This is a genomic window from Mycoplasmopsis cricetuli ATCC 35279 (assembly GCF_000526955.1).
In the GTDB taxonomy this organism is placed as follows: Bacteria; Bacillota_I; Bacilli_A; order Mycoplasmatales; family Metamycoplasmataceae; genus Mycoplasmopsis; species Mycoplasmopsis cricetuli.
In genome coordinates this window covers 1-57,671 of sequence record NZ_JAHB01000004.1, presented here as the reverse complement: position 1 = coordinate 57,671, position 57,671 = coordinate 1, and the positions used below count along the sequence as shown (strand labels likewise).

Genomic DNA, 57,671 nt, shown 5'->3' with positions numbered 1-57,671 from the left:
ATTAATGATAATTTTGGTTGTGAAATTTTTAAATATGTTAATGAATATGAAAAAAATTCAGAAAAATTACTTCAAGTTATAACTGAAAAACAAATAAAAACACTTCAAAAATATTACAATGAAAATAAAGATATTATTAATTCACTCATAATTACAGATCAAAATAACGAAAATGATATACATTTTTTTTATAGTAATAATTTACAAAAATTTTATGAAAAATTACAAACAACTTATAAAAGTAAGAAATCCTTTATCGAATTATTTAAAGAAGAAAATCCTTACAAACTTTATTTTGATTATGATTTTAATTTACAAGAAGTTGATAAATTTGCATTACTTTTAGAATGAGATGTTAATTGTTTAGAGAGATTTCGAGCATTTGTTGATTTTGTTATAAAAGAAGAAGAAAATAATAACTCAACATTGATATTACTTAAAGAAGTAGCAAAAAAAGTTTTTAATTACTTTAATGTTACAAAAGAAGAATTAATTGAAATGTTTAATTTTTTAGTAACACATGAAAAAATTAAAATGTCTCAAATAAATTCTAATTATTATTTAACACGCAAAAAAACTTATGAAAAAGAAAAAGAAATCATTAAATTACTTAAAAAAATTAATAAAAAAAATAGTACTTTAAAATTAAAAATTGAAAATAGTGATTTTGTAAAAAAATTATCTTTTGAGCAAAAAGATGCATTTACTAATTTTTTAAATAACAATATTTCTATAATTTCAGGTGGTCCAGGTACTGGAAAAAGTTTTTTAATTAATTATTTTAATCAATTGTTAAAATTAAATAAATACGAAAATGAAAAAGACTATTTTATAGTAGCTCCAACAGGGCGCGCTAGTACAAATATCTCAATTAAAATAAATGATAGCTGTAGAACAATTCATAGCATGCTTAAAATTGATAAAGATGATAATTTTGTAAGAACTGATGAACAAGAGTTAAATAAAATTAAAATTATTATAATTGATGAATTTTCAATGGTAAATTTAAATATTTTCTACAATTTATTAGTTAGTTGTAAGAATTTAGAAAAATTAATTTTAATTGGGGATGTTGATCAGTTACCAGCAATTGGGCCTGGAAATATTTTAGAGGAATTAATTAAATCGAATTTGATTAAAACTACTTATTTAAATAAGAATTTTCGGTCTGAATTTAAAGAAATCATTGAACATATGAATTCTGTAAAAAATAATATAAAACCAACTTTTAAAAGTAATATTGTTGATTTATATGAAATAAATAAAAATTTATTTTTAGAAAAAATTATAAAAATTTATTTATCTGAAGTTGATAAATTTTCTCTTGATAAAACTATTATTTTAACTCCTTCATATAAAGGTGAATATGGTCTTTACAATATAAACAATAAAATTCAAGAAAAACTAAATTATAATGGTAAGGAAATATTTTCAATCAAAAAAAATAATGTAAATATTTCTTTTAAAATAAATGATCGTGTAATTCAACTAGAAAATAGAATTATTGATGATATTTATAATGGTGATATTGGGTATATTATTGATTGTTTAATTGATAAAAAAACTAAAAAGAAAATTATTAAAGTTGAGTTTAAAAGAGAAAAATTTAGAAAAATTATTGAGTATACTGAATCTGAATTTAGAGATCAAATTAATTTAGCTTATGGAATCACAGTTCACAAATTTCAAGGAAGTGAGATTGAAAGTGTTATTTTTGTAATTAATCCAGATTTTGAATTTATGCTTCGAAAAAAATTAATATATACAGCGATTTCTCGTGCAATTAAACATTTAATTATTGTTACTACTAATGAAGTTAATTATTTGGATGTTTTAATTAAAAATAACTTTCAAAAAGAAAAAATACTAACAAATTTTAAGCTTTTACTAGAAGGAGAAAAATGAAATTAATAGTTGGATTGGGTAATCCTGGAGATTTATATAAATATACAAGACACAATGTTGGATTTTTAGCAATAGATCGAATTTGTGAAAAATTAGAAGTAACATTAAACAAAAATAAATTTAATGGCAATTATATAAAAATCGATGATATCATTTTGGCAAAACCAATGACATATATGAATAATTCAGGAAATTTTATTTTAGCATTAGCTAAATATTATGATATACAAAATGAAGATATTTTAATTATTCAAGATGAAAAAGATTTTCCTTTAGGAAAATCAACAATTAAAATAGGAGGAAGTGGAGGAAGTCATAATGGTGTAAATGATGTGATTCAAAAACTTGGAACTTCTAATTTTAAAAGAATTAAAATAGGAATAAAAACACCTTTTGAAGGTCAACTAAAAGATTTTGTTTTAGGTAAATTTAGTATTGATGAATATAATAAAATCAATTTAGTTTTAGATAAAGTAGCTGATGCATGCATTTCTTACATACACAATGATATTCATGTTATTATGAATAAATTTAATCAAAAAAACAAATAATGAAAATAAACAATAATTTTATTATTGCTGTTAGTGGTGGTCCAGACAGTATGTATTTGCTTAATAAATACAAATATAAAAATCCAGTTGTAGCTTTTGTTAATTATAATCAAAGAAATAATTCATATATTGATGAAATAATTGTAGAAAATTTTTGTTTGAAATATAACTTAATTCTTGAGAAATTAATTCTAAAAAAAGAAGATTACTTTAAGGGAAACTTTCAGAATTGAGCTCGTTTAATTAGGATTGATTTTTTTAAGCAAATTAGTGAAAAATATCACAAAAATATAATTTTAGTTGCACATCACAAAGATGATTTTTTAGAAAGTTGTGTTTATCAAAAAAATAGAAATGCAACTGTCAATTATTGAGGCATAAAGAAAAAAAATATAATTAATAATTTAACTTTTATTCGTCCATTACTTTTTCAAAAGTTTAAAAAAGACATTTTAAATTTTAATATTAAAAATAATGTTAATTTTGCAATTGATTATACTAATGAATTTCCTAAATATGAACGGAATAAAATAAGAATTGATTTAAAAAAATATTCAAAATCATATAAAAATTTTTTAATTTTAAAATTTTTAATAAAAAATTTGTTTTTAAATTATAAGAATAGAAAAATTAATTATTTTTTAAATAGATGATCTAGAAAACAATATAGTCAAGATAGTTTTAATAAAATAAAGTATCAAAAAGAAGTGTTGTATTTATTTTTGATAAAAAAATATCCTCAAGTTAAATTAAATTCTAATAAAATTAATTCAGTTATATCATTTATTTTATCAAAAAATAGAACATCAAAATATTTATTGAAAAATGGTATTTATTTAAAAAAAATAAAAGGAAAATTAATATTTTAAAAAAATAAATAAATCAACTAATGCTTTATAATTAGTGATAGTTTGTTTGTATATTAAAATATAAAGGAGATAAAATATGAATTCAAAAAACAAAAAAAGAATAACTACTGGACTTATTGTTTTAATAATTGTTGGTTTTATTATAGCTTATATTGTTTACAATTTTGCATTTCAGAAAAGTTATACATTTTGAGATATAAATGAATTTAAAAATAAAATAGAAATTGCAAAAACATCTTCAAGTTATTTTAAAGAAATAACTTATAATGAATTCAAAAATACTTTTACAGGAATATTTGTTGAAAATAGTGACAAACAAATTTCTTTTTTAACATATGGTAATATAGGTTCTTTAAAACTTGCAGGAATTTCAGAACCATTTGCTTCACAAGAAATTTTTAAATTAGTTAAAGTTACTGGTGAAGTTATTGGTAAATTTAATTCAGTTCAAACTCCTGAACCAAATATATTTCTTAATATTTTTATAACATTCATTCCATGAATAATAATAATGATTCTTTCATATTTTATTATTAGACCTATATTTAAATCAATGAATGGTCAAATTGGTGGTTATGGAACAGATAAAAATCCAGCACAACTTATTAAATCAGACAAAAAATTTAGTGATATTGCCGGAAATAAAGAACCAATTGAAGAAATTAAAGAAATTGTTGATTACTTAAAAAATCCAAAAAAATATCAAGATGCTGGAGCTAGAATGCCAAGAGGAATTCTTTTAGGAGGTCCTCCAGGAACAGGAAAAACTCTTCTTGCAAAAGCAACAGCAGGAGAAGCTTCTGTACCCTTTTTCTTCGTTTCAGCTTCAAATTTTGTAGAACTTTTTGTTGGTATGGGTGCTAAAAGAGTTAGACAAGTTATTGCTGAAGCAAGAAAAAATTCTCCAGCAATTGTATTCATTGATGAATTAGATGCTATTGGAAGAACACGAGGAAGCGGTATTGGTGGTGGACATGATGAACGTGAGCAAACATTAAATCAATTGCTAGTTGAAATGGATGGAATAAAAGAAAATTCAGGACTTTTATTTGTTGCGGCAACTAATAGAACTGATGTTCTTGATCCAGCATTAACTCGTCCTGGCCGTTTTGATAGAATAATTACCGTTGGACTTCCTGATGTTAAAGAAAGAGAAGATATATTAAAACTTCATGCAAAAGGAAAAAGATTTGATAAAGATATTAACTTTAGTAAATTAGCAAGAAGAACTCCTGGTTTTAGTGGTGCTCAACTTGAAAATGTTATTAATGAAGCTGTATTACTTTCAGTTAGAGAAAATACTAATTTGATAACTTTAGAATTAATTGATGAAGCAATTGATAGAGTTATGTCAGGTCCTGCAAAGAAATCAAGAACTATCACTAAAGAAGAATTAACCTTAGTTGCCTATCATGAAGCAGGACATGCTGTAGTTGGAATTAAAATCCCAGGAGGAAATAAAGTCCAAAAAATTACAATTATTCCTCGTGGAAATGCAGGAGGTTATAATTTAATGCTTCCAGAAAATGAAAAATATAACTATACTAAGCAAGAACTTTTAGCAAATATTGCTAGTTTTATGGGAGGGCGTGCTGCTGAAGAAATTAAATATGGAAGTAAAAATATTACAACTGGTGCAAGCGATGATATTAAAAAAGCCACATCTATAGCAAGAAGAATGGTTGTAGAATTTGGTATGTCTGATTTAGGACCAATTAAATATCATGATGAAGAATCAAATCCATTTTTAGGAAAAACTCTTGCAAATGGAACTACAATTTCAAATCAAATTAACCATGAAATAGATTTAGAAGTTAGAAAAATTATTTTTGAGGCTAAAAAAATAGCAACAAATATAATTAATGAAAATTTAGAATTGTTAGAATTAATTAAAACTCTTTTACTTGAACAAGAAACAATTATTGCAGAAGAAATTGAATATATTGCAAAACATTTAGCTTTACCCCCTAAAAAAACAGAAGAAAATAAGTCTAATGTAAATCAAATTGAATTAGATAAATTGATTGAATTAGTTGAAACAGAAGAAAATAAAGACAATCAAAATATTAAAGAAAAATAATTTTAAATCATATTTGAATATGAAAGGTAAGTGATATGTGAAACTTATTTAAAGAAGTATTTAAATCATTATATAAAAATAAAATTACTTTAACAGGTTTGACTATTTTAATTTTTCTTTCATCTGGTATTTTTACTCTTTTTCATGATATGAGTAAGTCAATGAAAAAACAGTATAAAAGTTACAAACAATTATCAAATGGCCATGATCTAACCGTTGATTTAAATATACCAGTATCAGGAACTCTTTACAATAATGGTTATTTTATCAATGGGCTAAGTCAACTAGAAGGGGGGGCGTATTACGACCAACCCTTAAATTACAACACTAATGATTATTTAATTATTAAAAATATAATTGATATTAGTGCAATTGAAAATGAATATATTAATTTATCAAATTTTATAGACAAAGATTCTAATTTTTCAAATAAATATATTAAAAGATCAGATTTTTTAAGATTTTATAATTTTTTTACTAACAAAAACAATTTTTTTGATGTTTTTGATTTAAATTTTTCAAATTCAAAAAAACATTTAAAAATTAGTAGCGATTATTTTTTTGATACTTTTGAAAAGAAAAATAAAAAATTTATTCGCAATAAAAAAGAAATTATTTTAAATAAAAATGCTATATACAATTTTTCTGAAAATTACAAATTATCAGACATAGTTAATATCAACAAAAATGATTCTGATATTGTTTTTTCGCAGTTATCAAGTTTATTTATTAATTTTAAAACTAATGAGTTAACATTTGATTTTCAAAAAGGTAAAGAATGAGAAAATAAAAATCAAGGATATAAATTAAATTCAGAAGATTTAGCAGAAATTTTGGGCTTGAAACCTTATAAAAATTCTTCTTCTGTTTATACTATTGATGCAAGTAAAAATTCTGCTTTTTTAGAGTTTCCAGAAGATACTAAAAATTTAGAACAATTTTATAAAATAAATTTAAAAAATAATTTTAGTTATTTTGATATTTTTAATGATAAAAGTATAAAAATTTTAGTTAATAGTGATTTTGGTTTTTTAAATAATAAAATTTACAATATCCCTTTAAAGTGAGCAGCAGTAGAACGTGAAGTTACCCATTTTAGAAGAAAATTATATACAACTAGCTATACAAAAGAAAACCAAGACAAATGAACAGGGTCATATAAAACATTTATTCAAAGTGTTTTTTCAAGTAATGATGATAAATTAAGAAAAAAATATTTAAAATTTGCATATTGAGATAGAGAAATTAATCGTTATGTAAAAAAATTTGATGAAAATGGTAATTTAAAAAATGATGAAATATTAATCAGTAGTTTAAATCCAAGTTTAACTTTTGATGAAATTAATAATATTAAACTAAAATTATCATCTCCAGAGCAACAACCAAAAAATGTTAATTTAAAAAAATTTGATTTTCAAAATGAAAAAACAATTGCTCAAATAGAAGGTTTTGAACAAATTGATAAGGAAAATTTTGAAATTATAACTAATAAATCACACAAAGATAAAATTATTAAATCAATTGTTGATAGTGCCTTAAAAATTTCAAAACAATCAATTGTTGATAGTGTAAAAAATATAGTAGGAGAAGAAAATTTAGGATATAGGCAAACAGTTACTGTTGAATCAGTAGATACAGACGGTAAAAAAAATGTTTATAATTTTGTTAATATTGGTGATTCTGATTCAAAAGTTAATAATGTTAAATTAAATGTCGATAAATTGATTAAAGAAGATAATGATAAGACATTAATTTCGGAAGTAACTAAACCAATTGATGAATTTTTTTTAAAAAAACAATTAAATACATTTGTTGCAAAAGAAATTATTTCAAATGCTCGTTCAAATATTTCACCTGTTTCTGAATTTATTATTGTTGATTATGATTATCAAGATGTTATTTTTATCGATAAACAAAATAATTCAGAAACTGAGTTTAAAAATAAAAAAATTTATAAATTAGCTGATTATATTGTTGAAGAAAACAATAAAGATTTAATTAATACTTTTAATGGATATGGAATAACTATTTTAAATAATGAAAAAATTGTACTTTTAAAAGCAATTTTAAATGAAGATAATAAAATAAATTATTGAACTAATGTTGATGATAAAACATATACTAATGGAATTTTTACAATTGATGAGTTCTATGAGTACATGTTAAAATTTAATTGAACATTAAGAACAAAATATATAAATCCAAAAGGATGAGGCCAAATTGACCCTAATTTTCCAAATATAGTTTCAGTACCTTTTGCATACCGATCTCCAAAACTTGATATTTTACAAGAAGCATTGAATCAAAATTCTTTAAATCTAGGATTAGATTATATTGAAAAAACTCTTTATAACTCAGATTTAGTTAAAGAAGAATTTTTATCTAAAGAAAGTATTTATAATTTAATTGATGCTTTTTCAAAAGTTATTATTAGAAATGATTTTGCTCGTGTTTTTTCTTCAGGAAATATTAATTTTATTATTATTCCAAAAATGCTTTTAGATTTAATATATGAGTTAAGTCATAATCAAAAAGGAGATTATTTTACTAAAATTATTATTTCTATTTTAGACAGAATAGAGTTTTTAATTAATCAAAAAATAACTTTAAATGACAAAAAAATATATCTAAAAGATCAAATAGAAAATTTATTTACTTTTATTAATAAGGTTTTTGGAGTTAATCTTTTTTCTACTATTTTACCTGAGACATTAGTTAATATTTCAAATGATCCAATTATTTTTATTAATGCACTAAAAGAACTTGTTTTAAGTTTTGATTTTAGAGGGTTTAGTGAAAGAGTTAGACTATTTTTTGATACTGTATATAATCAAAAAGTTTTAATTGATGGCATTGAAAGAGAAAGAAAATTAAGTTCAATTGAGCTTTCAATTTGACTTTTAGAAAACGCAGATCAAAAATTAATTAAAAAAGCTTTATTTAAAATGATTGATAATTTAGATATTAAATTTATTTTTGATTCACCAAATGGTATTTCTAAATTAATAAAAAATTTCATTCCAGGTTTTGATTTATTAAATAGTGGTATTTTGGAAAAAATAAATGATTCAAATAATAGTCAAGAAAATAAATATGCTAATGTTAAATCAGGATTAAAAACTATTATAGAAAATTTTGATCTCAAAATTTTACTTGAAGAACTAACTAAAAAAGTTTCTGTTGTTTCATTTGACAAAGAAGTTTTTATCAATAATACAGTAACTGGAATATTTGAAAATGTTACTAAACATTATGTTTCAGGTTCAGTTAATAATACCGATATTTTCACAGCTATTATAAAAAGTCTTTTTGGAGTTCCAGGCTTAGATAAAATTTATAAAGATCAAATTGTTAAAATTTTTAATTTATCAAACAAAGGAACATCTTTAAAAATTGAAAATAATAAATTTTTAAATATTCCAGCTTCAGATCCAAATAAACTTGATTTTTTTGATGTTCTAAAATTAGGTTTAAAAAATAATAACATTTCTGATAAAAAAAGCGAAAGCACATTAGTTAAAATTCACACAATAATTAAAAAAATTAAAAAAAATAAAATAACTGATTTTAAAACAATTCCGATTGAATTTCAAGAAGTATTAAATGTATATTTAGATTTTAAAAATGATCAACCAATTGACCTTGAAAAAGTAAATGATTGAGATATTATTTTAAGTAAGTTATCATTTAATACTTCTGAATTATCATATAAAAATGATTTATCAATTGGTTCATTAGCTTATTATTTTGAAAACTTTAATAATAATTACAATGGGAATTTTATTTTTAATATTGTAAGTAATTTATTAAAAGATTTAGTAAAAGTTGAAAATAATAATCAATATGATTATGTATCTAATTCATGAGTTTTATTTAAAAATTGATGAAAAATTTTTGTTGATAATCCAGAGATTTCAGATGATAGAAAAATTGATTTTTTAAATGATTGATTAAAATTAGCAAATCAAAAAGAAATTATAGATTCATTTAATAGTTTTGAATTATTTCAACCAAGCGCTCAAAATATTGCAGCATTTAAAGATACAAACTTTGGAATTTCAAGGTCACTATCAAATCCAAACAAAATGCAGGAATTATTTTTCAAAAAAAATAACAATAATAAATATGTTAATACATTTTTAAAAGAATTATTTAATAAATATCCAGAGTTTGAACCAATTATTAAACAACAGGAATTTATTTGAACTGTTATTTTTTCAGAATTAGCAGCTTCAGATCAATATTTGAAAATCAAAGATAAAAAATTAAATGGTATAGAAATTCCTTACCAAGGAATACATTCAATTATTATTAATAATTTTCTTAATGGATTTTTAAAAAATAAATTAATACATCAATATAAAAATCAATTGAATATTATTTTTTCAGATTATAAATCAATTCCAATTTCAATTTTAGGACTTTCAGATATTTTAATAAATCCTATTTTAATTCCTTTTTATCCTCAAGTTTTAATCTGATATTTAACTAATACTGATGATATTAAATCTGATGTTACAAATAATGCAAACCTAGCCTATTTTGTTCAAAATAAGTTAATTAATTTTGAAGAAATAATTAAAAATCAAAATTCTGAAGAATTAGATAAATTTATTAATAATTTAGTCCAAAAGGAAATTAAAAAACCAATTTTTGAAAGTGATTATGTTTTTCAAATTGCAATTGATGATGATTATTTTTTATGACAGTTTCAAACTGATGAATATAAAAATAACAAATATAGCTTTTTTGGAATTAATTTGTATGATCTTATATGAAGTTCAATTAATTCAATAACTAGTTATAAAGTTGAAAAAGATTTACTTAATTTCAGTCAAATAAGTTCAAATGTAACAAAAGTTAATTATTCATACCTTGCAGCAAATAATAAAAAAATTTATAATGGACAATTACCAACAAACCCAATTTCACTACAAATACTTTTAAATGAAATTGGTGATGAATATGTTGTTAAAGTTAATGGATCTAAATTTTTAATTGTTGGAGAAGATTCAACATATGATTATCTTTATCCAGTAATTGATGAATCGAATTTGCAAGTTGATACTACCAATCAAGCAATTTTGTATGTTAATGATAAGGGATTTTCAAGAATTCAATATGCATATAAAGGAAATTTAGTTAAAGAATATTTAGTTATAAAAGCTCCTGAAGGAACTTCATTAGTTAATTTACAAAATCAAATTGAAACAATTGTGCAAAACATAATTAATGATCCAAACAAAATCAAAAGAACTTATTTATATAATGAAATTGATGGATTTAACCCAGAAAGATCAATTAGAATTTCAGCATTAGAAAGAATTATTAAATCAGTTTCAACAATTTCAATTCAGCTTTCCATTTTCTTATTTATATTAGTTGGAATTTCAATTATTTTTATAATTAAAAGATATGTTTCAAATAGAAATAAATTTATTGGTATTTTAATAGCTCAAGGTTACACACCTCTTCAAATAGCTTTATCAATGACAAGTTTTTCATTTTTTGCCTCTTTAATTGGTGGAATAATTGGATATTTAACTGGATTTTTCAATCAGGCTTTCGGATTAAAAATTATTTCAGCATATTGAACAATACCAATTCAAACTTTAGAATTTTCAGTTATTTCATTTATTTTAACAGTTATTCTTCCAATGATTGGAATGTGTGTTTTAACCATTTTAGTTACATTGCACAGTTTAAGACACAAATCAATTGATTTAATGAGTGGAATTGCTGATTTATCAATTGGAAATTTACAAATGAAGTATCAAAAAATTTTCAAATCAATTAATGTTAAAGGTCGTTTTTCAGCTTCTTTAATTTTTAATAGTTTTTGAAAATTATTAGCATTTGGAATTTCAGTTATTTTGACAAGTATTGCCACTATTTTTCAATTTTCAACTTCTGGAATTTTTGAAAAATCAATTTCTCAAACCTATCAAAATCGTCAATATTCTTACAAAATTGACTTAATTACCCCAACAATAGAAGGTGGAGCAATTTTACCTTTTGATAATAACCTTAAAAATAATTTATATACACCAATTGGAAATATTAGTGAAATTAATCAAGTTCAAAATGATTATTTTCGCCCTGGAATTTCAACTGCAATTAATACAGATGGTAAAAATGGAAATCCAAATGAATTTAATTCACATATTATTACTCAATTTTCAGTTAATTTAAAAATTGATGGAATTATTTCACTTGATCCATGATCTATTGTGTATAATTCTCTTCCTGATTTTCAAAAAGCAAAGATTATTAATCAAAGAAATCAAGTAGCTTTAATGCTTGAAAAAACACAAGAACATGTTGTTTTTGATAAAAATGGTTTACTTGATATTAAAGAAACCGGGAAATCTCGTAAAGACTTTTTTCATTATTTACCAAATAGTGAAAATGTTGCTGAAGGAAAGTTTTTTTATTTAAAATGAAATAATTTTGATGAGCAATATGATCACAAAGTTATTACTACTTCGCAATATCGTGATGAGTATAGAAAATTTTTAATAGAAGCTTATAAAAAAATACCACTCAATTCAAAAATTAATGATTATTATGTATCATTTGGAGGAATTTATTTTAATGAAGAAAATGATGAAACATATACTTATGTTGATTCAATTTATAAAGAAAATTCAATTCGTTTATATGGATATCAAAAAGATAGTAAACTAATTAAAATAATTGATGAAAATGAAGTTAATTTACTGGATCAAATTAATAATGAATTTAATTTTGAATCTAATTTAAATGATCCAATACCATTAATTATCAATAATGTTATTCGTGATAAATATAATCTTAAAATTGGTTCAGTTATAGAAATTCCAATTTTAAATACAACTACTCGTTTTACTGATAAATTAAAATCAATTATAAACAACAAAGAATTTGTACCTACAAATAAAAAATATAAATTTAAAGTAAAAGGAATAAATCCTACTTTTATTAATAATGAGTTAATTATTCCAAAACAAGCAGCAGATATGTTGGTCGGACTTGATAAACTTAATAATAATCCAAAATATGGTGCTTTTAATGGTATTCTTTCAAAAGATAAAATTCCTCAACAACTTTTAAATTCCACTTCTATTTATTCGCTTTCTGGGTATTATGGTATTCTTCAAACATTTGATATTAATTCTCTTAATTTAGTTGAAAAACAAAATATTTATGATGCAATTTTTTCAACTAAATCTTCATCTCCAAATAATTTAATTGAAGGTACTCTTAAATTGTGAGGATGAACTGATGAACAAATTGGTAAATTTATCGATTCAAGTTTTGATTCTAAAAATACAAACTTTAAAGAAATTTTCGATAAATATCGTGATGATCCTACAAATATTATTGAAAAATTTACTAAAGTTTTTGATAATATAACCTATATTCCAACAGCATCAAGTTTAAATTCAAAAGATATTGAAGTTGGGTTTACAACTACAATTGCTCGCACTGTGCAAATCATTGTATCATTTATTACTTTACTTACTTTTATAGTTTCAATGGTTATTTTAATGATTGTTTCAACTATTTTAATTAATGAAAATGAAAAAAATATTGCAATTTGAACCATTTTAGGTTACAACCAAAAAGAAAAAGTAAAAATGTTTTTTGGAATTTACATTCCATTTATAGTTCTTTCGATTTTAGTTTCAATCCCTCTTGCTTATGGAATTATGAAATTCTTTAGTATGTTTTTAACAACTGCAGCTTCAATCGCGATTCCATTAGGACTTTCATTCTTTAGTATTGGAATTACTTTTATAATAATTTTAGGAGTTTTTGCCTTAATTTCAACTATTTTATGACAAGCAATAAATAAAATTAAAGCAATTGACTTACTGAAAGGAAAATAATGTTTTTTAGAAGAAAAAAAGAAAATAATAAAATATCTTCAGAAAAAAATGAAGATATTATTAAGCTAGATGCGAAAAATTCTGAAATTAAAATTACTAAAAAAAATGTTTTTGAAATTTTAGATGCTGATGGAGGTGCTAATAAAATTATTGTTGACAATAAAATTGCAAGGCAGCTTAAAAAAGCAGCAAACACTAAAAGATCAGCTGATGAAAATAAAGAATTAAAAAATTCTGAAAATGCTATTATTGAAGTTCAAAATGTAAGTAAATATTACCTTTCAGGTAATAATGTAACACGTGTTTTAAAAAATATTTCACTAACTATTAATCGAGGAGAGTTTGTTTTAATTTTTGGAAAATCAGGTGGAGGAAAAAGTACTTTACTAAATTTAATTAGCGGACTTGATCGGCCAACCCATGGTAATGTTATTGTTTGTGACACTAATTTACCTTATTTAAGTGATAATAAACTAACTTTATTTAGAAGAGATCATGTTAGTTTTATTTTTCAGAATTATAATTTGCTCCAAAATCTCTCAGGATATGATAATGTAGAAACAGGTTCATATTTACAAAAAAATAAAGACAAAAAAATTAGTATTGATCAATTATTTGAAAAATTTGAGCTAGAAGATGTTAAAAATAAATATCCTTCACAAATGTCAGGAGGTCAACAGCAAAGAATTTCAATTTTAAGAGCATTAGCTAAAAATGCTGAAATTATTTTTGCAGATGAACCAACTGGTGCTTTAGATGATAAAACTTCAGAAATTGTGTTAAGTTATTTATTTGATATTAATAAAGAATACAAAACAACAATTGTTATGGTTACACATGATCCATCAATGGAACCAATTGCTGATAAAATTATTAATGTAGCAGATGGAAAAATAAGTAAAGTAAAAGTTAACAAAAAACCTCTTCATCCAAGTAAAATTAATTGAAATTAATAAAAGCCCAAAAGGGCTTTTTTAATTATTCAAATAAATTCATTTTTGACATTTTTAATTGAGATTGTTTATAATTAGGACAATATTTTTTAACTTCTAAGTAAAATTTTTTACTATGAGAAGGAATAAAATTGTGAACTATTTCATGTGCAATAACACATTTTAATGTTTCATCATCGAAAATATAGAGTTTAAAGTTATAATAAATTTTTTTCTTAGTTAAATAATTTATTCCCCAAGTGCGATCTTTATTATATAAACTAAATTCAGGATTAAAAGTGTCATAAAATAATGCTATTTCTTTTTGAAAAATATTAATTTTATATTTTAATTGTTCTTTAATATAATTGTTAATTTTTAATTCAATTGACTTATAAAAAAGATTAGAATTATTTTCTTTTGTTAATTTATTAATATTAAATAAATTTAAAGTGGTAATTTTTTCTAAATTATTTGAATCAATTAATTCAATAGTTGTAAATTGCATATTAGAATAAATTTGGTAAAAAACTTTTTTATTAAATAAAACAAATGAAGAATTTTTAATATTAAAATAAAGCTCATTTGCACTTAAGTATTTATCAACAACTTTTAAAAGCAAACTATTTTCAATATTAGCATTAGCATATTGACCTAAAACAATAATTATTTGTCCCTTTCTAATTCGAACAGTTGAACTCTTTTGAAAAGGTTTATTATAGACTAAATAAGGAACTGTTTGGTTTTTATAGACAAAAATTTTTTCAACAAAATTATTTTTCATACTTCTATTTTATTTTAATTTTAATTAAAATGTATAATTAAAATTATGAAATTACCTGAAATAATTTTTATTGATTTAGATGGAACATCACTTGATAAGAAGGAAAATAAAAAATATTTTTTTAGTCAAAAAAATGTGGAAATGATTAAAAAAATCAATCAAATTATTCCAATTATAGTGTCAACTGGAAGAGGGAATAACAAACAAACTTGGGAGATTTTAAATCAAATTAATGCCAATAGTTTCATTGCTTGAAATGGGGCTCAAATAATTAAAAATAAGCAAATAATTTATAGTTTTCCAATAAAAAATAACACTATAGAACATTTTTATCAACAAGTTAAATTTACTAAAGGAATTTGAATTTTAAATTCAGATTTTAAAAAAGAAATTTATAGCAATAATTTATTTTTAAGATTTTTTTTAAAAATAATTGGAAAAAAAGTTAAATGTTTTAGTAAATTAAATCTTGAAAAAGATATATATAAAATTATTTTTTGAACTTTATCAAAAAAAAGAGTATTAAATTACCAAAAACAATGAAATAATTTATTTAAAAATACTATAAATATATCTTTGAGTGGGAAAAAAAATAATTTTTTAGAAATAACTTCTTTAGAAGCTTCAAAAGGACAAGCAGAAAAATTATTTTGTTTAAGTGAAGGTATAAATGTAAAAAATGCTATTCATGTTGGTGATTCAATGAATGATGCTTCAACTAAAAATATTGTAGGTAAATTAGTAGCTATGCAAAATGCTTCAGAACTTCTTAAAGACTTAGCAGATGAAGTCATTTTATATAGTTACAAAAATGCAGGACTTGCAAAGTATTTAAAAAAATTTGAAAAAATCGCCAAATAGGCGATTTTAATTATTAATTTAAAACAGTATTTAAAAAATGTTCAATAACTTCTTGTAGGTTTTCAAATCACAATTCTAAATAATTTTTATTTTCTACAAAAACACTTAAAATAACTCTAAAATTATCTTCATCTAAAGCATATGCAATTCCAATTCCATTTTTTTCAACTGGTTCAAATGCAAAATTTTTAAGATATTTATCAACTATACTTGAAGTTGAGATTGGATTTGAAGTAATTGTTTTTCATGCAACAGTATCAAATAAATCAGGTTTTGAAAAAAGATTTTTATTTTCATACCATGCAAGATACATTCCTAACATATGTCTATTAATTCCTTTTCCTTGTTGAGCAAGAACAGTTCGTTTATAATGTTCTTCTTCAATTTTAGTAAAGTATTCTCAAAAGTTTATCATAGCTTGATTTTTATTATTTTTATAAAGTTTAGCAAATTTAACTGAAATATCACTAATTGGACGAACACATTCAGTTCTTCCTCTGAAGAATCTTCTCATATCAACAGCCATATAAGTGTTTTGTATTTTATTGTTTGTTAAATATTGAGCTATTTGAAATCAAAGTTGAATTAATGATTCAGTGTTTTTAATCCCTCTTTGCTTTAAAAAATTTTTGGTTAGGTTGTGATATTTAACTTCAATCATTTGAGTTCTACCTGAAAAACTTCAAAATTGAAAAAAAATATCTTTAAATAATTTTTTATGATTTTTTAAATTTGGGAAACTTAAAAGATTTATTAATTCATTTTCAGATTCACTTTTTTTTCAATTGTGATTTTGAATTTTTGGGGCAATGATATTGACTATGCTGGCAATTAATGAACCATCAACTGTGCTGTGATCTGAAAGAAAAACGGTTTTTTTATTTTTAGTAATTATAACTTGCAAACCTTTTCCATGCCATCTATTAAATTTAGGAGTCATCCATGAATTTCTTAAAGCTTGCACATTGGTTTCAATTGTTATATCATCTAAATTGACTATAAATGCTGAATCTAAAATATCTTGATATGTTTTTGGTGTTAATGATTTAAATTCTTGTAAAAGATTTTCAGAAAGTTCAGGATCAATTGTTGAAGTTAATAAATTTCAATTATAATCTTCATTTCAGTTTGATTTTCAAATTTTTTCAAAAATATTGTTTAAATAAAACAAATTTTTGTTTAATTTTTCAAAATTAAAATTAATTTTGTAAAAAATATTATTTTTTATAACAACAAAAAACGGATTAAATTTATCACTGATATAATAATCATCAATATCTTTTTGTCTAATTCTAGAAGAACTAAACAATGTTTGAAGTTGATCTAATGATCATACTTTTTTGTTCATTTGCACAATATTTAATTTTTTAATTTTGCTTTGATAGTAAATTTGCATTAATTCAAAACAAATGCTTGCACAGTATTGGGAAAGTGATAAATGATTTAATTTAAAATCAATGTAATATGGAGCATTTATTTCAGGACTAACTGGATTTCGAGAAATTAAGTAAGCATATTTAACTCATCAGTTAGCAAGTCAACTAGAATTAGGGTCTGCTGCTTTATTTTCAATAAAATTTTGAATGGTTTTTGAAACTTTAGAATCAAGAAACTTTTTTACTTCATTTTTGGCAATTTGATATTCTTTTTCATTAATTAAGGGTTTAACTCAAACTAAAAATCTTTTTAATACATCTGAAAAATTTTCAGTAGGCAAATTAGGAATAGAGTTAAGATTTTGAAAAAGACTTTTTTGAAGATCTTTATTAAAAAAAGAATTTTTGAAATTAATTATTTTTTTGTCTCTTTGCATAATTACTACTAATTTTTGGATTTATTTTTTTAGATCTTCAATATATTAAAAGTGCAATAATTAAAGCAAAAATAGAATTTATTAAAGTAAAAATAATTCAATAAATTAATGCAGGTTTTTCATATAATATAGAACTAATTTTTCCATCAATAACAGCGAAATTATTTTCAGAAATAAATGCTAAAAAAATTCCAGCTCAAACATCTTTTGAAAATCCTATAATCGAGATAAAACCAACTGCTAAACCAACAAGAGTAGGTTTAATTTTAAGTTCTGCAATAGTGCTTCAATAAATGGAACGACTTGCACCTATGAAAAACATCATAAAACAAATCAAACTAAATGTAATTCATAAAATTGAATTACTTAAACTTTCTTTATTAGAGATTGAAGTATTTTGCAAACTAATAACAGCAAGCAAAATTGAAGAAACAACAATCATAAATCCTGTTAGAAAAATAAGTGTTTTTGAAGTGAATTTAGTTACTCTTTTAGTAAAAATACCAGAAAGAACTCCACCTAATATAGGAATTCCATAAATATAAATTACAGATAAAGTTGGAGTAAGTTTAGAATTAACCCCAAGTGATGCTAAAATTGTGGTACCATAGCTTGAAAATACAGTGTAAGCATTCATTATAAAAAAAATCAAAAAAGCAATTAGTCAAGCATCTGGTGACTTTAGAATTTCAATAGTATCATTTCCTACTTTTTTAAAAAAATCTTTTAATTGTTGTTTTTTGTATTTTTTTAATTCATTAATTGAATTAAATATATGAGTTTCACCTGAAACAGATGAAGTATATTCAATTTTTCCATTGGCTAATTTTTTAGTTCTTTTTTCCCATATTTTTCCAGGTAAAAGAATTAGTGATAAAAAACCAGTAATAAGATAAACAATACCATAAAATAGCAAGCTAAAAAATATTCCTGATGAAGATGTATCAATGATATTTTTATTAGAATTTAGTGGAATTTGTTCTCCAGAAGCATTAAAAACTAAAAATGGACTTGCAACAATAAATATTAATGCCAATCCAACAGAAATATAATTTGCAATCACTTGTAGGGTATATCTTGTTGCTTCTGCTTTTGAATAAAGCTGTGCTTGTTCTTTGTTTGATCCCAAAAGTTTTACACTTTTAATAAATGCAGATCAAAATGTTAATACAGTTGTTAATGAAAAAAACAAATGAATAATTACAAGTTGACTATAATCAACAATACCTTTAAAAGCAACTAGTGAATATCAAAATGTAACAATTCCAGTTCCAAACATTGAAATAGCAAATAAAGTTTTAGTTGGAACTCTATCGGCTAGTCAACCACCTGGAATATATAAAAACAGTGACAACAAGCCATAAGCTGTAAGTAAAAATTGAACTTGTGATTCACTAGCACCAGTTACATTTATAATCTGTATTTTAAATGAATAAATTAAGTATGGAACTAAATAAATAGTCCCACCACCTAATGCAATAACAAAAATAGCAAGTCATTTTCGAATAGGGCTCATTTCATAATAACCTTCTTCTTTGTTAAAAACAAAAGGATTTTTAAATAATTTCATAATAAAACCTCCTTTTTAAATTATATTATTTTCGAAAAAAATTGCAAAAAGCAAAAGTCCAAAATTTGATTTTAGAAATAAAAAAAACAAACTTAAGTTGTTAATTTGAAGTTTGTTTAAAAATATTTACTTAATTTAAATTTACTTTATCAATAAAATCATCTTGAGTGTTAAAATCAATATTTTTATTAATTCAATGTCTACGAATTTGAGAATTATCCCCCATTAATGTGCTCACTCTTCTTTCAGCAAGAGACGCATCTTCAATAGTTGCCTTAATTAAAGTTCTAGTTTCAGGATTCATAGTTGTTTCTCATAACTGTGAAGCATTCATTTCACCTAAGCCTTTATATCTTTGAATTTCATAATTGTTATTTTTAATTTCTAAAATATTTTGCAGTTCATCTTCATCTCAAGCATATTGATATTTTTTGGTGTGTTTGTTGGTTATTTTATATAATGGAGGAAGTGCAATATAAATTTTTCCAGCTTCAATTAAAGGTTTCATAAATCGATAAAAAAAGGTAAGTAGTAAAATTTGAATATGTGCTCCATCAGTATCAGCATCAGTCATAATAATAATTTTGCCATATTGTGATTTTGTTAAATCAAATTCTTTTCCAAAACCAGCACCAATTGTGTTAATGATAGTGTTAATTTCAACATTTTTTAGTATGTCTAATAATTTGGATTTTTCAGAATTAATAACTTTTCCTCGAAGTGGCAAAATTGCTTGAAATTGACGATTACGACCAGTTTTAGCACTCCCACCTGCTGAATCACCTTCAACTAAAAACAATTCTTTTTCATCAGCTTTTTTGCTTGCTGCAGGAGTTAACTTATCACTTAAAATAGTTTTATCTTTAATTAAAATTTTACTTTTTCTTGCTTCAAGTCTACGTTTTCTCTCTTCTTGACGAATTTCATAAGCTCGTTTAATTTTTTCAAGAACTTTTTTAGCAACTTGTTTATTTTCTGCAATCCAAAGTTCAAGATGCTTAGTTACAATTTCTTCAACAATTGATTTTGCATCAGGAGTTCCTAGTTTATCTTTTGTTTGTCCAACAAATTCTAAAATATTTTCAGGAATTTTAAGAGAAATTATTACAGTTAGTCCTTCACGAATATCATCTCCATCAAAACTATTTTTACCTTTTAAAATATTTTCTTTGTTAGCAAATTCATTAAATACTTTGGTAAAAGCAGTTTTAAAACCAGTTTCATGAGTTCCACCATCACGAGTTTTTACATTATTAACAAAACTAACACAAAAATCACTATAAGAATTAGTTCATTGAAAAGCAAAATCAACTTGAATATTTCTTTTTTGATCACTAAAAGTAACTGGCAATGTAATTTGTTCTTTAGAATCATTTAAAAAGTTTAAAAATTCTTTAAGACCATTTTGATATTCATAAACTTCTGAAAAATTACTATTTTCATCAGTTAGATTAATTTTAAGTCCAGAAATTAAAAAACAACTTTCTTTTAGTCGTTCTGAAATAATATCAACATTAAATTTTGCAAATTTGAAAAGTTTATAATTAGGTCAAAATTGCACCAATGTTCCGCTATTTTTAGATTCTCCAATAATTTGAGTGCGTGTAGTGATTTTATCACCTTCAAACTCAGTTAAGTATAATTTTTTATCTCTTGAAACAGTTACACTTAATTTATTTGATAAAGCATTAACAACACTAGATCCTACACCATGCAATCCTCCAGAAGTTTTATAAACACCTTCTTGAAATTTTCCCCCAGCATGCAATTCTGTAAAAACAATTTCAACAGCAGTTTTGCTTTGTCCCTTACCTTTTTCAGTAGGAATTCCTCTTCCATTATCAGCAACAATTACAGAGCCATCTTTTTTTAAAGTTACTGAAATTTCATCAGCAAATCCAGCTAAAGCTTCATCAATTGAGTTATCAATAATTTCTCAAACTAAATGATGTAAACCATTAACATCAGTTCCACCAATATACATTCCAGGGCGTTTACGAACAGCTTCTAGTCCTTTAAGTTGTTGAATATCATTTGCAGTATAGCTTTTTTCTTTCATATATATACTTATTTTACAATGTTATTGTTTTTTTAAACTAAATAAATATAACAATTGTAAATAATAGATAATTTCTAATATAAATATAACTTTGTTATAATCTAAACATGCTAAATATTGTTTTATATCAACCTGAAATTTGTCCAAATACTGGAAATATTATTCGCACTTGTTTTGCACTAAAAGCTAAATTGCACATTATTAAGCCACTTGGTTTTGATTTACACCCAAAATGATTGAAAAGATATGGAGCAGGAAGAATGCTTTCAGATATTGAACATGAAGTTCATGATAATTATCAAGAATTTTTTACTAAGTATAATAATAAAAAAATTTTCTATATCACTAGATATGGACTTAAATTATATAGTGAAGAAAATTTTAAAAATGAATACAATCAAAATCAAGAAATTTGATTAATGTTTGGAAGAGAGTCAACTGGAATTGACAAACATATATTACAAAATAATTTAGATAATTGTTTAAGAATTCCAATGGTTGATGCAATGCGCTCAATTAATTTAGCTAATTGTGTTAGTATAGTTGGTTTTGAAGTGATGCGTCAACTTGAATTTAAAAATTTATCAAAATTTGAAGTTGAAAAAGGGAAATATTTTTTAAAAGATGGAAATTTTAACTAGTAAAAATAATCAAAAAATTAAAGAACTTTTTAAATTAAAACAAAAAAAATATCGTCAAAAAAGTAATACTTTTTTAATTGAAGGTTATAACTTAGTAAAAGAAGCAATTAAAGCAGGAATTGTTTTAAATATTTATGAATCAAGTGATAATCCAAAATATAAAAATTCAATTTTAGTTTCTTATGAAATTATTAAGCATTTATCATTTTCTGAAACTCCTCAAAAAATAGTAGCTCATTGTAAAAATCCAGTTGTTAAAAAGAAAATGGAAAAAATTTTGTTCTTAAATAAAGTACAAGATCCAGGCAATGTAGGAACAATTATTAGATTAGCAAAAGCTTTTGGATTTGATACTGTTGTTACTGAATATTTTGATTTTTTTAACCAAAAAGTCATACGAGCTTCACAAGGTTCGTTGTTTGAAATAAATTTAATAGAAATAAAAAATGATACAAATTTTTTATCTTCTTTAAAAAAACAAGGATTTAAAATATACAGTACAATTTTGGATTTTGAAGCAAAAAAATTAAGTGAAATAATTTTTCCAAAATCAAAATTAATTATTGTTTTAGGGAATGAAGGACATGGAATATCAAATGAAATTATAAAAATTTCAAATGAAAAAGTTTATATTCCGATTGAATTTGAGAGTTTAAATGTTGCCAGCTGCGCAGCAATTTTGTTAAATAAAATTTATAATGGTTAAAGGTATATATGAAAAATTTAAAAGAAATAATTAATTTAATTGAAAATAGTAACTTTCATCTAAGTTTAAAAGGATATAAAAAAGAAGAAGTTGACTTGATGTTAAATCAGATTTTAACTTATACTAAAATACAATTATCATATGCTGAAAATAATGAAAAAATTATCCAAAATTATCAAAAACAAATTGAAGAATTAAAAATTCAAAAAGATATTTTAGTTTTAGAAAATAAACGTTTGCAGAAAGAAAGAAGCAAAAATGAACAAAGATAAAATTTCTAATAATTTTAATTTTACAATTCAGTGATATCCTGGACATATGGCTAAAGGTATGAAAGAAATTAAGGAGTTAGCTAATTTGGCTGACATTTTTATTATTGTATTAGATGCTCGTTGTCCAATTAGTTCATATAATGAAGAATTTGATAAAATTTTTCCCAACAAACCACGTTTATTTATTATGTCTAAAAGTGATTTAATGGATAAAACTAAAAAAGAAATTATTACTAAAAGATTTTCAGATTCTAGTATTTTATGACTTGACCTAAGAAAAAATAATTCTAAAAAAATTATTTTAAATAAAATTAAAAATATTATGCAAGAAAAAATAATTAAAGATAAAAATAAAGGATTATTAAAATCTAGATTTAAATCATTTGTTGTAGGAATACCTAATTGTGGAAAAAGCACTTTGATTAATTTAGTTAGTTCAAAAAGTTCACTAAAAGTTGCTAATTTTCCAGGAGTTACTAAACAAAAACAATGAGTTGTTATTGATGAATTTTATTTTTTAGATACACCTGGGATTTTATTACCAAAATTTGAAAATCAGGAAGTTGCTATAAAACTTGCAACTATTGGTTCAATTAAAGTTGAAAATTTTCCAATAGAAACAATAACTGAAAAAATTTATGCTTTAATTTCAAAATATTATCCTGAAAAAATTTTAAATTTAGGATTAGTACCAGCAGAAAATTCAACTGAAATTTACAATCAATTAATTGAATATGGATTAAAAAATAAAATATTTTCAACCAAAGGAAAAATTGATACAAGTAAAGTTTATAAATTATTTATAAATTGAGCAAAAAATTTAAAAAATGTTACATATGATTAAAATAAAAAATGTGCCAATTCTAAAAGTAAAATAAAAGACTTTAAGATTTGCACATTTTTTATTTATTTATTATTTATCTAATTTAATTTTGAAACTAGGACCAATTGAAGATGATACTGTTAAATTTAAAATGTATGTTCCTTTAACAGCAGCAGGTTTAAGTTTTTTAATTAAGTTAATTAGAGTTTTGGCATTTTCAACTAAATGTTCATTTGGCATGCTTTTTTTACCAATAAGTGAATGAATAACTCCAGTTTTATCAGTACGATAGTTTGCTTTACCTTTTTTAAGTTCTTCAACAGCTTTTTCAGGAGTTGGAGTTACTGTTCCAGTTTTAGGATTTGGCATTAATCCTTTAGGACCTAATTTTTTCCCATATTTACCAAGCAAAGGCATCATTGTAGGATCTGCAACCATCACATCAAAATCAAAATCATCCTCTTTAATTTTTTGTTCAAGAGCAGGACCATCTAAAACAATATCAGCACCAGCCTCTTTAGCTAATTTTTGCTTTTCAACATTATTGGTTGCCACTAAAACTTTAATTGTTTTTCCTGTTCCATATGGAAGTAAAATTGCTCCACGAAGTTGTTGATCTGCTTTACGTACATCTAAATTTAAATTAAATGCAAGATCAATTGAAGAATCAAATTTAGCATATGATGTTTTTTTAGCAAGATCAATTGCTTGTTCTAAGTCATAAGCAATTGTACGATCAAATAAATCACGAGCAGCTTGTAACTTTCTAGAAATTTTTTTGGCCATTTTTCTATTCTCCTTCAACTTCTTCTTGATTTTGATCTTTAACTAATTCAACATTAATACTTTGACCCTTGCTTTGTACTAATTCTTGTGTAGCAGCATTAAGTGATTCTTCTTTTGCTTTTGCAATTGCTTGACTTTTAGCTAATTTTTTTGCTTCAGCTTTAGCTTTAGCAATATCATCTCAACCTTCAATTAAAACACCCATTTGTCTTGCTGTTCCAGCAACAATAGCCATTGCAGCTTCAACATCATCTGTGTTTAAATCAGGTAGTTTATATTCTGCGATTGAACGTAAATCATCTAAATTAATTGTTGCAACAATTTGAGATTTAGACTTAGCAGATCCAGTTTCAATTTTAGCAGCTTGCTTAATTTTATAAGATGCAGGAGCTGTGAAAAGTTTGAATTCAAATGACTTATCTTTATAAACAGTAATTTGAACTGGAACTGGTTCATCTCCTCTATCTCTTGTAGCATCATTAAATGCTCTTGTGAATTCTGGCATATTAACACCAACTCCAGCAAGCGCAGGACCTGGTTTGGCTTTTCCAGCAATGAATTGCAATTTAGCAATTCTTTGAATTTCTTTTGCCATAATTGTATCCTTTCGATATTGTGGTCTAGCGATGTATAGAATCTTCCACTAGTAAAGGCAATAAGATAATTTATTGCTTTTTTATTATAATAAAAAACATTTATTTTATAAATTTTTTATTTAAAAAAAACAACTATGTTAAAAGATTATTTATTTTATCAATATTTTTATAAATTAAATTTTTAAAATTTTAGATTCAAATGGCAAAAGTTGTTCTGAAAGAACAGGGTTAAGTTTAGAAGAAAAAATAACTTCTTTGTTAGAATAATTTAAATATTCATAAGTATTGTTGTTAAAATTATGTAAAATGGCCAAAATTTGATTGTTAATTGAAATTTCAAAAACAATCACTCCTTTTGAATAATTTACTTCAATAAATTTTATTGCCTGATTTATTTGGTTTTCATTATTTAAATTAAAATGTAAATATGTTAATTTAAATTTATTTAATTGAGCAATTAAATTAAAAATGTATTTTTTAATTTTTAAATTATTTAAATTATTCCATTTAATCCCATTGACATAATCAGTTGTTTTATAACTATTTGGATGCACTTTAAAATCATCAGGTTTTAGTTTTAAAAAATCCTTAGATAACATTAATTTACATTTATCAAAATCTTGCCCTGAATTATCACAAGGTTTACTTTGACCTAATTCAGTACCTGCAAGAAATAATTTTCTTCCTTGAGTTGTTGCAAGCATAATTAATGCTTTTCTGTATGATTCAATAATTTGTTCAAAAGTTCAACCAACAGCGTTTGTAATTATTTTATCTCACAAAGTTAAATTATCATGACAAGAAATATACCCTAAATTTGTATCAGAATTTTTAGAAAATAAATCATAAAAATTTTTTGAATAAATAACATTTTTCGGTCAGTTAAATTTTTTTATATTTCCAACTATTGAAGAAATGTATCGTTTAAACTGGTGATAGTTTTTATTTATAATTAAACCTTTTTGTTTTTGATTGTTTTCATTAACAGTGATTGAATCACGAACTGTATCATTAAAATAAGCGAATTGAAAATTATTATCATTGTATCCTTTAATGTAAGTGTTTTTAAATTTTAAATCACTAAAAGGTCAAGCTTCTCCATGTAAAATTAAAGTTGGTTTTATTTTATATAATTCTTTTGCAATATATTCATGAGTTTGCTTATCAAAAAAAGAGGATAAATCAAATCGAAATCCATCAACATCAAAATATAAAATAAAATATTTTAAAACATCAACAATTAATTTTTGAACCATTTTTCTTTCTGTTGCAAGTGGAGGTTGATCTACTGGATATTGCTTAGCATTATCACGAAAGTAATATCCAGGAAAAATATTATTTAAAATATCATTGTGCATCAAGTGATTAAAAACCACATCAATAATTATTCCTATATTATTTTTATGTCCTTGATCAACAAAATTAGAAAATTCATTAATTCGAACAATTGGATTTAGACTATTTTGTGAATAATTTCCATTAAGGGAAAAGTAGTTATGAGGATCATATCCTCAATTGTAGTTAGTATTTTCTTTATTTCCTTTTCCCTTATTTAAAATATTTAACTCAAATTCATTTATAGTATAAGTTGCTTGAATTGGGAGTAATTGTAAGTGAGTAAAATTTAGCTTTTTTAAGTAGGGAAAAATATTGTTTTCTATAGCAGCAGCAAATGTACCTTTTTTGTTTTTAAAATTTTTGTTTGATAAACTAGTAAAATCTCGAATATTAAGCTCATAAATAATAGTTTTATTTTTATTTAAAAAAATATTTTTCAATGGTCTAGGTTTTTTAATTAATTTTTGTCAATTAAAAATATAACCCCTACCTAATTTATCATTTAAAAAGTTAAAAGGAGCCATTGATTTAGCATAAGGATCTAAAGCTACTGTTTTGCTGTTATCTTGATGTTTTATTTCAAATTGATAATATTTTTGGTCATATTCAAAATCAAGAGTTGCACTTCAAATTCCATTTGCAAATTTCATTTTTATGCTTTGAAAGTTATTAGTATTGTAATCTTCAAATATTAACAAATTTACTCCTAAAGCTATAGGCTGTCAAAGTTTAATAACAATTTTTTCTTTTGAATATGTCACACCTAAATCATTTTTTGAATAAAAATATTTTTGATCAATTTTTTTTAAAAAATTTTTACTTAAATTATTTTTTTTCATACTGACAAAAATTTTATATTTTTTAATTTTTATTAAATAAAATACTTGACTTATCAAGTTTTTATAGTTAATTTTTAATACCTTTTTTATAATTTTAATTGTTTATTTAATTTAATTATAGAAAGATAATTTTATGAAAACTATTAAGTTAGAAGAACGCATTATTTATCAAATTTTTCCTCGTTCTTTTATGGATTCAAATAATGATGGAGATGGAGATTTAAATGGTATTACAAGCAAATTATTGTATTTAAAAGATCTTGGAATTAATACAATTTGGCTATGTCCTATTTATAAAACTAATTTTGTTGATGCTGGATATGATGTACTTGATTACAAAAATGTTTGAAAACAATTTGGAACTTTAGAAGATTTTAAAGAACTAACTAGTAAGGCAAAAGAATTAAATATTGATATTGTTATGGATATTGTTTTAAATCATGTTTCAAATGAACATGAGTGATTTAAAAAAGCTTGTCAATCAGCAAAAAATATTGAACATAATTATTTTATTTGAAAAGAAAACCTAACAGATCAGGAAAAACAAGTACAATCAATTTTTGGTGGAAGTGCTTGAGAATTTGTTCCATCAGTAAATAAGTATTATTTTCACTTATTTGCAAAAGAACAAGTTGATTTAAATTGAGCCCATCCAGATACTTTAAATGCAATGGTTGATGTAATTAATTTTTGATACAATCTTGGAGTTAAGGGATTCCGTTTAGATGCAATAAAACATGTATCAAAAAATTTTCATGAACTAAAAAATAATCCAGTTTTTTCATGATGTCAAGGATCAGTTGAATATTTAAAAAAATTTAATGAATTAGCTTTTAAAGATAAAAATGATGCTTTTACTCTAGGGGAAGCAAGCGGAATTTCTTTAGAAGAATTAATTAAATATCGAATTAAAAATAAAGTAGCTGATAATTATTTTAATTTTGCATGATGATGAATTGGATGAGGAACTAAAACAGGGCGAAATGGTTATGATGCAAATTGAGATTACAAGCAATTTGTATATCAACAACAACCTTTTCAAAAAAGTGAATTGATAAAACCACAAATGATTACCAATTTTTTATCAAATCATGACACTTCTAGAAGTATATCTCGTTGAGGAGATGAAGGAATTTTTCATGATCAAGCCGCAAAAACTCAAGCATTATTACTGTTTAGTTTAAAAGGGATTCCTTGCATTTATTATGGAGAAGAAATTGGAATGTTAAATACTCATTTTAATTCCCGCAGTGAATTTCGAGATATTGATAGCTTAAATTCATTTATTAATATGGTTGATAAAGAAAAAATTTATAGTGAAGAAGAACTTTTAATATATTCTAATATTAATTCAAGAGATGCTGGTAGAACTATTATGCAATGGGACAATTCAATTAATAGTGGTTTTAATAAAGGGGCTAAATCTTGAATTAAGTTAGGAAGAATGAAACAAAAAATTAATGTTCAAATTCAAAAACAAAATAAAAATAGTGTTTGACATTTTTACAAAAAATTGATAACTTTTCGAACAAAAACATATCATGATGTTTTGATTTATGGAAGTTCTAATATTGAACTTTTATCAAGTGGAATAATACAAATAACTAGAAAATTTAATGATAAAACCATTTTAGTTTACATTAATATAACAAATAAAGAATTAGATTTTAATCAAAAAATTAAAAATATAATTTTATCTTCATGAAATGATAAAAAAATTTCAAATAAATTTTTAAGACCATATGAATCAATTATGATTTTGAAATAAAGGTGGAACAAGTGGATTATTTAAAATATGATTTAGATAAAAAAACAATTACACAAATTAAATTTGACAAAACAAAAACTGCTAAAACTGAGAGTATATTTGCTTTAGGGAATGGTTATTTAGGAATAAGAAGTGCTGATGAAGAACAAGCTTATTATAATAAAGAAGATTTTTTTGTTAACGGAATTTTTAATAAATCCTCACAATGTGATGTTTCTGAATTAGCTAATTTAGCTGATTTAATGACTACACCAATTGCAATTAATGGAGAACAAATTCAACTTACCAGCAAAGATAAGTATCGAAAAACTCTTCATATAAAAGAAGGTATTTTAACTCGTCAATTAGTAATTAAAAGAAAAAATATTAAAGTTGAACTTTATTTTGAAAGATTTGTATCACAAGATGATAAAAATATTTACGCTCAAAATATAAAATTAAAAATTTTACAATTACCAAAAAATGATCAACATATTGAAGTTGAATTTTATCCAACAATTAATGGGCAAGTTACCAATTCAGGATCACAACATTTTGCTGAAGGACAAAAAATAAGACCTACAAATAGATCAATTCAAATGCATCAAAATACAATTTTTTCTGATAAATTTGTAGTTCATAATTTAATTACTGATTTTAAACTCAATAGCAGAAAAATTTCTGAAGATTCTGATAATTATGTTGTTTTTATGCAACGGAGAAAAATTGGATTTAAAATTAAGGTCAAAGCAAAAAAAAGTGATATTTTAGAGTTAACTAAACTCATGTCAGTGCACACTAATATTGATGTGGAAAACACAATTTTAACCAAAAATCAAGTAATTGATATGGCTAATGTAAAGCATCAACAGCTACTCAATAGCAATTATGAAAATTTAAAAACAAATTCAATAAGGGCAATGAAAAATAAAGTTTGAAAACAATTTTATGTTGAAATTATAGGTAATAATAAAAATGTAAAATATGATCGGTTGGCACTTGATTTTTCAATTTTTCATTTAAACTCTTTTGTCCCTAAAGACTCAGTTTTTAAAAATGTTGGAGCAAAAGGGTTGAGTGGAGAAGGATATCAAGGGCACACATATTGAGATACTGAGTTTTTTATTAATCCTAATTATTTATTTACCAATTCAAAAATTGTAAAAAATTTATTAACTTATAGATATTTAGGTATTAATGGGGCGCGAATAAAAGCTCAAGAACAAAAAGAACGCTCAGAAGAAAGTAATCTTGAAGGAGCTCAATTTCCTTGAGAAATGGCTTGGCCTTTTGAAGGAGAAGTATGCCCATACTGAGGACAAGCTGATATTATATCTGGCAAACAAGTTCCAATTGCTTCAAGAAGACAAGAAATTCACGTTTCTTCTGACATTGCATTTGCAATCAATCAGTATTATCAAGTTACAGGTGATGAAGATTTTATGGAAAAAATGGGTTATGAAATGATTATTGATACTGGATATTTTTATGCTAATAGAGCTGAAAAACAAACAAATGGAACTTATGAAATTAAAGATGTAATGGGACCAAATGAATATAAAGGAAATATTGATAATAATGCATACACCAATAAATTGGCTTGATTTAACATTGATTTAGCTGTTAAAACAATACAAAATTTAGAGCAAAATAATTTAAAATTACTTAAACTTATTTATAGTAAAATACCTTATTCAATTAATTTAAAGAAATTAATTCAAGTTAGGGATAATTTAAAACAGCAACTTCCAAATAAAGATTTAATTATCGCTGAGAATGATCAGTTTTTATGTTTGCCTAAAAAAGATATTTCAAAATTTCAATTACTTGGAGATGCTGGTAAAAAATTATTTAATACAATTGAAGGAAATAAATTACTATCAAGTCAATTAGTTAAACAAGCTGATGTTGTATTACTAACTTCTCTTTTTCCACAGTATTATTCAAAAGAAATTAGAGAGGCTAATTTTAATTATTATGAACCAATAACAACTCATGATTCATCACTTTCACCAGCAACTTATGCAATTGAAGCTGTAAGACTTAAAAAAAATGAAAAAGCATATCAGCTTTTTCAATATGGAATTAACATAGATTTAGGGAAAAATATGCATTCTTCAAATAGTGGAATTCATGCAGGAAGTTTAGCTGCTATATGGCAGATGATTGTTTTTGGTTTCGGAGGTCTTACTTGATATGATGATAAATTAGAAATTAATCCAAATTTACCAAAAAAATGAAATGGATTAAATTATAAATTTAATTATTGCAATGGAGAATTTTTGGTTAAAATAACTAAAAAAACTTTAGAAATCAGTTGCCTTAAACAATCAACAAAAGGAATTTGAATAAATCAAAAGGAGTGAAATTTAACTAAGGATTCAATAGTTAAATTTGATATTTAAAATTATGCTTAGAGGATTTATTTTTGACTTAGATGGAGTAATTACTGATACAGCTAATCTTCATTATTTAGCATGAAAAAAAGAACTTGGTAAGTATCAAATTGATTATTCTGCTGAAGAAAATGAGTTATTAAAAGGTCTTTCACGTCAAGACACATTAAAAAAAATTTTAAAATTAAAAAATATATCAAACCAGTTTACTGAAAAAGAAATTAATCAAATATGTGATAATAAAAACAATCAATACAAGCAAATGCTTAAAACTCAACTAAACTCCACATTCATTTTACCTGGAATTGAAAATTTATTAAAAAAATTAAAAAAATTCAAAATTAAAATAGCACTAGCTTCATCTTCACATAATGCAAAATTGATTTTAAAAAAACTAGACTTATTTAAGTATTTTGATTTTATTGTTAATCCAAAAAATGTAAAAAATGGTAAACCAGCTCCCGATATTTTTTTAACAGCAATAAAAGGAATTAATTTAGAACCAAAGGAATGTATAGCAATTGAGGATGCTCCATCAGGAATTGAAGCAATTAATAAAGCTGGAATTTTTTCAATTGCTATATCAAGTCAAAAAAATAAAAATTCTTTTTTAAATGCTAATTTAATTATTAATTTGGCAAGCGAAATAAATTTAAAAGAACTTAAAAAAATTTTTAATAATTAAATTTAAAAAAATATTCTGTTTTGAAAAACAGAATATTTTTTATTAACATATAAAATTTAATATTTTTTTAAAAAATATTAAAACAAAACACTTTAATATTTGTTTAATTTATTTTTTAATTTGTTGAGTATTTCTGTTTGGGAAAGTATCATATTCAGGATTTGGTTCTTTTAATAAGAATATAGCAACCACAGAAATAAGTGAGAAAATAACAAGAAGAGCAATAGCAGCACTTGATGAAACATATTGATTAAACATTGAAAGAATAATTAAAGCAATTGTTCATCCTGCATATCCTAAACCTCAAATAAGTCCAAACTTATATCCAACTTGTTTTGGATTTGATCCTTTGTATTCATGAGGTAAATTTAACATAACTCCTTGAATACCTCATAAACACAATCCCATTAAAAATCCTAAAATGTAGAACAATCATGTATTATTCCCTGTTTTAGGGGTTAATTCATTACTTGGATAAACCATATATCTAAATACTACAAGGGACAATGCGTAAAATAATACTCCTAGAAAAAGAATTGTAGAAATAAATCATCTTCTTTTCAATCTAAATCTTGATCACAATCCTATTGTAAATGAACCAAGAAACATTCCAGCATGAAACAATAAAAAGAAAATTGAAATTATTGGAGTATATACTTTTCTAAGTTCTTTTACATTTTCAGTTATTTCATCAGCAGTTGTCCCTTGAGCGATAGTAGAAAAAATTCAATTTCTACCTACATATGGTATTACAACAGCAATTAATCATGAAATGTATAAAATAGCCCAAAATCAAGTTTCTTTTTGTTTTAATAATGTTGAAATTGATACTTTTGTTTGTGGATTATTTAAAGCTTGTTCTTCTTGTTTTTTAATCACTGAAGGATATATGTCAAATCTTGAACCAAATAGAATAAATCCAATCAATGGAATTAATGTTAATAAATTAATTATTAAAAAAACAGTTTGCCATTTGTCTGAAATTTCTTTTAATATTTCAACTTTTCCAACAAATGGAGCAACAACAACAATGACACCTAATGGATAAAATCAAGGTGAAAATTGTGAAATAGAACTTTTTATTCTAGGTGGGAAAAAAGCAGAAATAATTGGTTGAATTAAAACAATTAAAGTTGTCCCCCCTATTCCTAAAAATGTTCTAAAGACAATAAATGCTCAATAATTTCCTAAATAAGGTCCAGGAAGAGATAAAACCATTAAACCAAGAGCGATTACAGCAGCTCACTTATGTGAAACTTTAACAATTAATCATCCTATTAAAACTGAACCAATTGCTCTTCCAATAGTGATAACTCAGTTAACAGCTTGATTAGTTATTGAACCTGGAGCATCATCTGCATTAGGGAAAAAGTGTTTTAATATTCCAAATCCGGTATTACCTGGCTCACCACTTAACTGTGAAGCAAACAGCCAGTTAATTACAAATAAAAAATAACCAAAAACTAATAAACCTCATAAAATAAATCCATGAGTTATTTTAAGGGGTTTTTCCTTAATATTATTTGGTTTTAAAAAATTAATCATTAAGAAATCCTTTCTTTTTAAAATAAGTATAAAAAATAAAAATTCATATTTTTTAGTTAACTTAAAATTGAAGATTTATAAAATTCTATACTTAGTTAATAATTATACATTATTAAAGTAATATTTTTTATTTAATGAAATTCATTAAGATAAAAAAATTTTATTTTTTAATTATTTTTTTATAATTAAATAATGAAAAATGAATTGCAAATAAAATCTAGCTCTGAATTGAATCTTTCATTTGATTTTGTGATTGAAAAATATTATGAAAGAACAATGGAAATTAAAATAAATAAATTACTAAGGAAACTAGATTATAATCATAGTTTTTTTGATTGATTAATTGAAGATTTAATTCATTTATTGGATAACAATAAATATCAAAGAAGATGAGATTATGGAATTATTTATTTAAGTGGATGAGAAAATCTTAATTTAAGTAAAAAAGATCAAGATGAATTAAAATTACTTTGCAAGAGTGTTACCAATTTTGATTTAATACCTGTGAATTAAAAAATATAATTTATTTTTTGTAAAAGCCAATAAAATCCTTAAGTTTTTGACTTTTGGATTTTTATTTTTTAAAATTTTTTATCTATAAACATGCTTTAAAAATAAATTTTTATAAGACTAAAATTTAAATTATTTTTAATCTTAAAAAAAGTCTTTAATTTTAATACTTTTTATTATTTCATGCTGGAAAAAAATGAAAATTTTTAATTGTTTTAGCAAAAATATAGCATTATAAAGTAAAATATTGTTAGTAATATTTATAAACTAAATTTATAAACTAACCAGTAAAACTTGGTTTTTTATATTACTTTTTAAAAAAACAGAGGAGATTACATGGAATTTAAATTTGTTAAACCAGGACATGTCATGACTAAAAAAGACGAACTTATTCGTTTTATTGACATTGATGGTAATTGAATAGCAGATAAAAATTTTGATCCAAAATTATCAAAAGATGAATTGATAAAAGCTTATAAAACAATGGTTTTATCAAGACAACAAGATACATACATGACTCAACTTCAAAGACAAGGTAGAATGTTAACATTTGCACCTAACTTTGGTGAAGAAGCGCTTCAAGTAGCATCAGCTATGAACTTACAAAAACAAGATTGATTTGTACCCGCATTTAGATCAAATGCAACCATGTTATATATGGGAATGCCACTAAAAAATCAATTATTGTATTGAAATGGAAATGAAAGAGGAAATGTAGTTCCTGAAGGGATTAATTTATTACCAATTAATATTCCAATTGCAACACAATGTTCACATGCAGCAGGAATTGCATATGCATCTAAATTATTGAAACAAAATGCAGTTTCTGTTTCATTTGTTGGTAATGGTGGAACAGCTGAAGGTGAATTTTATGAAGCTTTAAACTTTTCTTCAATTTGAAAATGACCATCAGTTTTTTGTGTTAACAATAATCAATGGTCAATTTCAACACCTGATCACTTAGAAACAGGATCTGAAACTATTGCTGCAAAAGCAGTGGCTGCAGGGATGCCAGGGGTTAGAGTTGATGGAAATGACTTTTTTGCTTCTTATGTTGTAATGAAAGAAGCAATGGAATATGCAAGAACAATTGGACCAGTTTTAGTTGAATTTGTAACATGAAGACAAGGACCACACACAACAAGTGATAACCCTAGAGTTTATAGAACTGAAGAAGTTGAAAAAGAACATGAAAAATGAGAACCATTCCATAGAATGGAAAAATACTTATTTGACCACAAATATTTAACTGAAGAAGAAAAAGATCAAATTTGAGAAAGTGCAATGGAAGAAGTTAAAGAAGCATACAATGAATCATTAAAAGAACTTGATGTTGATATTGAAGAAATTTTTGATCACACATATGCAGTTTTACCAGCAGAATTAGAGGAACAAAAACAAGAAGCTATTGCTTATTTCAAGTCAAAAGGAGCTAAATAATGTCAGATAAAAAAATTGCATTAAATAACATCGGTGCCGTTACAAACGCTCTCGATTTAATGATGGAAAAAGACAAAACAGTTGTTTTTTGGGGAGAAGATGCTGGTTTTGAAGGTGGTGTTTTTAGATCAACAGAAGGTCTTCAAAAGAAACATGGTGTAGAAAGAGTTTTTGATTCACCAATTGCTGAAGCAAGTATTATGGGAGTTGCTATTGGGGCTGCTATTAATGGTTTAAAACCTGTTGTTGAAATGCAATTCCAAGGTTTCGCTTATCCTGCATTCCAACAATTGATGACACACGCTGCAAGATATAGAAACAGAACAAGATCAAGAGTTAATATTCCTCTTGTTTTAAGAATGCCAATGGCTGGTGGAGTTAGAGCTTTAGAACATCACTCAGAGGCAATTGAAGCATTATTTGCTCACATACCAGGTTTAAAAGTAGTAATGCCTTCAACACCTTATGATACAAAAGGTTTGTTGATTGCGGCTATTAATGATCCAGATCCAGTTGTATTTTTAGAACCAAAAAAGATTTACCGTTCATTTAAACAAGAAATTCCAGAGGGAATCTATGAAGTGGAAATTGGTAAAGCAAATGTTTTAGTAGAAGGTACTGACATTACTGTAGTAACTTATGGAGCTCAAGTTCATGAAGCTTTAAAAGCAGTTCAAGAATTAGGTTCAGAAATTAGTGTAGAATTAATTGATTTAAGAACAATTAAACCAATTGATACTGAGACAATTATTGAATCATTCAAAAAAACAGGTAGACTACTTGTAGTTCATGAAGCTGTTAAATCATTTTCTGTAGCAGCAGAAATTATAACTAGAGTAAATGAAAAAGCATTTGATTACATGGCTGCTCCACTTGCTAGATTAACAGGATATGATATTACTGTTCCATTAGCACGTGGTGAAGGATATCATGCTATTACAAGTGAAAAAATTGTTGATAAAATTAAAGAAGTTATGCAATCATAGTTTATTGCAGTTTTTAAATTAAATTAAGTTAAAATTACAATATAATATAAAGTTTGAATAGAATTTTAAAAATATAGTGAAAGGAATATTGAATAAATGTCAAAAATATTAGTAGCTCCAATTGCTAGGGCTATGGCTTTAAAACTAGGTATTGATCTTAGTTTAGTTAAAGGTACAGGACCTCAAGGAAGAATTATGAAAGAAGATGTGGAGGCATTTAAGAATGCACCGCAGTCAGTTTCTACAAACATATCAGTTTCTAATTCTAATGCACAACCAAGTTCAACTACATGCCCACTTAAAAGTGCTCCTGTAGTAAAAGCTTCAAAAAGTTTTAGTGAAGCATTATCAGGAAAAAGAGAAAAAATTGCACCAATTCGTAAAGCAATTGCAAAGGCAATGATTAATTCAAGAGATAATGTTGCTTACTTTAGTTTAGTTAATGAAGTTGATATGACTAAATTATGAAATTTAAGAAAATTAATTTTAGAAGATGTTCAAAAAAATACAGGAGTAAAATTAACTTTTTTACCTTTTATTGCTAAAGCAATTTTACTTGCATTAAAAGATTTTCCAATTTTAGCAGCAAAATATGATGAAAGTTCTAATGAAATAGTATTTCCTTCAACAATTAATTTAGGAATTGCTGTTGATACAGAGGCAGGTTTAATGGTACCAGTTGTTAAAGATGCTTATACTTTATCAATTCCTGATTTAGCACAAGAAATTAACCGTTTAGCATTAGCAGCAAGACAAAAAACTATTAAACCAACTGAAATGCAACAAGGAAGTTTTACTATAACTAATTATGGATCAGTTGGTGCTTTATTTGGAACTCCAGTCATAAATTATCCAGAACTAGCAATTGCTGGAATAGGAACAATAGTTGATAAAGTTTTAATTAAAAATGGTGAATTTGTAGCAGGAAAAGTTATGAATATTACAATCGCAGCTGATCATAGATGAATTGATGGAGCTGATGCAGGTAGATTTTTATCTAGAGTAAAAGAATTGTTAGAAAAACCTGAAATATTAGGAGTTTTATAATATAATGCATAAATTTAAATTCGCTGATATTGGAGAAGGTCTACACGAAGGTGTTGTTGCTGAAATTTATAAAAAAGAAGGTGATGAAGTAAAAGAAGGTGACTCGCTTTTTTCTGTTGAAACAGATAAAGTTACTTCTGATATCCCTTCACCTGCTACTGGAAAAATTGTTAAAGTGCTAATGAATGTTGGTGATACAATTCATGTTGGACAGGAAATTTATTACATTGATGATGGCACAGGTGATACTGATAAAGAATCTCAAGTTCAAGAAAAAACAGAGGAAAAACCTGAAGAAGCTGGTGCTTCTGTTGTAGGTGAAGTTAAAGTATCAAATGAATTATTTGATCTTTCAGCTTTTAAAAGACCAGCTAAAAAACCTGAAACACCTACTGTAAAAATTTCTCATCATACAACTGAAAACAAGTCATTATCTAAAGACCAAGGAAAACAATTTACTGGAAAAATTGAAGAAAAATTTGATGTTATAGTAATTGGTTCAGGTCCTGGGGGATACTTAGCAGCAGAAGAAGCTGGAGGAGCAGGATTAAAAACATTAATTGTTGAAAAAGAATTTTGAGGTGGAGTTTGTTTAAATGTTGGATGTATCCCAACTAAAGCACTATTAAAAACAACTGAAGTTTTTCATTCAATTCAACATGCTCATGAATATGGAATTACGGGGAAAATTGATGTAAAAATTGATTGAACAAAAATGCATGAAAGAAAATCAAAAGTTGTAAACCAACTAACTTCTGGAATTCAAGCATTAATGAGAATGAACAAAGTAAAAACAATTTTTGGTGAAGCTAAGTTTGTCGGATCACATGAAATTGAAGTTGATAATAAAGTTTATCAGGCAAAAAATTTAATTATTGCAACAGGATCAAGTGATCGAGAAATTGGTTTACCAGGATTTGAAGCTGGATATAAAGAAGGTAAATTAATTACTTCCAAACAAGCTATAAACTTAGAAAAACAACCTAAATCTCTTACTATTGTAGGGGGTGGAGTTATTGGAGTTGAATTTGCTCAGGTTTTTGCCTCAGCAGGGACTAAAGTGACTATTATTCAAAATATGCCAACAGTTTTGGCAATGTTGGATAAAGATGTTATTAAACAAGTAACATCTGATTTAAAAGATTTAAATGTAGAAATTATTACTAACGCTAACACTACTAAATTTGAACAGGGAAAAATTTTCTATGAAGTAGATGGAAAAGAAAATTCAATTAAATCTGAATTAACACTTGTATCTGTTGGAAGAGTTCCTTCATCGCTTAATTTAGAACAAGTAGGAATTAAACTTGGAGAAAGAAAAGAATTATTAGTTGATGAATTTTGCCAAACTAATATTGATGGAGTTTATGGAATTGGGGATGTAACAGGCCAAGCAATGTTAGCTCATGTGGCATATCGTCATGCTGTTGTTGCTGTTTCAAACATTTTAAATAAACAGGCAAAATATAATGCAAAAACTGTACCGGCCTGCATTTATACAAGTCCTGAAATTGCTATGGTTGGATTAACAGAAGAGCAAGCTAAAAAAGAAAATAAAGACTTTATTACAGTAAAACACCAGTTTACTTTTATAGGTAAAGCATTAGCAGCTAATGAACCAAAAGGATTTGCTAAATTACTTATTGATAAAGAGTATGGAGAAATTATTGGTTGTCATATTATTGGCGGAACTGCAACTGATTTAATTTCTGAAATTGTTTTAGCAATGGATACTCAAACTTCTGTTTATGAAATTGCTTCTTCAGTTCATCCTCACCCTACTTTTAGTGAAGTTATTTGAGAAGCAGCAAGATCTGCTGTACATCAATTACATAAATTGAAAAAATAAATCTACATATAATTAAAATTTTTCTTATAAACGAAAATGTAGTACTATAATTAATGTTATATTTATAGTATTGCATTTTTTATTTTGAAAGTATTAACAAATAAATTGTAAATATCATAAGGGTTTTAATTAAAAAACTTTGTATAATTTTTATAGTTTTTATTATGTTATTTAAAAATTTTTAATTAATTACACTTTTAACTACAAATGAAAGGAAAAAAATGATAACAGATAAATTGTCAAATCTTGATCGTTACAAAAATATTCATCCTAATTTAGACAAAACTATTGATTGAATAAAAAATAATTCATTAAGCAAAATTCCAAAAGGAAAAACACATTTATATGGAAATGATGTTTTTGTAATTAATGTTGAAATGGATGGTTTTGAAGAAAAGAACGGTTTATATGAAATTCATCATATTTATGCTGATTTACATATTGTTGTTGAACCTGGAGAATTAATTTACTATGCTCAAACAGAAGAATTAAAAGATGTATACAAAGATTATGATCCAGAAATTGAAATGAAGCTTTTCAATATGAATGTAAAAAGAAATAAATTATCTTTAAATAGTGATGAATTTGCATTCTTTTTTCCCTATGAAGCACATGGACCAAAAATAATTGAAAAAAATAGAAAAATGAATAAATTAATTTTTAAAATTAAAATGTAACATTTTTATTTATGTATAGAATCTTACTTAAACTAACAATACTTTTAATGCTAGACTTTTTTGTTTTTTTAGAATAAATAAAAAAACCTTGTTTTTTAAAACAAGGTTTTTATTTTAAATTAAATATTAAGCATAAATTTAAAATTATTATGATTTAACAACATCAATTGAATTTTTAATAACATCAATTGAATTTTTGAATTTGGATTTTTCTTTTTCATTTAATTCAATTTCAAGAATTTTTTCAATCCCATTAGACCCTAAAATTACTGGTACTCCTGCAACAACATCATTAAATCCATACTCACCATTTAGTAGCGCTCCTACTGGTAATACAAGTTTAGAATCTTCTTGAATTGTTCTAACAATTTTAGCTAAACATGCACCAATTCCAAAAAATGTTGCTCTTTTTCTTTCTATGATTTTATAAGCTTTTCTAGAAACCGGGTATTCTACTTCTGCTTCATAGTTATCTGCATTAATTCCAGTTAATTTTTCAAATTTTGAAAATGGCAGTCCAGCAATTTTAAATGATGAAAAGTTAACTAATGAAGAATCACCATGTTCCCCTAAAACAAATGCTTCAATGCTTGATGTTGAAACACCAGTTTTTTGCCCTAATAAAAATCTTAATCTTGAAGTGTCAAGAATTGTTCCTGATCCAATAACTTTTTTAGGATCAAATCCTGTTTCTTTAATGTAAACTCATGTAATAATGTCAACAGGGTTAGAAGCAATGACTGTAATTCCTTTAAAACCATTATCTCTAACATTACGAGCAATGTTTCTCATAATTTCTGCATTTTCTTTAACCATTTCAAGCCTAGTTTCACCTGGTTTTTGTGGTCTTCCTGCAGTTATAATAATAAAATCAGCATCTTTTACATCTTTATAGTCAGCTGCATAAACTTTATATTTTCTTTGTGATGGAAAAATAACATCTTCAAAATCCATAACATTTCCATCTCTTGGATTTTCAAATTGATCAATTAATCCATATTCAGCTGCAAGTCCTTGATTAATACTTGAATAAACAAATGCTGTTCCAACAGCTCCTGCACCAATTAAAATAATTTTTGTTGGTTTCATACAATACATCCTTTATTTTTTAACATTTTTACTTTTATAAATTAAAAAAAAAAAAAAAAAATTCTATTACCAAAAATCTTTTAAATAATCTACATTTTAATTATATTAAAAAAGTAAAAATAATATTTTATTAGTGAAAATAAAATCATAATTTATACCACAAAATTATTTTTAAAATTTTTTTGTTTATTTTTTTAAATAAATTAATAATTTATAATTATTAATATAAATATAATAAAAGGTGTACATGATTAAATTTGGACTAATGGAATATGCTTTAATTGATGAAAATACATCTTCTGAACAAGCATATTATAATTCAATTAAAATAGCAAAAATAGCAGAAAAACTTAATGCTGATTCATTTTGAATTGCTGAGCATCATAATGTTTATGCATTAGGTTCAACCAATCCTTCATTATTAATGTTGGAAATAGCAAATAAAACAAAAAAAATAAAACTGGGTAGTGCAGGAATTATGTTATCACACTATTCACCTTTAAAAGTAGCAGAAGATATTTTTATAATGATGATTTTGAAACCTTCAAGATTTTATTTTGGAATTGGGTCAAATCCAGGAACTGAAATTGTTCAAAAAGAAATGCTAACAGTTTCAAATTATCATGAAAAGTGAATTGAATTATTGCATTATTTAGATATTAAAATCAAAAAAATTAATGCTCCAAAAGCTATTTCGATTCCAAAAACTAAACAAAAAGCAAATTTGTATATGCTTATTTGTTCAGTTGAAGGAGCAAAATTTGCAGCAAATAATAAATTAAATATTATTTATGGATTTTTTTTAAATCATGACTGAAACATATTTGAAAAAGCTTTGGAAACATATCGAAAGATTTGACAAGAAAAATATAAAAATGATCAATATGACATAGCTTTTGCAATTAATGTAGTGGTTGCTAAAACAAAGAAAAAAGCAAATGAATTAATTAAATCATTTAATTTATTTATTTTAGGAAAAAAAGAATTTAATGAATTTAATAATTTTCCAAGTTTAAAACAAGCAAATAGTTATAAATATTCAGAACAAGATTTAGAACAAATTAAACAAAATAAAAATAAAAATATTATTGGAGATACAGAAGAAGTTAAAAAACAAATTTTAGAAATTGCAAAAAAATATCAAATAAATAATTTTATTTGCGCTCAATTATTATCTGATAATAAAAATAGAATAAAAAATATAAAACAAATAGCAAATATATTTAATGAAATTAATACAACAAAAAAGAGGAATAAAAATGAAAAAAATTAAAAATTTTTTAATAGTTGAAAAAGAGGGTGATATTTATACAGTTTATCCTTCAGCTGAATTGCAAGATGATATTGGAACTGCTGGTTTTTTAAAATATGATGATAAATCTTTTTTAAATAAAGATGATTTAATTTTAACCATTGAAGCATCAAAGGCGATTTTATATGTAAGATCTCCTATAAGTGGCAATATTGTGGAAATTAACAAAAAAGCAATCAATAAACCCAATTTATTTAATTCATCTAATGTTAATGAGAATTGAATTGTAAAGCTAAATAATGTTAATTTTGAAGAGTTTGAAGAACTAGAAGATTATTAAATTATGAAAAAAGATTTGCTTAAAATTAAAAAAATAATAGATGAATCTGAAGCAATACTTGTAGGAATTGGTTCGGGAATGACCAATGCTGATAATATAAGTTATTATGGAAAAAGATTTGAAGAAAATTTTGAAGATTTTAAAAATAAATACAAATTTATAGATATGCTTCAAGCTTCATTGTTTGATTATCCGGATTGACTGACATATTGAGCTTTTCATAGCCGTTTTATTTTACTTAATTATTATTTACAAGAACCTTCAAAATCCTTTTTTAACTTAAGAAAGATTTTGAAAGATAAAAATTTTTTTATTATTACAACAAATTCAGATAGTTCACTTGAAAAAACTAATTTCCACATTGATAAATATTTTTATGTACAAGGAAAATATAATCTATTACAATGTTCAAAAAAATGTTCAAATATTACTTATGAAAATAAAAATTTAATTGAAAAAATGGTTAGAGAGCAAAAAAATATGCAAATACCACTTGAATTATTACCAAAATGTACTAAATGTGATTCAGTGCTTGAAGTTAATAAACGCCACTGTTTTATGGGTATGGTAGAAGATGAAAAATTTGTAAGGCAACAAGAAAATTATTCGTCTTTTATTAAAAAAAACAAAAATAAAAAAATTCTTTATTTAGAAATAGGCTGTGGAAATATAACTCCACAATTTATTAAATGAAAATTTTGAGAATATGTAGAAGAAAATAAAAATGCTACATATTTAGTTTTAAATCAAAAACAATATCGTACAAAAAAAGAAATATTAGATCAATCTATTTTTATTTATGATGATATTTCAGTTATTTTAGAAAAATTATCAGATTTATATTAAAAGGTGTTTATGATTGTAGTTGAACCTATTAGAAATGGTAAGTATATTGGGGATGGTGCTTATCACATTGCTCTTCAAGTTTGATTTCTTAATAATTTTGATAAATTAAATTTAAAAGATCAAATTTTAGTATTTCCTTATATTTCAAATCCACATGTTCAAATTGGTTATTTTCAAAATCCAAAAGTTGAAATTAATGAAAAATATTTAGGAAAGATCCCTGTTGTTAGAAGAGACACAGGCGGAGGAGCTATTTTTTTAGACAATAATTCTGCTTGTTTTTGTTTTTTAATTCCTTTGAATAATATTAATAATAATTTAATTGATTATAAAAGTTTTTATGAACCAGCTATTAGTGTTTTAAAAAGTATGGGGGCTGATAAAATAGGACAAACAGGGAAAAATGATTTAACTATTGAAAATAAAAAAGTATCAGGTGCAGCAATTTTGATTGATAAAAATATTTTATATGGTGGATTTTCACTACTGTATGATGTTGATTTTGATATGATGGAATCTGTTTTAAAAATTAATAAAAATAAAATTCAATCAAAAGGAATAAAATCAATTCGTCAAAGAGTAGGAAAACTAAAAGATTATTTTGCTGACGAATATAAAAATTTAACAATTTTTGAGTTTAAGGATATATTTTTGCAAAAATTTCTAAAAATAAATAATTTAGATGAAATAATTAGATATGAATTAACTTCAGAACAGTGACAAGAAATTGATGAGTTGGTTAAGCAAAAGTATAAAAATTATGATTGAGTTTATGGACTTAGTCCTAGATATTCATATAATAGAGAAAAAAGATTTGACACAGGAACTATTAATGTTTCAATTGAAATTGATAAAGGAAAAATTAAACTTATTAAAATCAGTGGTGATTTTTTTGTAAAAGCAAATAAAGATATCACTGTCATAGAAAAAAAAATTAATTGGAACTAAATTATTAAAAGAAGATTTGATTAAGAAGTTAAAAAAAGAAAATTTTTCTGATTTTTTTCTAAAACCAATTGATATAGAAAAATTTGTAGAATTTTTACTAAATTAAAATGCAAAATAATTTTGAAAAACTTTTTAGTCCTTTAAAAATTAAAAACAATTTATTAAAAAATAGATTTGTTTTATCACCAATTACTTTAAATGCATCAAGTAAAAATGGATTTGCGAGTAAAAAAGATATTAATTATGCTTTAAAAAGAGCTCATAGTGCTCCTTTGTCAATAACTAGTGCAGCATATATCAATAAAGAAGCTCAACTTTTTGAATTTGGTTTTTCACTAATGAGTGATAAACATATTGAATCTATGAAAAAGGTTGCTAATGCCATGAAGATAAAAGGTTCAAAAGCAATAGTTCAATTAACTCATTCAGGAAGATTTTCAATAATTTCTCATTTTCGAAATGGATATGTTGTAGGTCCTTCAAAAAGATTTTTTAATTTTCCTAAAGAACATTATGTACAAGAACTATCTATTAAAGATATTAAAAAAATTGTTAAAGATTACGAAAATGCAACTTTAAGGGCTATTAAAGCAGGTTTTGATGGAGTAGAAATTTCCTCAGCTCAAAGATTATTGCTACAAGCATTTTTTTCTAAAAATGAAAATAAACGCAATGATAAATATGGAAGTCAAAATATTAAAAATCGCTCAAGATTAACATTAGAAGTGTTAAGTTCAGTTCAAAAAATTATTAAAAAACATGCCAGCAAAAATTTTATTTTAGGTTTTAGAGCAACTCCTGAAGAAATTTTAGGGCAAGACATCGGATTTACTTTTGATGAATTTTTAAATTTAATTGAAAATATTATCAAAAAAATAAAAATTGATTATTTATCATTAGCGAGCTGAGGAAAAAATATTTATTTAAATAAAGTTAGAACTGAAAGTAAATACAAAAATTGACTTTGAACTAAGGCTGTTAGAGATTATTTTAAAGATAAATTAATTTTAATGATAAATGGTGGAATAAATAGCCCAGAAAAATGCATTGAAGCAATTGAACATGTTGATTTAATTGGATTAAGTTCAGTGTTTATAGCTGATCCAGATTTTGCTTTAAAGATAGAAAAAAAACAATTTGAATCAATTAATTTAAATATTATAAAAAAAGACTTAAATAAATTGTCTATACCAAAAGCAGCTTTTAAAGAAATAGTGCAAATGATGGATTATGGAGCAAGTTTGCCTCAAGAAAGTAGAGATGAATTAAGGAAACTTGAAAATAATTACAAAAATATTAAAAAATAAAAAAAGTAATAAATCACATTTAAATGTAAAAATTTTAGTAATTTGCTTTTTAAGTTGAGTTTATGTTACTAATTTCCCCCTAAAATATGTAGATAAAACTTTAACATTTTTAATATTTTTTTTATTCATTTTAAAAATATTATTTTTTAAAACAATAAAATTAGCAAAATATCCTTTTTTAATAATTCCAACTTTATCATCAATTTTCATATAATTTGCTGTTCCTAAGGTATAAGCTTCAATTGCTTGATAAATTTTAATTCTACTATTTTTATCAGGGTGATTGACAGCTCAATAAATATTTTTTCAGGGGTTTAAATCACACACTTTTCAATCAGTTCCAAAACTTACTTTTATATTTTGATTGAATAATTTTTTAAGTGGAAGTTTTTTAACATTTAAATTTTGTTCTGTGTCAAGTTCTAAAAAACAAGGTTGCAATGATAAGTTAATATTATGTTTTTTTATTAAATTTATTAATTCATCATCTAGTACATCACTGTGTATTAATCCATTTCTATTTTTATTATAAGGATCAGCTTTTATAAAATTATTAACTACAATGTCACTTGTTAAATTACCAATAGAATGAACAACAACAGATAAATTTTTATCATTGATTTTTTTTACAAATTTATAAAAATTATTTTCATCAATAAAAAGATTGTCTTTTTTGTTTAAATGTTTTAAATTAACTGTGTTATTTGAAAATGTTCCATCTGCAAAAACTTTTATAGCTCTAAGTTTGTGGTTGTCTTTTTTGATTTTTAAATTACCTATCTTGTTTAAAAAATCATGTTGTCATTTTTCTTCTGTTAATCATAATTGGTGAGCTATTTCTAAAGAAATTTGATTTTTATTATTAAGTTCTTCAAAAATATTAAAATCATTTTCTCAATTATCATTTCTTAAATCACAAGTAAAAATTCCTGTTATACCTAATTGATTGGCAATTTTTATTCATTTTAAAAAATTATTTTTTTGTTTTTTTATTTGTTCATTTGAAATTAAAACATCAGATTTATAACAAATTTTTTCCTTTAAAAAACCTGTTGGCATGTTGTTTTGATCTAATTCAATATAACTTTTTTCATAAAAAGCATTAGGATAAAAAATATTTAGTCTTTTTAAAGCATGAGTGTTAGCTATAGCAGAATGATATGATTTTTTTCACAAAAAAACTGAAATATTCGGGAAATAATAATCTAGCAATTCTTTTGAAAATCGTTTTTTTTCTTGGAATTGAGTTTCATCTCAATCATACCCAATTAAAACATCATTTTCTTTTACTTGATTTTTTTGATTGAAATCAATTAAAATATTAATTAATTCTTGGTGATTTTTTGCTTTTGATAAATTTACATATGAGTCATATTTTGCGGCAAATAAAAAATGAATATGACTATCCATTAAACCAGGCAGAACAACTTTTCTTTTTAAATCAACTATTTTATTAGGTTTTCTTTCTAAAATTTCCTTTGTTGTACCTACAAAGGTTATTTTTTTATTTTTTACTATGAAAGCTTCTTTGAATTTATTTTTTTCAATTCAAACTTTTCCATTTATGTATCCAACAATCATGTTTAAAATTATACTTTAGTTGTTATATGAATTAATTATTTGCTTAAAAATATTATTAAGATAATTTAAAAGTATAGTTTTTATAGTCTAAAAGATGTGACAAAATATAATAATATGCGACAATCACAGACAAATATGTGACAAATCTATGACAAAATATGATAATATACGACAATCACAGACAAATATGTGACAAATCTATGACAAAATATGATAATATACGACAATCACAGACAAATATGTGACAAATCTGTGACAAAATATGATAATATATGACAAATTCATGACAAACACAGAATAAACATCAAAAAATAATGTTAGAATTATAATAACTAAAATAATTAAATAAAATTAAAATATTATGTAGAAAGTTGACAATTAATGATGATTAAAAATAAAATAAAAATGTATGAAAGCGATGTTTTAGAATTCAAAGAAGATATTTCAAAAGGTTTTAAAGAAGAAATTGTTTCATTTTTAAATACTAAAGGAGGGGTAATTTATTTAGGTGTTAATGATCAAGGTGTAATTTTAAAGGAAAAAGTTAAAAATTATAGAGATTGAGAAAATTTAATTTCAAATTGAATTTCAAATGCATTTTCTCCAGAAATCCAAGATTTAGTAACCTTAGATTTAAGTGAAAAATTTTTTAAAATAATTATAAAAGAAGGGAAAAATAAACCTTATTCTGTTAAAAAAGGAGAAGGGGGTGAATTTAATTTTGGAGGAATTTATATAAGAGTAGGAAGTTCTAAAAGAAAGGCTGGACCAGAAGAAATAAGAAGAATGATTTTATCTAATGTTGCTCATAATTTTGAAGAACAAATATATAAATATAAAAGTTTAACATTTAAATATATTAAGAAAAAATATTTAGATCTAAAAATTAAAAATGAATTTAATCTAAAATCTCTTTCACTTGTTTCGCCTAATGGTGAATATAATAATGCAGCATTTTTAATTAGTGATCAAAATACAATAATTACAAAATTTGCTATTTTTCAAGGAATAGATAAAAATATTTTTAAGGATAAAAAAGAATTTAAAGGGTCAATAATTCAACAAATAGATGAAATTTTAAAATTTTTTTCTTGACACAATAAAATAAAAATTGTTATAACTAAGAATCCAGAAAGAAGCGAGTTTAGTGATTATCCAGAAATAGCTATTCGCGAAGCGATTTTAAATTGTTTTTCACATAGAGATTGAACTTTAAATTCAGAAATAAAAATTGATTTATTTGATGATAGAGTAGAAATATTTTCACCTGGATCAATTCCAGCTGGATTGACTTTGGATAATATTAAACAAGGAGCTATAGCTCAAAGAAATAAAAGTGTTGCAAAAATTTTAAGAGAATTAAAATATATTGAAGATTATGGAACAGGAATTGAAAAAATTTTTAATTCATATAAGGATTTTCCAATTGAACCAAAATATGAAGTCTCTTCAAATTTTGTTAAATTAACTTTAGTTAATAAAAATTATTTTAATGATAAGCAAAATATTTTAAGTGAAAATCAAACAAAATTAAATATCAAACAAAATGATCTAAATAATTTAAAATATAAATTAACTCCAGACAAAAGAAGACAAAAAATAGTTGAATTAATTTCAAAAGATAATAGTATTTCTATTCCGATAATAGCTTCACATTTAAATGTTTCAGAGCGTACAATATTAAGAGATTTTAAAGTTTTAAAAGAAAACAACAAATTGCCATTAAACATAAAATAGTTAAATTTTATACTAAAAATATTTCAGTATTATAATTTTTATGGCAATTTCTATTAACAAAGCTATATTAATATCACAAAAAGAAATAAGTGATAATGAGTTTATTTTAAAATTTTTAACTTCAAAAGGACAAATTAGTTTGTTAGCTCAGGGACTTAAAAAAATAAATTCAAAAAATCGTAACAATTTACTTGAAGGTGCTTTATGTGAAATTGAATATTTTGCTGCAAGACTTATCAATAAAATTGGAAGACTAAAAAAAGTAACTTTAATTGGACAATATGATATTTTTAATGAAAAAACATTCGTGCTTTTAAATCGCATTGTAAAATTATCTAAACAAATTTATTTTCAAAATAGTATTGTAAATTTATACTGGAAAATTATTGACTATTTTAATGATTCACATATACATATTTTTTTGAATTTGTTTTATGTTCATATTTTAAAATATTTTAACTATCAAGTAATTACTAACACATGTGCTAAATGCCATTCTAATAAAAACATAGTTAGTTTTAATTATTTTTACAATGGTTTTTTGTGCAAAAATGAATTAATGCCATTTTATATGTCAAATATTCTCTTGGAGAACATTTATAATTTGTACAATGATGAAATTAAATATTTAAACACTTGTTCAAAATTACACGGACAAATTATTTATTATTTAATCACTAAATTCTGTTTAACTTATAACATTGTAAATTTTTAAATAAACATTTTAAAAACACATCAAAATAAATTGATGTGTTTTTATTTATATTAAGTTTATTTAAGTTTTCCTTTAATTAATTTACCATTTAAAATAACAGCATCAAGATTTAAACTTTTTTTATCAATTAAAACTAAATCTGCTCAATAGTTTGGTTTAATAATTCCCAATTTTTTCATTTGCAATGATCTTGCAGCATTATATGAAGTTAATTTAACAATATCTTTTAAATCTAAATTTAATTTTATTAAATGTTTAAATGAATCATATATAGTAATAGCGCTTCCAGCAATGGTTTCAGTATTTTTTAAAGTTATTTTAAATCCTTTTTTAGTAATTGGAAGGGATCCAGATTCATAGTCTCCATCTGGAGCATATGCTGGTTTAATTGCATCAGAAATACAAATTATTTTTGAAAGATTTTTGTTTTTTAGAGTAAATTCAACTGATGGCTTAGAAATATGCATCAAATCAATAATCACTTCAGTGTATACATCATTTAAAAAAGCAGCTTGTAGTAATCCTGGATTACGTGAATCAATCCCACTCATGGCATTTCACATGTGGCATACTCCTTTAACTTTACTATTAAAATATTGTTGAGCTACTTCAAAAGATACATTTGAATGACCAATAAATGGAGTAATTTTTAAACTTGCCATATGTTCAACAACTTCTAAAGAAACTTGTTTGGGATCAAAACTAATTTTTTTAAGCATGTAATTTGAAGCTTGATGAAGTTGATTGATTTTTTCAATGCTTGCTGCAGTTAAAAATTCACTTTTGTGAGCTCCTTTTTTATCTTCACTAATGAATGGTCCTTCAAGATGAATTCCTAAAATTCTACTTCCATATGAGTTAGCTTTTGAAGTGTTTTCAAGTGCTTGTAAAATTTTTTCTCATGAATCAGTCATTAAAGTGGGCATAACTGCAGTGATACCTTCATGAGCAAGTTCATCAAGAATTTGTTGACATGCTTCAGTGCTATCTTTAAAATCTTTATTTTTAAACCCATGAATATGAGTGTCAATAAAACCTGGAAGTAAATATTTTTTAGAAAATCCAGTTTTTCGAATAATTTTTAAAATTTTTCCATCTTTTATATGAACATCTGCATTGTTAATTATTTCATTATAATTAACAACACTTACATTTTTAATTATCATAACGCCTACTTACTAAATTTTAATACATGTATATTTTATATTTTATTTAGTTTTTAATATAATTTATACTTATTTTTAATTTTTATTTTCAAGAGTTTTTCTTAAATTATTCTTATTTAAAATCAATAAATTTTTAGCTTTCTTTAAAGTTAATTGCTTTTTAATCATTAAAATTGCACAAGAAACATTTTGCCCCCTAAAAATAATATTGCTTCGCTATTTCTAAATTAACATTTGTAATTTTACTAATAATCTTATAAATACGCTAAAAAAGTTTTTCATTAATTGGTTTAACGTCAATTATTAACTGATCAAAAACTTTATTGTTTTTAATTTCGGCAATTATTGAAAGTGTATTTAAAATAATTTTTTGAGAATTAGCACATTTTAAACCAGTTGAATTTTCAATAATTTCATTTCCAGCATCAATTATTAAAATAAAATTAGCATTTTTTCACAAATAGCATTATTTTTATTTGTAATTAAGGCTGTGTAAATTTCATATTTTTCCGCATAGCTAAAAAAACCTGCAACATATTTAGTATTGCCCAGAAGCAGAAAGACCAATCACAATATCATTTTGATTTAAGCTAAATTTTTAGCATCTTCAAACTCTAAATTAAAATCATCTTCATTATGTTCTAAAGAATTTAAAACTGCTTTTTGTTCACCAGTCATTGAATAATTGAATCAATTTTTTCAGTAAAAGTTGAAAAAATATCAAGAGAGTCTAACATAGCAATTCTACCCTAGTTTTTGCTCCAATATAAATTATTTTTCTCTGATTTGAAAATAGTTTTAGCTACTTTGTCACAAAAAATGGTTAATTTTTTCTTTTTTTTCTTTAGATTTAATGATTACATAAACATCAAAAATGGATTTAAAAAATAAACAGCAAGATCTTTTGTTTTTTAATGTAACTAATTCATTCATTATATCCTCATTTTCAAACTTCATTTTAATTATTTATCAAATAAAAACATATTTTTGAATAATTTATTCATTTTTATTAATATCTAAACAAATATTTTGAATAATTTATTCAATAAATATATTTAAAAAATAAAAGAACTATACTATTTTTAAGTAGAAAAACTACTTACAACAAAATTATGAAAGGATAAATAGTGTCATTATTTAGTTTGACTAGCAAAGTAAAAGATACAAGACAATGAATTTACATTGTACTTTGAATTTTATTTTGCATTTTATTAGTTACTGTAGTATTGTTAATTAGTTTATACACCCTTGAAGATATGCCAGCTAAAACAGCAGAACAAGCATATACACAATGAGTATATAAAGCAACTTTAAGATCAAATTTAATTGCATCAATTGTTGTGATATTTGTAGCAGTATTTTTTGCAGCTATTATTTCAACTGTTGTAATAAATGGTTTTGTTATTAAGAAAAACAAAGATACTTTAAATAAAATTCCTTTGAGAAAAGGAGAAAAATAATGTTTAAGCGCATATTAAATCGCATCGGAAAAGTTGGATCAACATTAATGTTTCCTATTGCGGTTTTACCAATTGCAGCAATTTTACTTAGAATTGGAGCTGATATTCCAACTTATACCAATTTTTCTAAATTAGTGCAAAATGTTATCACTCAGTCTGGCGGTATTATTTTTGATAATTTATATTTAATTTTTGCTGTTGCACTAGCATTTGGATTTACTAAGGAAAAACGAGGTGAAGCGGCTTTTGCTGGTTTAATTTCAATGTTTATTGTTGCTCAATTAGTTCCTTTAATTACTGATTCATTTTATTCAAAAGTTAATTTTGGTGCTTTAACTGAAATAAAAGAAGGAAATGTTATTGGATTTAAAGAACTTTTTGGAAGCAAATATAATGCCATACTAGGAGGTAATGTTCTTTCAGGGATTATTATAGGTTCATTTGTTGCATTTATTTATAATCATACAAATAACGTGGAGTTGCCTAAAATTTTAGGTTTTTTCTCAGGTAAAAGATTAATTCCTGCATTAGCAATTGTATTTTCAGTGATTTTTTCAATTGTGTATTCAATTATTTTTCCTTGAATTGCTTATGTTATTTTTATTATTTCTTATAACTTATCAATTGCAACAGCACCAAAAGAAGAAATGACTTTAGGAATAAGATTTACAAGAGCTTCAATTATGGGGGTTTATGGATTTTTAAATAGATTGCTTATTCCTTTTGGATTACATCATATTCCAAATAATATTTTTTGATTTCAATTAGGATCACATGTAAGTGCATCCGATCCAAATAAAATTGTCAATGGAGATATTTTCATTTTCTTAAATGGAGCAGCAAAAGGAAATCCTGGGGGATTATTTCAAGCTGGTTTCTTTCCAATGATGATGTTTGGACTTCCATCTCTTGTAGGAGCATTTGTTTTTACAGCAGAAAATAAAGATCAAAGAAAAAGAGTATTAGCTTTATTTGGTTCTGCAGCTCTTGTTTCATTTATTTCAGGAATTACAGAACCAATTGAATTTGCTTTTTTATATGTATCCCCACTTCTTTATTTTGTGCATGCTCTTTTAACTGGGATTTCAGCCTTTATAACAGGGTTGTTCGGAATTCAATTAGGATTTGGATTTAGTGCTGGATTTATGGATTTTTTAATTAGTATTCCAAAATCACTTGCGATTATTAAACAATCAGGATTTACATCAACTAATGCAGTATTTGCTAATCCCGCTTGAATTTTACCAATTGGAGCAGCAACTGGAATTTCTTATTTTTTCGTTTCAACTTTACTAATTAAAAAATTTAATTTATCAACTCCAGGTAGAGGTGACGGAAAAATTGCAGGATCAAATATAGATGATAATTCAATTACAATTGATAGTGAGACAAATTTCTCAACAAAAGCAAAAGCAATTATTAAAGCATTTGGAGGTTGAGATAATATAGTTGATTTTACCAATTGTTCTACAAGACTTAGATATAAAGTAAAAGATGGTTCCAAAGTAAATGAAAAAGAACTTAAAAATGCCGGAGCATTTGGAGTTATAAAAATTTCAGATAATTACTTTCATGCAATTTTTGGAGTTGAAGCTGAATCATTGAACAATCAGATCAATTCACATAAAGGTGAAAAGTTATAAATTTGGTTAAAAAAAGCAAATATTACTTTTGCTTTTTTGTTTTAAAATAAAATTTTATAATAAAAATTATGAACAATAAAATATCAATTATTGAAAATTGTTACTTAAAAAAAATAAAAAATACTAATACAAATAAAAAAATTTTAAATTTTATTGAAAATGAAACAAGTGAATTTTTGAAACTAAACACAATTTCATTGAGTAAAAAACTTAGTTTAAGTCAACCAACCATTTCAAGATTTTCTTGAAATCTAGGTTTTAATTCACTCGGTGAACTACAAATTTATGTAGCCAAACGTGAAACTCAATTAATTGAAAATAATTTAAATATAAATGAAAAAGATTCACTTACATTAAATGAAATTATCCATAATACTAAAACTCACTACTTAGTAGCAATTGAAAAAACAATTAAAAGTCTTTTAAATTCCAATTCAATTATAAATTATATTAATACAATTTTAAAGTATCAAAAGTTAAATGTATTTTTAGGTATTGGAGAATCATTTTTAGTTGCAAAATATCTTGCAACTAATATTCGTAAAATTGGATTTAATGCTGTTTTTTTAGAAAGTATTCATGATTTTTATTCTTTTAGTAGTTTGCTTAAAGAAAAAATGCATATTACAGTAATTTCTCGAAGTTGTGAAACTCTTGAAATTAAAAATATCATTGATTATATGAATAAAAATCATATTTCTTATTCACTTTGAACTAAAAATAACAAAGTTTTTAAGCATGATTCAAATTTAAATATTTTACTTTTAAATTCGATTGATCAAAGATATCGAATTGGATCAATAGGATCTAAAATTTCTGCATTTATTTTAGCTGATATTGTTTTTTCTTATTTGGCTAATCGTGTGGATAAAAATAAAGTTATTTTTAATAATATAAACAAAAGTATTAAAGAATGAAATAGTTTACTCCCGAATTTAGAAAAAGAAAAAAAATAAAAAAATATCAAGTATTTTTATCTTGATATTTTTTTATTTTAAAAGAAGAGAAGCTGCATCTTTATCAACAATTATAGTTACATTTGGATGAGTTTGTAAAAAACTAGCTGGACATTCTGAGGTAATTGGTCCTTCAATCATATTTTTAATGGCATTAGCTTTAGATTTACCAAAAGCAATTAAAATAATTTTTTTTGACTGTAAAATAGTTGCAATTCCCATTGATAATGCTGTTAATGGTATATCATTTGGATTTTTAAAGTATATGTTATTACTTTTAATTGTGCTTTCAGTTAGTTTGACTTCTCGAGTGCGATCAGTAATTAAAGAACCAGGCTCGTTAAATGCTATATGTCCATTTGTGCCAATTCCAAGAATGGTTAAATCAATTCCACCATGTTTTTTGATTAAATTTTCATAATCGTTAGCATTTATTATTAAATCTCCTTTGTTATTTGGAAAATTAATATTGTCAGGTTTAACATTAATATGTGAAAATAAATTGTGTTGCATGAAATAATAATATGAACATGGATGTGTTTTATCAAGTCCTACATATTCATCTAAATTAAAAGTAATTATATTTTCAAAATTCAATCCTTGTTTGTATTTTTGTATTAATTTTTTGTAAGTTTCAATTGGAGAAGATCCAGTAGCAAAACAAATTTTAGAATCTGGTTTAGTTTGAATTTGATTTTCAATTAAATCAGCACAAACATTAGCAAGTTCACCTGAAGTGTCAACTTTAATAATTTTCATTTTAAAATCCCTATATTTTTATAATTAATAGTTTAATTATAAAATAATTAGTTTTAAATTAAAAAAATAAATAATAAAATTAAAACATTCAATAATTCTTAATTTAGTTTTTATTTGTGAGTTGTTATTTATTAAGAATTTTAGCTACTTTTTGTTTGTATTTATTCATGTTAACTTTTTCAACTAGCAAGTGATCAATTTTTCATTCTTTTAATAGTTTATAAGTTTTTTGAACTATTTTATCATCATAAAGTTGTGCTTTATGATGTGTATCAGATTCAAGTAAAATTTTAACTTTGCGCTCTCTAACAATTTCTCAAAATTCAGGCATTGGATATTTATTACGATAAGAATTACCGATTTTTCGAGGTCCTTTTCAAAATCCATTAATATTAAAACCAATTGGAAAATCTAATTCAAGAGCTAAATCACAAATTTTATAAGCAAGTTCAGCACAATCTTGATCCCATTTTTCATATGATTTCATGTAAAAATCTGGATGTACAGCATATAAAAATAATCCAGTTCGCATTCCTTCATTTAAAGCATTTCAATATCTTTGAAGTTCTTTTTTATTGGTACATTTAGTATTGTAATTGTTTTCAGGATCAAGATTATCTACGGCATGAATTCCCAAAATTAAATAATCAACATCTTCTCTTTTAAGAAGTGATTCATATCATTTTTTTTGAGTTGGAAAATATTCACTTTCAAATCCTGTGTAAATTTTTAAATTAGGATTGTTTTTGTAAATTTCTTTTTGTTCTTTAACCAATTGAATATATGATTCCATTTGATCATGTCTCATTCTGGATGGGTCTTTTAAATCCAATTCTCCAGGATATGGAATATGATCTGAAATTCCAATTTCTTTGTAATTTAAACTTACATAATGTTCAACTAATTCAGAAACAGTTGTATCAGAGTGATTGCAGTAATAGGTGTGATTGTGATAATCATATTTCATTTCAAACCTCCTTTTGATATTAAATTAATTTAAATTTCTGATAGAAAAATTTTTATAGTCATTAAAATACAAACAAGTCCACATAGGAAAAAAATTAGTGGTAATTTTTTGATAAAAGTTCAATAAATTTGCCTTAAATATTTTTCATTTTCATTAATTTGATAGTTAATATTTTTTTTCTTGCGATAAAAATAAATAATTAAGGATATGGCAAATAAAACAAATCCTAATGCAATAAATACAATGGCAAAAACAAATTTATTCATTATTTATTCTTAATGTTATTGATAATGCGAGCATATACCATTGCTTTTGCACCAAATACTGATTGAACTTGATCATTTGTTTCTACAATTCCAGCAGCACCTAAATTTTTAATAGCATCTTTTTTAACTTTTTCTTTATCAAGAACAGAAATGCGAAGTCTTGAAATGCAAGCGCCAACTTCAGTGATATTTTCAAATCCACCATAAAAATTAATCAATTGAATACTTTTTTGAATATCTTCAGGTTTTTCATGTTTGATATTTTCATCAGTTACAATTTTGCTGTATTCAATTTGATCTTGAATTAATTTTTCTTTTTTGTTAATAAAATCTTTTTTGGTAAATAATTTAAACTCAATATTATCACGGCCTGGAGTTTTTAAGTTTAATTTTCAAATTAATAAATAAAATACAATTAAATATTCAAGAAAGAAAATTGGTCCAAGTACTCAAAGCATTCA

Annotated in this window: 44 protein-coding genes and 2 pseudogenes (1 of these 46 running past the window's edge); 30 read left to right on the top strand and 16 right to left on the bottom strand. The window is 24.1% G+C overall.

The genetic code is table 4. From position 1 onward, the window contains the following. From U744_RS0101785 to U744_RS0101760, 6 genes are all read left to right on the top strand, one after another. On the top strand, window positions 1–1,911 hold the 3' portion of the coding sequence (locus U744_RS0101785; protein WP_025755385.1) for an ATP-dependent DNA helicase. Its footprint begins 297 nt before the window's first position; only the last 1,911 of its 2,208 coding nucleotides appear in the window; the start codon falls outside the window, past its left edge; it ends in the stop codon at window positions 1,909–1,911. Next, a complete protein-coding gene (gene pth, locus U744_RS0101780) occupies window positions 1,902–2,456 on the top strand; it encodes an aminoacyl-tRNA hydrolase (RefSeq protein WP_025755384.1) in 555 nt (184 codons plus the stop codon). Before U744_RS0101785 ends, pth begins: the two co-directional genes overlap by 10 nt. After that, window positions 2,456–3,325 carry a tRNA lysidine(34) synthetase TilS gene (gene tilS / locus U744_RS0101775; protein WP_036431747.1) on the top strand — a complete coding sequence of 290 codons (870 nt, stop codon included), beginning with the start codon at window positions 2,456–2,458 and terminating at the stop codon, window positions 3,323–3,325. Before pth ends, tilS begins: the two co-directional genes overlap by 1 nt. A gap of 76 nt (window positions 3,326–3,401) precedes the next feature. After that, window positions 3,402–5,405, top strand: a complete 2,004-nt coding sequence (gene ftsH / locus U744_RS0101770) for an ATP-dependent zinc metalloprotease FtsH (protein WP_025755382.1) — start codon at window positions 3,402–3,404, stop codon at window positions 5,403–5,405. A gap of 35 nt (window positions 5,406–5,440) precedes the next feature. Then, on the top strand, window positions 5,441–13,276 hold the full coding sequence (locus U744_RS0101765; RefSeq protein ID WP_025755381.1) for an ABC transporter permease: 7,836 nt from the start codon (window positions 5,441–5,443) through the stop codon (window positions 13,274–13,276). Next, the gene (locus U744_RS0101760) at window positions 13,276–14,229 is read left to right on the top strand and encodes an ABC transporter ATP-binding protein (protein WP_025755380.1); all 954 of its coding nucleotides are present in this window, start codon (window positions 13,276–13,278) and stop codon (window positions 14,227–14,229) included. Before U744_RS0101765 ends, U744_RS0101760 begins: the two co-directional genes overlap by 1 nt. A gap of 25 nt (window positions 14,230–14,254) precedes the next feature. Here U744_RS0101760 and U744_RS0101755 read toward each other — a convergent pair whose 3' ends face one another. After that, a complete protein-coding gene (locus tag U744_RS0101755) occupies window positions 14,255–14,992 on the bottom strand; it encodes a M48 family metallopeptidase (protein ID WP_025755379.1) in 738 nt (245 codons plus the stop codon). Between the two features lie 45 nt (window positions 14,993–15,037). On the opposite strand from U744_RS0101755, the gene U744_RS0101750 reads away from it, so the two are divergent. Then, window positions 15,038–15,853, top strand: a complete 816-nt coding sequence (locus U744_RS0101750) for an HAD hydrolase family protein (protein WP_025755378.1) — start codon at window positions 15,038–15,040, stop codon at window positions 15,851–15,853. A 13-nt stretch (window positions 15,854–15,866) separates the two neighbouring features. On the opposite strand, the gene U744_RS0101745 is transcribed toward U744_RS0101750, so the two are convergent. The 3 genes and pseudogenes from U744_RS0101745 to parE form a co-directional block, all read right to left on the bottom strand. Next, complete coding sequence (locus U744_RS0101745) at window positions 15,867–17,666, bottom strand: choline/carnitine O-acyltransferase (protein WP_025755377.1); 1,800 nt, start codon at window positions 17,664–17,666, stop codon at window positions 15,867–15,869. Window positions 17,667–18,885: 1,219 nt separating this feature from the next. Then, window positions 18,886–19,236: pseudogene (locus tag U744_RS04885) on the bottom strand (MFS transporter); the annotation flags it as partial. Window positions 19,237–19,366: 130 nt separating this feature from the next. Further along, window positions 19,367–21,295, bottom strand: coding sequence for a DNA topoisomerase IV subunit B (gene parE, locus U744_RS0101730; protein WP_025755376.1), 1,929 nt, complete (start codon window positions 21,293–21,295; stop codon window positions 19,367–19,369). Window positions 21,296–21,402: 107 nt separating this feature from the next. Between parE and U744_RS0101725 the strand changes: the two genes are divergently transcribed. Genes U744_RS0101725 through ylqF form a run of 4 tightly spaced genes read left to right on the top strand, consistent with a single transcriptional unit; the run spans window position 21,403 to window position 23,758 of the window. After that, window positions 21,403–21,936, top strand: a complete 534-nt coding sequence (locus tag U744_RS0101725) for a tRNA (cytidine(34)-2'-O)-methyltransferase (protein ID WP_025755375.1) — start codon at window positions 21,403–21,405, stop codon at window positions 21,934–21,936. After that, window positions 21,920–22,642, top strand: coding sequence for a TrmH family RNA methyltransferase (locus tag U744_RS0101720; RefSeq protein WP_025755374.1), 723 nt, complete (start codon window positions 21,920–21,922; stop codon window positions 22,640–22,642). Before U744_RS0101725 ends, U744_RS0101720 begins: the two co-directional genes overlap by 17 nt. Before the next feature lie 8 nt (window positions 22,643–22,650). Further along, window positions 22,651–22,914, top strand: coding sequence for a hypothetical protein (locus U744_RS0101715; protein ID WP_025755373.1), 264 nt, complete (start codon window positions 22,651–22,653; stop codon window positions 22,912–22,914). Next, window positions 22,901–23,758: a ribosome biogenesis GTPase YlqF gene (gene ylqF, locus U744_RS0101710; RefSeq protein WP_025755372.1), complete on the top strand. Its 858-nt coding sequence runs from the start codon at window positions 22,901–22,903 to the stop codon at window positions 23,756–23,758. The genes U744_RS0101715 and ylqF overlap by 14 nt, the downstream gene beginning before the upstream one ends. Before the next feature lie 69 nt (window positions 23,759–23,827). Here ylqF and rplA read toward each other — a convergent pair whose 3' ends face one another. The 3 genes from rplA to U744_RS0101695 form a co-directional block, all read right to left on the bottom strand. Beyond that, window positions 23,828–24,523 carry a 50S ribosomal protein L1 gene (gene rplA, locus U744_RS0101705; protein WP_025755371.1) on the bottom strand — a complete coding sequence of 232 codons (696 nt, stop codon included), beginning with the start codon at window positions 24,521–24,523 and terminating at the stop codon, window positions 23,828–23,830. A 4-nt stretch (window positions 24,524–24,527) separates the two neighbouring features. Further along, complete coding sequence (rplK, locus tag U744_RS0101700; protein ID WP_025755370.1) at window positions 24,528–25,118, bottom strand: 50S ribosomal protein L11; 591 nt, start codon at window positions 25,116–25,118, stop codon at window positions 24,528–24,530. Window positions 25,119–25,292: 174 nt separating this feature from the next. Continuing rightward, window positions 25,293–27,296 carry an alpha-amylase family glycosyl hydrolase gene (locus U744_RS0101695; protein ID WP_025755369.1) on the bottom strand — a complete coding sequence of 668 codons (2,004 nt, stop codon included), beginning with the start codon at window positions 27,294–27,296 and terminating at the stop codon, window positions 25,293–25,295. Window positions 27,297–27,429: 133 nt separating this feature from the next. Between U744_RS0101695 and U744_RS0101690 the strand changes: the two genes are divergently transcribed. From U744_RS0101690 to pgmB, 3 genes are read left to right on the top strand one after another with little or no spacing between them, the layout of a single operon-like run. Then, the gene (locus U744_RS0101690; RefSeq protein ID WP_025755368.1) at window positions 27,430–29,064 is read left to right on the top strand and encodes an alpha-amylase family glycosyl hydrolase; all 1,635 of its coding nucleotides are present in this window, start codon (window positions 27,430–27,432) and stop codon (window positions 29,062–29,064) included. Window positions 29,065–29,075: 11 nt separating this feature from the next. Next, window positions 29,076–31,448 carry a glycosyl hydrolase family 65 protein gene (locus U744_RS0101685; RefSeq protein WP_025755367.1) on the top strand — a complete coding sequence of 791 codons (2,373 nt, stop codon included), beginning with the start codon at window positions 29,076–29,078 and terminating at the stop codon, window positions 31,446–31,448. Then, window positions 31,438–32,124 carry a beta-phosphoglucomutase gene (pgmB, locus tag U744_RS0101680; RefSeq protein ID WP_245578668.1) on the top strand — a complete coding sequence of 229 codons (687 nt, stop codon included), beginning with the start codon at window positions 31,438–31,440 and terminating at the stop codon, window positions 32,122–32,124. Before U744_RS0101685 ends, pgmB begins: the two co-directional genes overlap by 11 nt. 108 nt (window positions 32,125–32,232) lie before the next feature. Here the strand turns inward: pgmB and U744_RS0101675 are convergent, their stop codons facing one another. Then, window positions 32,233–33,669, bottom strand: coding sequence for a hexose phosphate transporter (locus U744_RS0101675; RefSeq protein ID WP_025755365.1), 1,437 nt, complete (start codon window positions 33,667–33,669; stop codon window positions 32,233–32,235). A 192-nt stretch (window positions 33,670–33,861) separates the two neighbouring features. Here U744_RS0101675 and U744_RS0101670 point away from each other — a divergent pair, with 192 nt between their 5' ends. The 6 genes from U744_RS0101670 to U744_RS0101645 all read left to right on the top strand — a co-directional run bounded on the left by U744_RS0101670 (window position 33,862) and on the right by U744_RS0101645 (window position 40,178). After that, window positions 33,862–34,182: a hypothetical protein gene (locus U744_RS0101670; protein ID WP_025755364.1), complete on the top strand. Its 321-nt coding sequence runs from the start codon at window positions 33,862–33,864 to the stop codon at window positions 34,180–34,182. 333 nt (window positions 34,183–34,515) lie between these two features. Further along, window positions 34,516–35,619, top strand: a complete 1,104-nt coding sequence (pdhA, locus tag U744_RS0101665; protein WP_025755363.1) for a pyruvate dehydrogenase (acetyl-transferring) E1 component subunit alpha — start codon at window positions 34,516–34,518, stop codon at window positions 35,617–35,619. Beyond that, entirely contained in the window at window positions 35,619–36,605 is a 987-nt protein-coding gene (locus U744_RS0101660; protein ID WP_025755362.1) for an alpha-ketoacid dehydrogenase subunit beta, read from the top strand. Before pdhA ends, U744_RS0101660 begins: the two co-directional genes overlap by 1 nt. A gap of 96 nt (window positions 36,606–36,701) precedes the next feature. Next, on the top strand, window positions 36,702–37,652 hold the full coding sequence (locus tag U744_RS0101655) for a 2-oxo acid dehydrogenase subunit E2 (protein WP_025755361.1): 951 nt from the start codon (window positions 36,702–36,704) through the stop codon (window positions 37,650–37,652). A gap of 4 nt (window positions 37,653–37,656) precedes the next feature. Further along, window positions 37,657–39,501, top strand: a complete 1,845-nt coding sequence (gene lpdA, locus U744_RS0101650; RefSeq protein ID WP_025755360.1) for a dihydrolipoyl dehydrogenase — start codon at window positions 37,657–37,659, stop codon at window positions 39,499–39,501. Between the two features lie 221 nt (window positions 39,502–39,722). Beyond that, window positions 39,723–40,178 carry a YhcH/YjgK/YiaL family protein gene (locus tag U744_RS0101645; RefSeq protein ID WP_025755359.1) on the top strand — a complete coding sequence of 152 codons (456 nt, stop codon included), beginning with the start codon at window positions 39,723–39,725 and terminating at the stop codon, window positions 40,176–40,178. A gap of 147 nt (window positions 40,179–40,325) precedes the next feature. Here U744_RS0101645 and U744_RS0101640 read toward each other — a convergent pair whose 3' ends face one another. Next, window positions 40,326–41,267 carry an L-lactate dehydrogenase gene (locus tag U744_RS0101640; RefSeq protein WP_025755358.1) on the bottom strand — a complete coding sequence of 314 codons (942 nt, stop codon included), beginning with the start codon at window positions 41,265–41,267 and terminating at the stop codon, window positions 40,326–40,328. A 247-nt stretch (window positions 41,268–41,514) separates the two neighbouring features. Here U744_RS0101640 and U744_RS0101635 point away from each other — a divergent pair, with 247 nt between their 5' ends. The 5 genes and pseudogenes from U744_RS0101635 to U744_RS0101615 all read left to right on the top strand — a co-directional run bounded on the left by U744_RS0101635 (window position 41,515) and on the right by U744_RS0101615 (window position 45,960). Beyond that, complete coding sequence (locus tag U744_RS0101635; RefSeq protein WP_025755357.1) at window positions 41,515–42,540, top strand: MsnO8 family LLM class oxidoreductase; 1,026 nt, start codon at window positions 41,515–41,517, stop codon at window positions 42,538–42,540. Next, a complete protein-coding gene (locus U744_RS0101630) occupies window positions 42,527–42,859 on the top strand; it encodes a glycine cleavage system protein H (RefSeq protein WP_025755356.1) in 333 nt (110 codons plus the stop codon). Before U744_RS0101635 ends, U744_RS0101630 begins: the two co-directional genes overlap by 14 nt. A gap of 3 nt (window positions 42,860–42,862) precedes the next feature. Continuing rightward, window positions 42,863–43,705: an SIR2 family NAD-dependent protein deacylase gene (locus tag U744_RS0101625; RefSeq protein ID WP_025755355.1), complete on the top strand. Its 843-nt coding sequence runs from the start codon at window positions 42,863–42,865 to the stop codon at window positions 43,703–43,705. Window positions 43,706–43,714: 9 nt separating this feature from the next. Further along, window positions 43,715–44,759: pseudogene (locus tag U744_RS04175) on the top strand (lipoate--protein ligase). 1 nt (window position 44,760) lies between these two features. Continuing rightward, window positions 44,761–45,960, top strand: a complete 1,200-nt coding sequence (locus U744_RS0101615; RefSeq protein ID WP_025755354.1) for an oxidoreductase — start codon at window positions 44,761–44,763, stop codon at window positions 45,958–45,960. 60 nt (window positions 45,961–46,020) lie between these two features. Here the strand turns inward: U744_RS0101615 and U744_RS0101610 are convergent, their stop codons facing one another. Continuing rightward, window positions 46,021–47,541 carry an amidohydrolase gene (locus tag U744_RS0101610; RefSeq protein ID WP_025755353.1) on the bottom strand — a complete coding sequence of 507 codons (1,521 nt, stop codon included), beginning with the start codon at window positions 47,539–47,541 and terminating at the stop codon, window positions 46,021–46,023. A gap of 381 nt (window positions 47,542–47,922) precedes the next feature. On the opposite strand from U744_RS0101610, the gene U744_RS04170 reads away from it, so the two are divergent. Together U744_RS04170 and recO are read left to right on the top strand one after the other, a co-directional pair. Beyond that, on the top strand, window positions 47,923–49,278 hold the full coding sequence (locus U744_RS04170; RefSeq protein WP_211234160.1) for an ATP-binding protein: 1,356 nt from the start codon (window positions 47,923–47,925) through the stop codon (window positions 49,276–49,278). A gap of 40 nt (window positions 49,279–49,318) precedes the next feature. Then, on the top strand, window positions 49,319–49,993 hold the full coding sequence (recO, locus tag U744_RS0101600; protein WP_025755352.1) for a DNA repair protein RecO: 675 nt from the start codon (window positions 49,319–49,321) through the stop codon (window positions 49,991–49,993). Between the two features lie 56 nt (window positions 49,994–50,049). On the opposite strand, the gene nagA is transcribed toward recO, so the two are convergent. Together nagA and U744_RS04810 are read right to left on the bottom strand one after the other, a co-directional pair. Next, the gene (nagA, locus tag U744_RS0101595) at window positions 50,050–51,159 is read right to left on the bottom strand and encodes an N-acetylglucosamine-6-phosphate deacetylase (protein ID WP_025755351.1); all 1,110 of its coding nucleotides are present in this window, start codon (window positions 51,157–51,159) and stop codon (window positions 50,050–50,052) included. Between the two features lie 265 nt (window positions 51,160–51,424). Next, window positions 51,425–51,619 (bottom strand): phosphoheptose isomerase family protein, encoded by a 195-nt coding sequence (locus U744_RS04810; RefSeq protein WP_025755350.1) that lies wholly within the window; start codon window positions 51,617–51,619, stop codon window positions 51,425–51,427. Between the two features lie 667 nt (window positions 51,620–52,286). On the opposite strand from U744_RS04810, the gene U744_RS04160 reads away from it, so the two are divergent. The 3 genes from U744_RS04160 to U744_RS0101560 all read left to right on the top strand — a co-directional run bounded on the left by U744_RS04160 (window position 52,287) and on the right by U744_RS0101560 (window position 55,218). Then, window positions 52,287–52,619: a hypothetical protein gene (locus U744_RS04160; protein ID WP_025755349.1), complete on the top strand. Its 333-nt coding sequence runs from the start codon at window positions 52,287–52,289 to the stop codon at window positions 52,617–52,619. Then, window positions 52,619–54,262 (top strand): PTS transporter subunit EIIC, encoded by a 1,644-nt coding sequence (locus tag U744_RS0101565; RefSeq protein ID WP_025755348.1) that lies wholly within the window; start codon window positions 52,619–52,621, stop codon window positions 54,260–54,262. Before U744_RS04160 ends, U744_RS0101565 begins: the two co-directional genes overlap by 1 nt. Window positions 54,263–54,330: 68 nt before the next feature. Then, window positions 54,331–55,218 (top strand): MurR/RpiR family transcriptional regulator, encoded by an 888-nt coding sequence (locus tag U744_RS0101560; protein WP_025755347.1) that lies wholly within the window; start codon window positions 54,331–54,333, stop codon window positions 55,216–55,218. A 33-nt stretch (window positions 55,219–55,251) separates the two neighbouring features. Here U744_RS0101560 and nagB read toward each other — a convergent pair whose 3' ends face one another. The 4 genes from nagB to U744_RS04155 all read right to left on the bottom strand — a co-directional run. After that, window positions 55,252–55,977: a glucosamine-6-phosphate deaminase gene (nagB, locus tag U744_RS0101555; protein WP_025755346.1), complete on the bottom strand. Its 726-nt coding sequence runs from the start codon at window positions 55,975–55,977 to the stop codon at window positions 55,252–55,254. Window positions 55,978–56,101: 124 nt separating this feature from the next. Beyond that, window positions 56,102–56,944 carry a histidinol-phosphatase gene (locus U744_RS0101550; protein ID WP_025755345.1) on the bottom strand — a complete coding sequence of 281 codons (843 nt, stop codon included), beginning with the start codon at window positions 56,942–56,944 and terminating at the stop codon, window positions 56,102–56,104. 29 nt (window positions 56,945–56,973) lie between these two features. Then, a complete protein-coding gene (locus U744_RS0101545; RefSeq protein WP_025755344.1) occupies window positions 56,974–57,210 on the bottom strand; it encodes an LPXTG cell wall anchor domain-containing protein in 237 nt (78 codons plus the stop codon). Beyond that, a partial coding sequence (locus U744_RS04155) for a glucose PTS transporter subunit EIIB (protein ID WP_036431737.1) occupies window positions 57,210–57,671 on the bottom strand: 462 nt, incomplete at its 5' end. The genes U744_RS0101545 and U744_RS04155, both read right to left, overlap by 1 nt.